Origin of the sequence: Mucilaginibacter terrigena, assembly GCF_004168255.1 — a bacterium.
Classification (GTDB): Bacteria; Bacteroidota; Bacteroidia; order Sphingobacteriales; family Sphingobacteriaceae; genus Mucilaginibacter; species Mucilaginibacter terrigena.
The window spans coordinates 460,238-517,908 of the sequence record NZ_SEWG01000004.1 but is presented as its reverse complement, the minus strand read 5'-3'; the positions used below and the strand labels follow the sequence as shown (position 1 = coordinate 517,908).

Genomic DNA, 57,671 nt, shown 5'->3' with positions numbered 1-57,671 from the left:
AGTTAGGCGCTGTTTTAGCTAACCCAATTATATCGCACAGTAAAAAAATACATATACTGGCTGATGTTTTTGGAGCAAAAGTTAACAAAGTAACTTTAGCGTTTTTTAACATTATGGTTAACAAAGGCCGTGGCGAGGTATTATATACTACCGCGCACGAGTTTATTGGCCTGTATGATGTGAAGAACCATATCACTAATGCAAAGGTGGTTACCGCTTCTAAGCTATCTGCCGATAATAAGAAGAAAATGCTTGACGATGTGCAGAAGGCAATTGGCGGTACCGTTAAACTTACTGATAAGGTCGACCCATCGCTAATTGGTGGTTTTGTACTTACTGTTGGCGACAGGCAGGTTGATACCAGCATTGCCAGCAGCTTAAAACGAATGAAAAAGGAATTTGCACAGGTTGCGATCAAATAATATTAAATTAAAACTCTAAAATAAATTCAAAAAATGGTAGAGGTAAGACCAGACGAAGTATCAGCAATTTTGCGTCAGCAATTGGCCGGCTTTAAGTCAGAATCTGAATTAGAAGAAGTGGGTACCGTGCTCCAGGTGGGTGACGGTATTGCACGTGTTTACGGACTAACTAAAGTGCAATCAGGTGAGCTGGTTGAATTTGATAACGGTTTACAAGGTATCGTACTGAACCTTGAAGAGGATAACGTGGGTGTGGTATTGTTAGGTAGGTCTGACGATATTAAGGAAGGTGACAATGTAAAACGTACCAACCGTATCGCATCTATCAACGTAGGCGAAGGTATGCTTGGCCGTGTTGTTGATACTTTAGGTAACCCAATTGACGGTAAAGGCCCGATACTTGGCGAAACTTACGAAATGCCTTTGGAGCGTAAAGCGCCGGGTGTTATCTATCGCCAGCCGGTAACCGAGCCATTGCAAACAGGTATCAAAGCTATCGACGCGATGATCCCGATCGGCCGTGGCCAGCGCGAGTTGGTTATTGGTGACCGCCAAACCGGTAAAACCGCTGTTTGTATCGATACCATTATCAACCAAAAAGAATTTTACGATGCCGGTAACCCGGTATATTGTATATATGTAGCTTGTGGCCAAAAAGCCTCGACTGTTGCAAACATTGTACGCACATTGGAAGAGAACGGCGCTATGCCTTACTCTATAGTTGTTGCCGCAAGTGCTGCCGACTCTGCTACCATGCAATTCTTCTCACCGTTTGCAGGCGCTGCAATTGGCGAATACTTCCGCGATACAGGCCGCCCTGCATTGATCGTTTATGATGATCTTTCTAAACAGGCGGTTGCTTACCGTGAAGTATCATTATTACTACGCCGCCCACCGGGCCGCGAGGCTTACCCTGGTGACGTATTTTACCTGCACAGCCGTTTATTAGAGCGTGCCGCAAAGGTAAACTCAAACGATAACATCGCGCAGCAAATGAACGACCTTCCTGAGTCTATCAGGCATATTGTAAAAGGTGGTGGTTCGTTAACCGCGTTGCCAATTATCGAAACACAGGCAGGTGACGTATCAGCTTATATCCCAACCAACGTAATTTCGATCACCGATGGTCAGATCTTCTTAGAATCTAACTTGTTCCTGGCAGGTATCCGCCCCGCAATTAACGTAGGTATCTCGGTATCACGTGTGGGTGGTAACGCGCAGATCAAATCGATGAAAAAAGTTGCCGGTACACTTAAACTTGACCAGGCACAATACCGCGAGTTGGAGGCATTCTCTAAATTCGGTTCGGATCTGGATGCATCAACCAAAACGGTTATTGATAAAGGTGCACGTAACGTAGAGATACTAAAGCAAGGCCAGTACTCGCCGGTAACGGTAGAAAAACAGGTAGCTATTATATACCTGGGTACTAAAAACCTGATGCGTAATGTTCCGGTTAACAAGATCCGTGAGTTTGAAGCAGAATACACCAGCCAGTTAGAGCAACGCCACCCCGAAGTGCTGGCCGCCCTTAAAGCAGGTAAATTTGATGACCAGTTAACCGGCGTACTGGAAACAGTAGCAAAAGAACTGGCAGGGAAATATTAATTTAAGTTGCGAGGTGTAGGGTGCGAGGTGCGTGGAAAATTCATTCCCCGAACCTAACACCCGCTCCCCGAACCCCATAACAAAGAATGGCTAATTTAAAAGAAGTAAGAAACAGGATATCATCCGTAAGCTCTACACAGCAGATAACCAAGGCCATGAAAATGGTTTCGGCAGCGAAGCTGAAAAGGGCTACCAATGCTATTGTACAATTACGCCCTTATGCCAACAAGTTGAACGATCTGTTGGCCAACCTATCGGCAAGTTTAGAGGATGGTGCTTCGCCGTACCTTCAGCAGCGCCAGCCGGTACGTGTATTGGTTATTGTTGTATCATCAAACCGTGGTTTGGCAGGTGCTTTTAATACCAACGTAATTAAAGCAGCCAATAACCTGATAGCCGAAAAATACAGCGAGCAGTTAGCAAAAGGTAATGTATCTATAGTAGCTATCGGTAAAAAAAGCCAGGAGTTTTTTCAACGCCGCAAGTTTAATGTTATTGGCAACAATAACGACCTGTATCTTGATCTGAACTTCATCAATGCTTCAAAAATTACCGAAGGGATAATGCAGGGCTTTATCAATGGCGACTACGACCGTGTTGAACTGGTGTATAACCATTTCCGTAACGCGGCGGTACAATACCAGGTAACGGAACAATTATTGCCCGTTCCAAAGCCCGAGGCTAAGCCCAAAGAGGTATTAAAAGCCAAAGATGCTGTTGCCGAAACACAGGTTGATTACATATTGGAGCCTTCGCAGGAAGAAATTGTAGAGCAATTGATCCCTAAAAATATTAAGATCCAGTTATACCGTGCCGTTTTAGATTCAAACGCATCTGAGCATGGCGCACGTATGACCGCGATGGATAAAGCAACCGAAAACGCAGGCGACCTGTTGAAAGCCTTAAAACTTTCATACAACCAGGCCCGCCAGGCAGCTATCACTACCGAGCTTACCGAGATCGTGAGTGGTGCAGCAGCATTAGGTGGTTGATCGGTCCGATAAACTCACCATGACAGATATGTCAGTTTGAGCTTGTCGAAGACACATTATAACAAGAAAGGCTTTCCAATTTGGAAAGCCTTTCTTGTTTATACTAATTTATATGTCATTGCGAGGAGCGTAGCGACGTGGCAATCTCAGCATATCCGCTTGTTCGCTGAGATTGCCACGCTGTCGCTCGCAATGACATGTTGAATTATTTTGCCTGTGGTCGGTGTTATCGCCGCATCACTATAACGCAGGGTTTGCCGTATAAGCCTGCCATAACTCATCCACAGATTTTCCAGTTAGCTTAGCCCATGATGCCGCGGTGTAGGTACGGTCGCGCATTTGGCTGTCAAGGTTTTTAACAACACCTTTTTTAACCTTGGTTTCTATCCAAAGCAAAAAGCGGGCGGTTACACGGTAGGCGTTTTCATAGCTTGAGAATGGTTTATAATCGGGCAGCTTCCATCCGGCGGCGGCGTTGGCTACACCATGTTCGTTACGTACGTAATCGGCAATGCCTTCGGTTAACCATCCCGGTCCGTTAAAATCGCCATAATTTTGTGCGATGTGCATCACCTCGTGGGTAACCACATCAATATCATTTGGGTGTTTGGTCATGTAAGCAACGCTGAAAACAACGCGGCCATTATCAGTTGCGGCTACACCATTGTAAGCTGTATCGATAAAAAAATTAACCGTTTTCAGGCTCTTGGTGTTGTACTCCTTAACAATTTTTGGGTAAACCGTAAAAAACGTGCTGATCAATTTTTTCTTGATGGCATTATCAAAATGATCGTCGTTACCGGATACGATAAGCGTATAGCCATTCCTTTTTATGGTATCGATCCCCGAAGCAAAGCTGCTGCCGCATATCAGGCTTGTCAAAAATAGTAATGCTAATTTTTTCATACGACAAAAATAGCCTAAATGTGCAAACGCAAGCTATGTAACCGTAAAAAGCCTGATACAAATACTATTCTTCGGAAATTGATTTTAGAATATCCAGCGACTTAGGCCAGGCTGCCAGTAAATAATCCATAATGCCTTTATCCATATTAGTACCGCTCAGGTCAATTACCAGCAAAGTTTTATCGCCATCTTGTGTAAGGGTATAATTTTCAAAACCACCGGCAAATTTTTTGACATTGTCGCTGGTATAATCCTCTACGCCGTCAATAAGTTCGCCCAGCATTTTAAACGACATATACTCATATGGGATACACCGCGCTATAACGGCGATCATGCCACGGTCCTCCCGATCAGTAAACAATACTTTGCTGCCTTCCTGCCAGTCGGTAATAGCCTTTGAGCCTTCGCAAAAAGGAGCGGTCCATTGCGTGTAAGTTTCATCGCCCCAAAGTGTTTCCCAAACCTTTTTACGCGATGCGTTAATGGTGATCTTAAATTGCTCTTTCATAATTGTAAGTTTATAATACAAATATGGGCAGTTGATTTGATATGTGATGGGTGTAATAGCGACAAGTTAAGTGGTGTATTAGGACAAGAATACGCCTGTCTCTCAAAATGTTAATAAAAACACTTGCATTTATATAAGCACTTATATAAATTGCATCCATGAATTTGTACCAAAGTTTAGGATACCTGGTTTTGGGCAGTCGCCTTAGGCGGATGAGCGAAACTTTCCTTGCCGAAATAAATCGCATCTATCAAAACCAAGGCATCGAGTTTGATGCCAGTTGGTTCCCGGTATTTTACCTGCTATCAAAAAACGATTCCCTTTCGATAAAAGAACTGAGCGGGCAAACCGAGGTATCGCACCCGGCAGCAAGCCAACTTATCACCAACCTAAAAAACCGCAAACTGGTAGAAACCACTGTTTGCGTGGACGATGGCCGAAGGCAGCTGGTGCAATTTACCGATAAAGGCCGCGAACTGTTGAAACAGATACTGCCGGTTTGGGAAGCCATTACTGCCAGTATGAACGAACTGGAAGAAACCGACCCGAAAATAGCGGAGATCTTGCCGGCTATATCCGCATTAGAAAATACATTCCGCAACTACAACCTTGCCGGCAAGGTTGGCGAAAAACTTAACCCAATACCCAATGAAAAATTTTAATTACGGTATTGAGCACCTCACCATAGGCATTTGCCTGGATATTGCCGCAGGCAAGGTAAAAGGTGTAATTAATGAGGATGCCGCCGCACGCATTCAAACTTCATGGAAAGAGGTGGAAAAGATTGTGCATGCACACCTGCCGGTTTACGGTATCAATACAGGTTTTGGTCCGCTTTGCGATACAAGGATCTCGGAAGAAGATACCAGCATGCTGCAAAGCAATATATTAAAAAGCCATAGCGTGGGCGTGGGTAAACCCATCGCGCAGGAGATTGCAAAACTGATGCTGATAACCAAGGTGCATGCTTTGGCGCAGGGCTATTCGGGTATTTCCCCGCAAACTTTAGAGCGCATCATCTGGCATATCGATAATGATGTGATCCCGGTTGTGCCCGAGAAAGGCTCGGTTGGCGCATCAGGCGACCTTGCGCCACTTTCACATTTGTTTTTGCCGCTTATCGGCTTAGGCTATGTGAACGTGGGTGATGAAAAACATCCTGCAGGAGAAATATTAAAGCAGCATAATTTACAGCCACTAATATTGGGCCCTAAAGAAGGCCTTGCCCTCATCAACGGCACCCAGTTTATATTGGCTTTCGCGATAAAAGCGGTAGAGCGTTTAAATAATGCGCTTAATGTTGCCGACCTGATCGGTGCCATGTCGCTGGAAGGGCTAATGGGTTCTTCAAGGCCATTTGATGCAAGGCTGCATGCCATCCGCCCATATAAAGGGACAAAGCTTGTGGCGAAGCGGTTGGCTGCCCTATTAGATGGCTCGGCCATTGGCAGTTCGCATGTGGATTGCGACAGGGTGCAGGACCCCTATTCGTTGCGATGCATGCCGCAGGTGCATGGCGCATCGCGCAATGCCTGGCTGCATTTAAAAGAACTGACTGAGATTGAGCTAAACTCTGTTACTGATAACCCGGTTATTTTTAATGCCGATGATACCATAAGCGGGGGTAATTTCCACGGGCAGCCAATGGCTTTGCCTTTAGATTATGCCACCGTAGCCGCTGCCGAACTTGGTAATATTGCCGACCGCCGTTGTTACCTGATGAGCGAAGGCCGTTACGGCTTGCCAAAACTGCTTACAGAACATGCCGGGCTAAACTCCGGCCTAATGATACCGCAATACACCACTGCGGCTTTAGTTACCGAAAATAAAACCTTCTGTTTCCCTGCAAGCGCCGATAGCGTGCCCACCTCGCTTGGGCAGGAAGATCATGTTTCCATGGGTTCCATCAGCGGGCGCAAGCTGCACATGGTGCTGGATAACATCGAATACATCCAGGCTATCGAATTGCTTTATGCCTCGCAAGCTTTAGATTTTCGCAGGCCGCTGCAAAGCACCCCGGTGATAGAAGGCCTGCACCAACTGGTGAGGCAGCATGTGCCCTTCATTAAAGAGGACAGGATCTTTGCAGACGATATCAACGCCCTGCACCAATTAATTATCGGCGGTAAATTTCAGTCCACCGCGACGGAAGCCGCCCAAAAACATAACATCAACATTACTGACGATGACGAATTCGGAATTTATTAATACTTACGCCAAACACCCGGTGTATTACGCGCCGGTGGGCAACCAACTGCACGCCAAAAGCTGGCAAACAGAAGCGCCCCTGCGTATGCTGCTGAACAACCTTAACGGGCAAGTTGCCGAAAATCCCGACGAGTTGGTGGTGTACGGTGGCATAGGCCAGGCAGCCCGCAACCCCGAATCGCTGAGGAAGATTATCGAGTTATTATTGGAACTGGATGATGGCCATTCGTTATTGGTGCAGTCGGGTAAGCCGGTGGGCATTATCCGCAGTCATCCCCAGGCGCCGCGGGTTTTAATAGCCAACAGCAACCTGGTACCCGCGTGGGCAACCTGGGAGCATTTTAACAAGTTGCGTGCTGATGGATTGATGATGTATGGCCAGATGACCGCCGGCAGCTGGATCTACATAGGTACGCAAGGCATTTTGCAAGGTACCTACGAGACCTTTGTGGAAGCAGGCCGTCAGCATTTTAATAATGACCTGACGGGCAAGCTTATTGTGAGCGCAGGTATTGGCGGTATGGGTGGCGCTCAGCCACTGGCAGCAACCATGGCAGGCGCTGTATTTTTAGGTGCCGATGTGGATGTTACCCGCATCCAAAAACGGATTGACAGTAAATACATCGACAGGCTGACCCACTCGTACGAAGAGGCCATTAACTGGGTACAAGAAGCGATGGCCAAAGGCGAAACCCTTTCGGTTGGTTTGGTAAGCGATGCCGGCGATATGCTGGAACGGTTGATTGCTGACGGCATTATACCCGATATGGTTACCGACCAAACCTCGGCCCACGACCCGTTGAACGGATACATCCCTAACGGGTTAACTTTAAAAGACGCTGCTGATCTGCGCAAAGCGGATGCGGAAGAATATAAACGCCTGTCGTTAGCAAGCATGGCCCGCCATGTGGGTTTTATGCTGGAGTTGCAAAAACGCGGCTCGGTTACTTTTGATTATGGGAACAACCTGCGCGAATTTGCCAAACAAGGCGGCGAGCAAAACGCTTATGATTTCCCCGGCTTTACACCTGCGTTTATCCGCCCGCTGTTTTGCGAGGGGAAAGGGCCGTTCAGGTGGGTAGCCCTATCCGGCGACCCCGAAGATATTTATACAACCGACCGGGCGCTGATGGAAGCCTTTCCCGAAAATAAACCACTGATCAACTGGTTGGAAAAAGCGCAGAAACAGATAGCCTTTCAGGGACTGCCCGCACGCATTTGCTGGCTGGGCATGGGCGAGCGAGAAAAGGCCGGGCTGATATTTAACGAACTGGTGGCAAGCAGCAAGGTGAAAGCGCCGATAGTTATCGGTCGCGACCATTTGGATTGCGGCTCGGTAGCATCGCCAAACCGCGAAACCGAATCGATGAAAGATGGCTCGGATGCGGTGTCAGACTGGCCGTTGCTTAACCTGATGGCAAACACTTCGGGTGGCGCTACCTGGGTGTCGTTTCACCACGGCGGCGGGGTAGGGATGGGTTACTCGCAGCATGCCGGTATGGTAGTGGTGGCCGATGGCACCGAACGCGCCGCAACCTGCCTTAAACGCGTATTACATAACGACCCGGCAATGGGCATCTTCCGCCATGCGGATGCCGGATATGACAAAGCGCAGGATTGGGCGGATAGGTTTGGGTTAAAGGTGTGGTAGGTGTTAGTCATTGGGTCATTGAGTCATTGGGTCATTGAGTCATTGCGCCGTTGTTGGTGTTGTCACCAACAACCTTTAGGGTAGTTTAAAATAGGCGTGGCGTAAATGCATGGCGGCTTGTTGGTGACAACACCAACAAGGGCGAAAGGTGTGGTAGTAGCCCCACCCAAACCCTCCCGAAGGGGAGGGCTTAAATAATTAATTATACGGAACATAAAATTAAGTCTCCCCTATCGGGGGAGATCCGATAGCTATCGGATTAGAGGGGGCTCAAAATGAAAAAAATAATAGGTCCGTTCACACAGATCCTCCCTTTGACAGGGCTGCCCCTTAAAGGCACGCTGAAGGACGAACAGTTGCACATTATCCCCAATGGTGGTGTGCTGGTGGAAGGTGGACTGGTATTAGCCGTTGGGGATTTTGAGAAATTAAGGAAAGCCGATCCATCGGCACAAATAGAAGAAATAAGTGGGCAGCAAGTACTGCTGCCAGGCTTTGTAGACTGCCATACGCACATCTGCTTCGCAGGCAACCGCGCTAAAGATTACGCCATGCGAATAGCCGGTAAAACTTACCTGGAAATTGCCAAAGCAGGCGGCGGCATCTGGGACACTGTTACCCAAACCCGCGCGGCTGATGAAGCTGCACTTGTAGGATCATTGGTACAACGGGCCAACCGCCACCTTGCCGAAGGCGTAACCACCATTGAAGTAAAAAGCGGTTATGGTTTAAGTTTAGAGGAAGATTTAAAACAGCTGCGTGCTATTAAAACAGCATCGGCACAAACAAAAGCAAAGCTGGTTGCTACCTGCCTTGCCGCGCACATGGTACCAAGGGATTTTAACGGATCGCAGGAGGAATATTTACAGCATGTGGTGAATGACCTGCTACCTGTTATCAAACAGGAAAACCTGACCAACCGCGTAGATATATTTATTGAACAAAGCGCTATCGATAGTAAAAATGCTTTGATCTACCTGAACAAAGCCAAACAAATGGGCTTTGATATTACCGTGCATGCCGACCAGTTTACTACCGGAGGCAGCGCCGTTGCTGTGGAGGTTGGCGCGCTATCTGCCGACCACCTGGAAGCCAGCGGCGAACATGAAATTGAACTATTAGCTGACTCGAATATAGTTGCTGTTACGTTGCCCGGGGCGTCGATGGGGTTGGGTATGCCTTACGCCCCGGCACGTAAATTATTAAATGCGGGCGCCTGCCTGGCCATTGCCAGCGACTGGAACCCCGGCTCGGCCCCCATGGGCGACCTGCTGATGCAAGCCGCCGTAATGAGCGCGTCAGAAAAATTATCGGCAGCCGAAGTATTTGCCGGGTTAACCTTTCGCGCAGCAGCAGCATTAAAAATTGAACGTGGTATATTAGCACCGGGCATGCTTGTCGATATGCAGGCCTACCCATGCGCCGACTACCGCGAAATATTATATTACCAGGGGAAATTGAAGCCTACACAGGTATGGACCGCAGATTTAAATGATTTTTAAGATTTTGTTGATTTATTAGGAATGACCTAATGACTCAATGACCCAATGACATCCGAAAATGATAAAATTAATAGAATGTGTGCCCAATTTTAGCGAAGGTGTAAACCTGGCTATCATTAAACAAATTACCGACGAGGTTGAATCGGTTGAAGGCGTTAGGCTGTTGAATGTTGACCCCGGCAAGGCCACCAACCGTACCGTGGTAACTTTTGTTGGTGAGCCGCGACAGGTGATACAAGCAGCCTTCCTGGCGATAAAAAAAGCCGGGGAACTGATAGATATGAGTAAGCACAAAGGCGAGCACCCGCGCATGGGGGCAACCGATGTTTGTCCGCTGATACCGATTGCCAATATCACGATGGAGGAAACCGCTGAATACGCTAAGCAACTGGCCAAACGCGTTGGTGAAGAGTTGGGCATCCCGGCGTATTTGTACCAGCATGCGCAGGCCGATAAAACCCGCGACAACCTGTCTGTAATTAGGGCGGGCGAGTACGAAGGGTTTTTCAAAAAGATAAAAGAACCAAAGTGGAAGCCCGATTTTGGTCCTACTGAAATGGATGCCAAACGCGGCGCTACGGTAATTGGCGCGAGAGATTTTTTGATAGCCTATAATATTAACCTCAACACTACATCAACCCGCAGGGCCAACGCCATTGCCTTTGACGTGCGCGAGGCAGGCCGTGTAATGCGCGAGGGCGACCCGGTAAACGGCAAGATAATTAATGATGAAAACGGCAAGCCAAAATCTATTCCCGGTACGCTGAAAAGCGTAAAGGCCATCGGCTGGTATATCGAGGAATACGGCGTTGCCCAGATCTCCATGAACCTGACCAATATCGAGGTTACGCCTATACATATCGCTTTCGACGAGGTTTGCAAAAAAGCTGCCGAGCGTGGTATCCGTGTTACGGGCAGCGAACTGGTTGGGTTGATCCCTTTAAAAGCCATGTTGGATGCCGGTAAATATTTCCTGCAGAAACAGCAGCGATCGGTAGGGGTAAGCGAGAAGGAACTGATAAAAATTGCCATTAAATCTATGGGGCTTGATGAACTTGGGCCATTTAACCCGGATGAGCGCATCATTGAAAATTCGCTGAAAGATACTGCTGCAAGCAAATTGGTAAGCATGACCCTCACCGGTTTTGCCGACGAGACCGCGAGCGAAAGCCCTGCACCGGGTGGTGGGTCGATATCTGCTTATATGGGTGCTTTGGGCGCTTCATTGGCTACTATGGTGGCTAACCTGTCGTCGCACAAAAAAGGCTGGGATAGCCGCTGGGAAGAGTTTGGCAACTGGGCCGAACAGGGACAAAATTATAAAGACGAACTGCTGGCTTTGGTTGATAAGGATACCACCGCCTTCAATAAAATTATGGAAGCCTTTGGTTTGCCAAAGGGGAATGACGCAGAAAAAGCCGCGCGGGACCAAGCTATACAGGGTGCCACCAAATACGCCATCGAGATCCCGTTCAAAGTGATGAAAATTAGCTTTGAAAGCTTAGCGCTGATCCGCGCGATGGTAGAAACCGGCAACCCAAATTCGGTTACGGATGCAGGTGTAGCTGCGCTTTGTGCACGCTCTGCTGTTATCGGTGCCTTTATGAATGTGAAGATCAATGCCTCGGGTTATAAGGACAAAGCCTTTGTGGAGGACATCCTGAAACGGGGCGAAGAGATCGAGCAAAAAACCATTGCTGTCGAAGCCGAGATAATTGCTTTGGTGAATGGTAAGATAAAATAGAAAACACGAGGTAAAATGTTCACGTTCACGATTGCGCACAAGTGCGACTTTTTTGTAAAATGCTTATAATAAAGCGTTTGCGCTTTTTTTAACTGACAATGTAGCGCCACCATTATTGCAAATTAAAATGTTACACACGCATGCGGTAAAGCGAGTAGATAAACAAAAAGAGCCGCGATAGATCGCGGCTCTGCTATTATAGGAGCATATACTGTATTAGTAATTATACCTTACAAAAGCCTCCATGGCGGCGTATTCGGCCATGCCCAGCTTATCGTAATTTTGGGCGGTTTCGCGGTTGCGGTCTTCGGCACGTACCCAAAACTCGCGCGCATCATCACCCGGGAACACCGGCCTGTCTTTTTGCGACTGGTGTTTAAAGATGGCGTTACGTTTGCGCAGCACCTCGGCAGGCGATAGCGGCACGGCCATTTCAATTTCGTGGGTAGGGAACTCCTGCCAGGCGCCGCGGTATAACCACATGCGGCAGTCTTTCACCCAGTCTTCAGTTTCTTTTAAGCGGGTTAATGCAGCAAGGATAATGTTAAAGCAAACAATGTGAGTACCGTTAGGGTCTGCAAAGTCGCCGGCGGCAAATACCTGCTGCGGCTTTATTTTTTGAAGCAGTTCCATGGTCAGTATCACATCCTCCTCGCCAACCGAGTTTTTCTTGGTTTTACCTGTTTCGTAAAAAGGCAGGGCCTGGAAGTGGATATTGCTATCCGGCAAACCGGCGAACCTTGCGCCCGAAATAGCTTCGGTTTTGCGGATGAACCCTTTTACATCACGGATCTCAGGGGTATCTATCTGGTTAGGCTGCTTGGTAGCGATAAATTTGCGCATATCATCATAAATGCCCTGCAATTTGGCCGTATCCTCGCCTACGCTGTGTTTAAAATCAATAGCGAACTCCATGTATCGCAATACATCATCGTCCCATACAGCAGTGTTGCCGGATGTTTGATAGGCCACATGCACATCGTGCCCCTGGTCTACCAAACGAATAAAGGTACCACCCATCGATATCACATCATCATCGGGGTGCGGGGAAAAGACAATTGAACGTTTGCGGGCAGGTTCGGCCCGCTCGGGGCGCTGGCTGTCATCCGCGCCCGGCTTGCCGCCCGGCCAGCCGGTAATGGTATGCTGCACCTGGTTAAAAATATCAATATTTATCTGGTAAACAGGGCCCTGCTCAACCGCAAGTTGTGCCATGCCGTTACTGTTATAATCTTCTTCGGTAAGTTTCAGAATTGGTTTGCCTACCGCGCCCGATAGCCAGATCACCGCCTTCTTCTTCATCGTGTTATCCCACACACAATCAGATACCAGCCACGGGGTATCAAAACGGGTTAAGCCGGATGCGGCATCTGCGTCCAGTACAAACTCAACGTTATCTGATAATTGCAGGAAGGTAGCCGGAACCTCGCCCGAGATCTCACCCTCTACCGCTTTACGAACGATAGGAGCCTTCTTGGCGCTCCATGCCATCAGGATAATTTCGCGGGCTTTAAAAATGGTGCCCACACCCATAGTAATGGCTTTGGTTGGTACGTTCTCTTTACCACCAAAATCGCGCGAGGCATCGTTACGCGTAAGGTCATCTAAAGTTACCAGCCTGGTGCCCGAGTTTGGCGCCGAGCCCGGCTCGTTAAAACCGATGTGACCGGTACGGCCTATACCTAATATCTGCAGGTCTAATCCGCCAAGTTCTTCAATCTGCCGTTCGTATTCTAAACAAAAAGCAGCCACCTCATCCTGCGGAAGTGTGCCATTGGGGATGTGCACCAATGATTTATCGATATCTATATGGTCGAACAAATTCTCGTTCATGAAAGTAACGTAGCTTTGTGCCGCGTCGGGTTTCATGGGGTAGTATTCGTCCAGGTTAAAAGTGATAACGCCTTTAAAGGAAAGCCCGTCTTCCTTATGCAAACGGATCAGTTCGGCATATACCTGTATAGGGGTAACACCCGTTGCCAGGCCTAACACGGTTGGCTCGCCCGCGGCTTGTTTTTTACGGATCAGCGTTGCTATCCTTGCCGCTACAGCAAGCGATGCGGCGTGCTGGTCGGGGTAAACCGTTACCGGCAGTTTCTCGTAACGTGTTTCTTCTAATAAATTTAATCTTGCCATAATCAGGTTTATATATTGCTATTCAGTTTGATCTTCTCTAAAAAATCGGCACAAAAAAAATCCTCACCGAAGCGAGGATTTCAACCAATTAACTATAAAATTAATCCCTCCAGCAGGGATAACAAGTATGCATATTTTAATGATCTGCTTTTCATCATTAATGCAAACTTAATAAAGATAAATTGAATAAACAAAATACTTTTTAAAATAATTTAAAAAGATTATTTTGACGTAACTCAGCTACCCGAATCTGATCGGAGCGGTATTTGCCAGATCGTTAAGGTAAGCAGGTAACATTTAATTATCGGGCAGCAGGGGTGTTTGCTTGCGTTTACTTATATAGTAAATGGCAAGCCCGAAAGCATAAGCCGCGATGCACCAAAAGGCCGCGAAGGGGTTTTCTTTAAAGGTGATGAAGATATTGATGGTAACAAACCAGTACGACAGGATAAATATGACAGGAATAAGCGGGAACCACTTGATGGTGTAAATATCCGAAACATCTAAATGCCTGGTTTTTTTGCGGAGAATAAAAATAGCGATGGCAGCTAAAGAAATGCCGATGAGTTCAAAAAACATGACGTATTTAAGCATCTCGCTGAATGAGCCTACAAAAAATAAGATGATAAGGATAGCCATTACAAAAAAGCTCATGCCAAATTCCTGTACCTGTGTTTTGGGGTTTAGCCTTTTAAATATCGGCGGCAGGATGCCATCCTCGGCCATGGCGTAGTATACCCTGGGGCTCGACATGATATTTACATTTACATAGGCTACTACCGATACAAACATGAGTATGGATGTGATCTTATACCCGGTAGCGCCAAATATAACGCCGGCTAATGTAGCCGCCAGCGTATGGTTTTGCTGCAGGCCGCCAATGCCTAAAACATAGTAGTAGGCGTAGTTGATGGCAAGGTAAAGGCTGATGATAACCGCCATCCCAAAAAATATGGCTTTGGGAATGTTCTTTTTGGGGTTGATAATATCCCCGCCGAAATTGATTGTCTGCGCGTAACCGGTGTAAGTGAAAAATACGGCCACCATACTTAAACCAAAAGCGGTGATGACACTACCGGTATGCGGAATTGCAACAACCGGGTTTACCGCATGCGCGTCACTTTTAAAAACAACGGTGCATAGCAACAATATCATCCCCACCTTAAATATTGTGAGGATGTTTTGCGTTTGGGCGCTTAGTTTGATACCTAAAAAGTTGATGCCATATAAAACCAGCACGGTTGCAATGGTAGTTAGCTTAGTGCCGGTAGGGTTCTGTAAACTTTGGGGCAGTAAAATAGGGTTAATGTACTCGGCGCCCAGCAAAGCTACCGCAGCTACCGACGAGGCATTGCTGATAACCAGCACCCAGTTGATCATAAAAGCGAATGCCGGGTGGTAGCAGTACGAGAACACCTTATAAAAACCGCCGGTGGTAGGGTAGCGCGCGCCAATTTCGGCAAAGGTGAGTGCGCCGCAAAGGGTAACTATGCCGCCGAAGATCCACGCGCCAAAAAATACGGGGGCGCTGCCCGCCTTAACAGCAACATCGCTGGGGCTGCCAAAAATGCCCATCCCTATTACCAGGCTAATAACGATCATGCTAAGGTCAAAGCGGTTTAGGCGGGGTTGGATACTCATTATTATCTGTATGTTTATTTTTTAAATTTATATTATAATTTAATTTTGTTTGATAACAAAATGATTTAAATTCGTTTATTGATTTTTGTGTTACCTGATTAACTGGTCCTATTGTGAAGCAATTTAAACAAATATTACTTACGGGGATATTGTTGTTTTGTTTTGCGCCTGCACTGTTTGTAGAGGCGCAAAGGCGGCCTGTTAAACAAAAGACCGTTACGGTTGTAAAGCCGGCCCCCAAGCCCGTTAGTGCCCAGCTAAAAAACTTTCAAAGGCTCCTCTCGCAGGCCAATGTCAGCTTTAATTTACCAAAAGGATTCAGGGAAACCAATGCACCCAATAACGAGGATTTTTCGTTCGATTATGCTATCGAGATCCCCGGAAAGGAATTTGAGATCTGGTTCCAGGTAAAATCACAAAAGGAAAACTACGCCAGCTACCAGCGCTCTATAGGCGATAAAAGCACCATGCAGGCCAACCCCGATTCGCTTTACCTTGGAATGGGAACTGCACACGCCCTGGCATTTACGGGCGAACACGATTTTTTTACACGCACCATACCGCCCGGTTATTTGGAAAGGTACAACGCCGATGCCGGTAAAACTTACCTGCTAAACCTGCTTGACCTGCCCGCAACCAAACATTACAAATACGCCCTGCTGATAACCTTGCAAAAAGACCATATCGGCACCATCCTGGCGGTTTGTTTTACCAACGAAAAAGGGCCCGAGTTTTTCAAGAATATTGACAAAGCCCGCAACACCATCAGGTTTAAACCTTAAGCCCCACGAATGTTAATAAGTTGGCACATTTAAATACTAATTTAAGTGGCATAAATTTATTTTTGCATCAGGGCAGCAATAATACCCCAATATTTTAAGTAACATGGCAGAAGCAGTTAATTATGATGATGACAGTATCCGGTCGTTAGACTGGAAAGAACATATACGTTTAAGGCCGGGTATGTACATTGGCAAGCTGGGCGATGGCTCGGCTTATGACGATGGCGTGTACGTGCTGCTTAAAGAGATCATCGATAATTCGATAGATGAGTTTGTGATGGGATCGGGCAGGACGATTGAGGTGAGCATGAGCGACCATAAAGTATCCGTAAGGGATTATGGTCGCGGCATCCCGTTAGGGAAGGTTATTGATTGCGTATCTAAAATAAATACCGGCGGTAAGTACGATAGCAAGGCCTTCCAAAAGTCGGTAGGTTTAAATGGTGTGGGTACCAAAGCGGTTAACGCGCTGTCAAACTCGTTCACCGTACAATCCTACCGCGATGGCCGCACAAAAATTGCCGAATTTGAAAAAGGCGAGCTGATCCGGGATGAGCCGGAAAAGGAAACATCGCAGCGTAACGGTACAGCCATTAATTTTATTCCCGACGATACCATCTTTCGCCATTACCGCTTTATACCCGAGTTTGTGGAGAACATGATATGGAACTACGTGTTCCTGAACGCCGGTTTAACGCTAAACTTTAACGGGCAAAAATACCTGTCGGAACGCGGCCTTTATGACCTGCTGGTGCGCAACGCCGATGCCGAGAACCTGCGCTATCCTATCATCCACCTAAAGGGCGAGGATATAGAAATAGCCATGACACACGGGCAATCGTACGGTGAAGAATATTACTCGTTTGTAAACGGGCAGCACACTACGCAAGGTGGTACACACCAGGCCGCCTTCCGCGAAGCGGTGGTAAAAACCATCCGCGAGTTTTATAAAAAGGAGTTCGACGCATCTGATATCCGCGCTTCTATCGTAGCTGCCATTGCTATAAAAGTACAGGAGCCGGTATTTGAATCGCAGACCAAAACCAAACTGGGCTCGCAAAATATCGGCCCCGAAGGCCCTTCGGTGCGTGGGTTTATAACCGATTTCCTGAAAAAGGAACTGGATAATTACCTGCATAAAAACCCCGCAGCTGCCGATGCCCTGTTGAAAAGAATTTTACAGTCGGAACGCGAACGCAAGGATATTGCCGGCATCAAAAAACTGGCTAACGACCGGGCCAAAAAAGCATCGCTGCACAACCGTAAGCTGCGCGATTGCAAGCTGCACTTTGATGATAACCACGAACGCAGGCAAGAAACTACCCTGTTCATTACCGAGGGTGACTCGGCCAGCGGCTCTATTACCAAATCGCGCGATGTGCAAACCCAGGCCGTGTTCAGCTTAAAGGGTAAGCCGCTAAACTGCTTCGGGCTAACCAAAAAGGTGGTTTACGAGAACGAGGAATTTAACCTGCTGCAGCACGCCTTAAATATCGAGGACGGTATTGACGGCCTGCGTTACAACAACATTGTTGTAGCTACCGATGCCGATGTGGATGGTATGCACATCCGCCTGCTGCTGATGACTTTCTTCCTGCAGTTTTTCCCCGATCTGGTGAAGGCCGGGCACGTATCTATCCTGCAAACACCTTTATTCAGGGTGAGGAATAAAAAGGAAACTATTTACTGTTACAGCGACGAAGAACGCCGCAACGCCATAGCCAAACTTGGTGTTAAGCCCGAGATAACCCGCTTTAAAGGTTTGGGCGAAATTTCGCCGGACGAGTTTGGCTTGTTCATCGGTAAGGATATCCGGCTCGATCCGGTGTTTTTGAAGGACGCCAATATTAAAGCACTGCTGGAATACTTTATGGGCAAAAACACGCCAACCCGTCAGCAGCACATTGTAAACAACCTGCGGGTAGAGAAAGACGACGAAAGCGTAAACCCTACCATAGCCGAGAACCTGGACGAGGTGGAATTGCCGGTGGCGGTGTAATACGAGCATGGAAAAGATTGACGAATCCCAATTAAAATACATAACATCATCAGATATAAATGATGATAATTATGACATTGAGGTTTGGTACAAGGACGAAACTATTTTGGTGTTTAGCATTCAAGACAATTTCGATATCGACCTTTTATTTGGAAGCAAAACAAATATTCATTATTCCATATCGTTAGATTTATTTAACAAGGTTTCTACAGAGGTATCTGAAAGATTGATAATGATGAAGAGAAACTTTTTAAACGCGAAGACCGATAACATAGCGCCATTATGAAATTAAAACTGCTCTTATTTTTTGTTTTAGCAACAGCAGGTATTACTGCAAAGGCACAAACAGGGTTCCCTTTTGATAACGAGATCCGTGATTATAAACACCAGGACAGTATTAGTATGCCTGCTAAAAATGGCATCCTGTTCATTGGCTCTTCATCCATCCGTAAATGGACGGACCTTGAAAAAAGGTTTAGCGATAAGCCCATCATCAGGCGTGGCGTTGGCGGTTGCACCATAGAGCAACTGGTTGACTATTTTACACCTTACATTATGTACCCGTACCACCCGCGTAAAATATTTATTTATGCCGGTGATAACGATATCGCCGCAGGCAAGACCGGCAAATTTACCGCCCGCGAATTTTACAAGCTGTGGGCCATGATCAGGCAAAACCTGCCCGGGGCCGAGGTTTATTTTATGGCTATAAAATTAAGCCCGAGCCGCGCTAAGTTTTTTCCTGAATTTAAAAAAGCAAATGCTTTGATCCGGGATTTTATAAAAACCAGGAAGAATGCCCATTATGTGGACGTATCATCGGCATTGTTAAACCCCGCCACACACCAGTCGGACCCATCCCTGTTTGAAAGCGATATGCTGCACCTTAACAGCAAGGGATACGATAAATGGCAGGCGGTATTGCAGCCATTTTTGAAATAGTCCCCAGGAGATGGGTTTGGCTGAAGCGTTAAATAGAAAGGCCTCCCGAAAGATCGGGAAGCCAGTCACACTCAAACACTAATTTTTAAACTATATATTACTACTTAAAAACGCTGTATACATTGGTAATTTTCCACCCGCTGCCGGTGTTGGCTACAGTTACATAATTACTGCGGGTAAAATTTTCAAATTTCATATCAACCCTTACAACCGCCATATCGGCGTTATTTTCAACAACTTCGGTGCTGGTTGTGCAGGCCTGTTCAACATTCTTTTGATTTTTCAGAAAGTCGGTCATTTCTTTTTTGTTAAAGCTTAAAATGCTTTTTCCGCGCAGCATATTAAACTTGGCCGATTGGTCGACAACCTGGTTTAGGCCATCTATCTTACCGCGTGTCATGGCGTCCAGGTAAGTGTTAATGGCGTGGGTTCTTGTTAAGTTAGATTCGGGTACATCGTTAGCTTTCGCGATGTTACAAGTTACAAGTACGGCAAAGGCAAGGATAACTGATTTTAAGGTTTTCATAATTTTGAATTAAGGTTGTAATTAATTTTGTGTTTTATGACCGCTCAGTTAATAGTTACAGTTATAAGATGTAGGCACGTACCAAATAGTTACACCCAAACTTGTTAAAATTGCTTATTTAACAAACATTTAACATTTGCCCCTAATGCTATATATTTGGTAATGGTTGATTTTACCACCATCATTTTACAATTTGGCGAGCAGGGCGATAAAACCGGCTGGACTTATATTGAGATCCCGGCGGATATGGCACACCTGATACTGCCCGATACCAAACGGTCGTTCAGGGTGCGCGGCAAACTGGATGATTTTGCGGTAACGGGCATGTCGCTTATGCCGATAGGCGGGGGTAATTTTATGATGGCGCTGCGCGAAGAGATCCGTAAGGGCATCCGTAAACACCGGGGCGCGATGGTGCGGGTACAATTGGAATTTGACAAGGATTTTAAGATCGAGATACCCGAAGACCTGCAGGATTGCTTCGACTTTGAACAGCCCGAAGCGTTTGAGTATTTCAGCAGCCTGGCCAAATCGCACCAGGGATATTTTATTAAATGGATAACCGATGCCAAAACCCTGGAAACACGCGCCAACCGGATAGCCAAAACTATAAGCGCTGCTTTGCGGCGGATGGATTACGGCGCTATGCTGCGCGAGCAAAAAAAGCTTAGGGAATAGATCCGGTGTTTGCCGTGTGTTTTACCTTTCTTTCAAACCAGCCAATATCTTCAGTGAATCAGCAAAGCGTTTTTGTTTAAGGTTATATATTACCTGCCCAAAATGCGCCCTGGCGTATTCCTGTCGGGCATCGTTGTTTGCCAGGTTTATGCCGCCCAACCACATTTGGTTGTTAAACTCGCGGAAGTTGGGGCAGGGCAAAGTAAAGTCAACAGGTTCATTGGCGTTAAAGCAAATAAGCCCGAAAAACGTAAAGTAAAAAAAGTGAAGCAGTTGCCGCATCAGGTAAAACCGCGCAAGCTGGTACTCATTGGCATCCTCACCAAAATAGATCCTCAGATATTCCTTTTCTTCAACATCATTGGTCACCGCGAAGTTGGCGATAACCGCCAGGTCGGTGTAGCGGTCATTCAGGAAAGCAGCCTCCCAATCTACAAGCCAGGGTCGCTCGCCATCAAATAAAATATTTTCAGGTTTAAGATCGTTATGGCAGGATACCAGGTCGCTATCATTACTCGGGTAAACCCGTTTAATTTGATCGTATTTTTCAAATAATTCTGCAGCAAGGATATCGGGCAGGGTTTCGCTATCCCTGAATTTCTGCACAAAGCCATCCATGGTTTCCAGGTAGTTAATCCTGTTTGGAAATGGCGGCAGCGAATGCAGCCGGCTAAGCAACGCGGGCATTTTTACCCTCACCAGGTTCAAAGGAAAAGGTTTTGCCTCAACAAAATCGGTGATGCAGATCCTGTCCTCCACACTGGTATACCATACCCGCGGGGCAATGCCTATCTCAGCAGCGGCCGTCATACAATTGTACCAATGCGTGGGGGCGTTCATGGCGTTCATCTGGGTGATAATGCGCAGCAAATAGGGCTTGCCCTTCACCATAATTTTAAAAATAAGGGCAGGCGAAAGCCCCTGGGTAATTTCGCTGATGTCCTCAAATTCGCTCACGCCAAAAGTTATACGCAAAGCATTTTCAACGGCTGTTTTTTTTGCTTCGGAAATCATAATTGATGATATAAGATGTTGGTTAATAACCAAATATATCCGGGCGTTTTTGTCAAAAAAAATGTTTTGAGGTATATTTTTTTAAGCGAAATAAAGTAATGATCAGCACGTTAACCTTATGCAAACTGTTTATAAATCCGGGGTCGGTATGTCTTAAAGCTCCGCCCTGCAGGTGTCTTAAATTAAGGTTGAAAACATTCTGTTTGTGCATAAAATCTGCACATTTATGATTTATAGCAGCGGCGGCTATTTTTATTTTATCCGATTGATAAAATCCACAGGGGAATATACTTGTAAGGCCGGTATACTATCTTTTTGTAACTGTATATCGCGTGAAATAAAGTAATCCAGTTTATGATGAATTGCAGTATAGTATTGTAAAGCGTCTTCGATATCGTCTATCTTAGAGTGTAAAGCAATAAGGGCTGTATCGTGCGGAATGTCTATAACAGTAGCATATTCAAGCAGGTTTAAAAGTAGCTTTTTTGCATTTACTGCACCATGGGCTTTTGATACCCAATAACCGGTTATGTGAAGCACAGATGATGTTATATAACCGTCAATAAATTTGCCTTCCAAAAGCGCAAATATTTCCTTTGCATCACTATAGTACTCTCGTTTAAGTATGTAATCGAGTAATACATTAGCATCTAAGAATACTTTAATGGCCATGCATTTTATCCTGATAGTACATTTCTTTCAAATCTGCTTTTGGGTCGATATCATGCGGGCCAAGTTTCTCAACCATATCCATAAAGCTTTCTTTTTTTATGGGTTTCACAACCTTCTTAAAATAATTTTCAACCAAATCAGATACACTTGTATGCTGTTTTTCGGCGTGAAGTTTCATGCTTTTTAATAAGCCTTCTTCAATTGTTAAGTTAAGCCTCCTTTTCATAATTTAAATATACGCATAAAAAATAAATATGCGCATATTATTTGTTGAAATGTTGATAAAATGACCGCGCTTATAGCTAAAAACTACGCTTCTTCGCACCCGCCTTTCTGCACATTTCCCTATCTTTACCCATCCATAATTTTTAGCTACAGAATGAGCGACGATCTGAACACTCCTGATATCCCTGAAAATAATAACGAAGAAAATATACTTCATAAAGTCACTTCTCTTGACGGGCTGTACGAAAACTGGTTCCTTGATTATGCATCATATGTAATACTCGACCGTGCCGTTCCGCACATTAACGACGGCTTAAAGCCTGTGCAGCGCCGCATCCTGCATTCGCTTAAGGAAATGGACGACGGGCGCTTTAACAAGGCCGCCAACGTTATTGGCAACACCATGAAATATCACCCGCACGGGGATGCATCCATTGGTGATGCCATGGTGCAGATTGGGCAAAAAAACCTGCTGATTGATTGCCAGGGTAACTGGGGCGACCCAATAACCGGCGACTCGGCAGCTGCCCCGCGTTACATCGAGGCGCGTTTGTCAAAGTTTGCTTTAGATGTTGTTTTTAACCCCGATACTACCGTTTGGCAGGCCAGTTATGATGGCCGTAACAAAGAGCCTATAACGTTGCCCGTAAAGTTTCCGCTGTTGCTGGCACAGGGCGCCGAGGGTATTGCCGTAGGTTTGGCTACCAAGATCTTACCCCATAATTTTATCGAGTTACTGGATGCCTCTATTGCGGCGCTCAAAGGCGACAGGCCAAACTTGCTGCCCGATTTCCCCACAGGTGGCATGGCAGATGCCTCGGCCTATAACGAGGGGCAGCGCGGCGGCAGGATAAGGGTGCGCGCAAAAATTGTAGAGAAGGATAAAAAAACGCTTACCATTACCGAGATTCCTTTTACCACCACTACGGGTAGCTTGATAGACAGCGTAATATCTGCCAATGATAAGGGTAAGATCAAGATAAAAAAGATAGAAGATAACACCGCCCAGGATGTGGAGATAGTGATCCACCTGGCGCCGGGCATCTCGCCCGATGTTACCATAGATGCGCTTTACGCATTTACCGATTGTGAGGTTTCCATATCGCCAAATACCTGCGTGATACAGGACGATAAGCCGCGCTTTATGAGCGTGAACGATATGCTTACCGAAAGCACCTTCTTCACCAAAGAGCTGCTGAAACAGGAACTGGAAATAAAGCTGAAGGAGTTGATGGAGAAGATCTTTTTTAGCTCGCTGCTGAAGATCTTTATCCAGGAAGGGATGTATAAGCACCCCGATTACGAACAGTCATCAGACTTTGAGGGTGTGCTTGCGGTATTGAACCGATTGTTCGAGCCGTTCTTCCCTCAGTTCTATCGCACCATATTACCAGAAGATTATAAGAAGCTTATTGATAAACCGATGAGCAGCATTACCCGTTTTGATGTGAAGAAAACGGACGAGCAGATAAAAGCTTTAGAGACGGAAATTAAAACCGTTAAGAACCATTTAAAACACCTTACCGATTATACCATTGCCTGGTTTGAAAAGTTAAGAGAGAAATATGGTAAAGACCGTGGCCGTAAAACCGAGCTGCGCACCTTTGACAGGGTGGAAGCTTCACAGGTAGCATTGGCCAACGTAAAACTTTATGCCAATAGGGTAGATGGTTTCATCGGCTCGGGCTTAAAGAAAGACGATAATGTAGAACTGGTGGGCGAGTGTTCGGATATCGACGATATTATCGTTTTCCGCGAGGATGGGCGCTTTATCGTTACCAAAGTACAGGATAAGGTATTTGTGGGCAAGGATATTGTGCACGTTGCCGTATTTAAAAAGAACGACGAGCGCACCGTTTACAACATGATCTACAAGGACGGGCAAAGCGGCGTAAGCTATATCAAACGCTTCTCGGTAACGGGCATCACGCGCGATAAGGAGTATGATCTGACAAAAGGCGGCAAGGGCTCCAAAACGCTGTATTTTACAGCCAACCCCAACGGCGAGGCCGAAGTAGTAAACATCCAGTTAAAACCACATGCCAAACTGAAGAAGCTGCAGTTTGACGAAGATTTTGCAGCCTTAGCCATCAAAGGCAGGGCATCTATCGGCAACATGGTTACCAAATACCCGATAAAAAAGGTGATACTGAAAAGCAAGGGCATCTCTACACTGGCCGGTCGTAAGATCTGGTATGATGATATCCTGAAACGCCTTAACGCCGATGGCCGTGGTAAATACCTGGGCGAATTTGACGGCGACGACCGCATCCTGAATGTACTAAGCAATGGCAACTACGAGCTGACCAGCTTCGACCTGAATAACCACTTTGATGATAAGATGATCGTAATAGAGAAGTACGACCCGGCAAAGGTGTTCGCGGTGGTGCATTACGATGGCAAATCGAAAAATTACATGGTGAAACGCTTTGTGTTTGAGAATACCGTTATTGGTAAGCAAACCAGCATCATCAGCGACGAAAGCGGCTCAAAACTGGTACTGATATCGGGCGCGGCGCAGCCTGTTGTAAAGGTAGAGCAACTGAAAGGCAAAACGCTGATCCCCGAAGAAGCCGACCTTAACCTTACCGACCTGATAGATGTAAAAGGGATGAAGGCGATGGGTAACCGCTTATCTGTTCACCAGGTAAAAAGTGTGGAGCTGTTAGCCGAGCACGACGACGAGGCAGATGTACCAGACCCGGCACCTGATTCGGTTGAGGATACCGAAATTACCATCACCGGCGAGGATAAAGAAGTTGCTGATACCGCTCCTGTTGCCGCGGAAGCAAAACCGCAGGCCGCGCCTATACAATCTGAACCCGCAAATCCCGTTATAGAAAAACCGGTTGAACCAACGCCTAAAGCAGAAGAGTCAAAGGTGAAAGCAGACGAGCAAGAGGCAAAAAAGGACGAACCAAAGCCGGAAGAAGTTGCTGAAAAACCCGAGCCGGCGGTAACGCCGCCTGCTAAAAAGATCGATTTTGAGATCACCAATCCGGATGATATCGAAATTGACGATAAAGGGCAGCTGGGTTTATTTTAATACGTGAGAGCGCTATGTTGAAGAGGATATTAATTTATTGCACCCTGTTTTTTGGTGGGTTTATCACCGCTAAGGCGCAAACTGCCGAGCACACTTTTGCCTTGGGCGATAGTACCTTTTTGCTCGACGGTAAGCCCCTGCAAATGATATCCGGCGAGATGCACTACACCCGCATCCCCCGCGAGTACTGGCGCGAGCGCATGAAAATGGCCAAAGCCATGGGGTTAAATACTGTAGCCACTTACGTTTTCTGGAACGCGCACGAACCCGTGCAGGGCAAATATGATTTCACCGGCAATAACGATATAGCCGAATTTGTACGCATAGCGAAGGAAGAAGGCCTTTGGGTGGTAATGCGCCCAAGTCCCTACGTTTGTGCCGAATGGGAATTTGGGGGTTACCCCTGGTGGCTGTTAAAGGATAAAAACTTAAAAGTGCGCAGTAAAGACCCTGCCTTTATCAACGCTTACCGCAATTACATGATGGAGGTAGGCAAACAGCTTGCCCAGTTGCAGGTAAACCACGGCGGCAATATTCTGATGGTGCAGATAGAGAACGAATACGGCTCGTTCAGTAATGATAAGGAGTACCTGGCCCAAAACGAAAAGATCTTCCGCGAGGCAGGGTTTGACGGCCTGCTATTTACCTGCGACGGCCCTGGTCAGATGCCAGCCGGTTACCTGCCCGGCTTTTTACCCGCCGTGAACGGCGAGGATAACCCCGCAAAAGTAAAGGCACTCATCAATAAATACCACAACGGCAAAGGCCCGTATTACATAGCCGAATGGTACCCCGGTTGGTTTGATAGCTGGGGAAAACCGCATAGCGGCAGCAACGCCGATGAAGATGCCAAGAAGCTGGATGAGGTTTTATCGGCAGGTATCTCTATCAACATGTACATGTTCCACGGCGGTACTACGCGCGATTTTATGAACGGCGCAAATATGAGCCGTACCGAGGCTTACGCGCCCCAAACATCAAGTTATGATTATGACGCCCCGCTGGATGAAGCCGGCAACCCTACACCAAAATATTTTAAGTTTAGGGACATCATTGCCAAACACCTGCCTGCCGGTGAGCGCCTGCCCGATGTGCCCGAAAAAAAACGCCGGACGTTTGGTTTAGAGGTAGTAAAGTTTACCGGCGTTGCAAACCTGTTTAGTAATTTGGGTACACCGGTCGAATCTGAAAAGCCGCTAAGCTTTGAGGATCTTGACCAGGGCTATGGCTTTGTTTTGTACCGCACTACGCTGGCGAACGCGGCAAGCGGTCTGCTTAAAATTAAGGAATTGAGGGATTATGCCACCGTTTACTTAAACGGTAAGCGCATCAGCGTATTAGACCGCCGTTTAAAACTCGATTCGCTGCAACTAAATAACCAAACACCAAACAGTATTTTAGATATCCTGGTAGAGAACAATGGCCGCATTAATTACGGCCCATACCTTACTGATAACCGCCAGGGCATAACCGATAATGTAACCCTTAACGGGCAGGAGCTTTTAGGGTGGAAAATGTACAAATTCCCGTTTATTACAACCGGGGGCTTTAAATACCTGCCACAGCAAAACGAGGGTGAGTTACAGCCCGCACTATACCGCGGCACGTTTTCGCTGCGTGGTGTGGTTGATACTTACCTGGATATGAAGGGCTTTGGCAAAGGCTTCGTATTTATTAATGGGCACAACCTGGGCAAATACTGGGAAATTGGCCCGCAGCAAACGCTGTACGTGCCTGCCGCATGGTTGAAGAAGGGCGTAAACGAAGTGGTAGTGTTCGATCAGCTAAAAGGCGGCCACACCGAATTGTCGACCTTTGATCATCCTGTATTAAACCAGGTTGTCAAAGAATAATGCAGAATTATAAGCAACAACAAAGGGCACCATTTTGGCGCCCTTTGTTGTAAATGTTTTTGTTTGGGATGATTACAAGATCAGGATCAATACTAAAATGATGATGATAATTGCACCAATTGAAAGGTAAACACCACCGCCACCCATGGCTTGTGCTTCGTGTTTAAGGTTCTTTAGCTCAGATTTTAATTCTTTTTTCTCTGCTTTGTTCAACTGGGATTTGTCCATTGCTTTGATCTCGTTAACACGCAGCTTTATTTCTTCAACACGTGCTACTCGCTGCTCGTTTGTCATGTGAGATGCAGCTTCTTTGTAAATGTCCTTATTATCAGTAAAAGTGGCAGCATTACTGTTAAAGGCAACTACAGTAAGTAGCATGGTTACGGCAATTAGATAAATTTTCTTTTTCATAGTTGTAAATGTTGTAAGTATGTGTTTTTTATGATAAGCGTAAAATCAATTTAAATGTTTTAAAAAAATATAAAATAGTTGATTTTTATATGCTGATGTAAAACGACGCTTCAAAAACGTGCCCCACAACAACCTTTTGAATATCCTCTTTTTGTTTAATATCCTTAGGCTCCCCGGCCGAATCGGCGCAGCCCAGCCATGGTTCGATGCAAACAAAATCGGCACCGGGCTTTGCCCAGATCCCCAGGTAATTAAAATGCGGAAACTCTACCGATAAGCTCTGGTCGTGTTTAGTGCTTTTAATAGTAACCATGCGCGATTGCAGGTTTTTAAACACCAGTGCATCTTTAGCAAATAATTCACGGGTTAGGTAAAGTTTTTTATTTGGCGTTGGTACCGGGTGTGTTTCGCCGTTGAACAGGCCATCGGCGTTCAAAACGTGCGCGCTAAGTTTTTCCTGGGTTTCAAATTCCAGGTAATAATCTTCAAATTTTTCGCCTGCGTTAAAAGGAACATTAAAAGCGGGGTGCCCGCCTACCGAAAAATAAACCGGCTTTTTGTCGCGGTTAATAAGCTTATAGGTTACCCGCAGGGCATTTTCTATTAAAGTGTACAGCACCTGGAAATCGAATTTGTAAGGATATACCGCAAGCGTTTTTTCGCAATGCGGTAACGAAAAACCCGCATGTGCATCATCACTATCCAGCAAAATAAAATCCGACTGCCTGGCAAAACCGTGCCTGTTCATGGTGTAGGTTTCCCCGTCAACATGCAGTTGGTTATTCAGCAATCCGCCAACAATAGGGAACAGGTTTGGCGCGTGGTATCCCCAAACAGCAGGGTCGGCCTGCCATAATTGTTCAACACCGGTTTGTTTATTAAAAAACGAGGTTAGCTGTGCTCCTTTGGCATCAATAGCTACTTTAAGGTATTCGTTTTCGAGGATGGTCATGCGTTGTGAGGTTTAAAGGATTATCAACAAACAAATTGGCCGGCTTGTTTCCTTGTGTATAAAAATAGGAAAAGATTGCGGGTTTTTAATCCATCCTGTTGTAAGTAGATCTGTCAGTCTGAGCTTGTCGAAGACTTGTATAAGGCGTGTTCGCTAATGGTTCGACAGGCTCACCATGACATTCTCGCTCCGGAATAATATGTCCTTACTACTCCTTATCCACCTTAATCTTCGCCCTGATGATGGAATCTTTTTGAGCGCCCGATTGCTTGTAGTTGCCATTGAAGAAAGCGCCTTCAAAATCGCCATAATCTGCATTAGGTATCACAATAAACCTGCTGCCAAAATCTTTTCTCAACTGCTCGGTAACCGTTTGCCTTTTAGCTTCGGGCAGGCCGCCGTCATACAGCAGGTCGAGATCGGCCAGGTTATCGCCGCAAAGCAACACAATGTTATGGGTTTTTGCTACTTGCAGTCGGCGGGCTTCTTTACTGGAGCCTGCGCCGGTTGGCCTTATCAGTATGTGGGCTTCATCAACATTTGGCAAACCGTATAGCAGCAGGTTTTTAACCGTTCCTGCGCGTTCATCCTCAAAGCGGTTGGAAATATAAAATACCGAAACCCCTCTTGATGCCGCGTATTTAAAAAAAGAGGGTGCGCCCGGTACAGTATCCGCCCGGCCTTTAGCCGTCCAGGCTTTCCAGGTATCAAGGGTATATTCTTTATTGTCGATAGCGCGGCCCGCATCATAAGGGCTATTGTCCAATATGGTTTCGTCTATATCGGTAACAATGGCCAGCGGCTTGTCGCCGGGGTTTTTCAGCGCTTCATCCAGCCGGAATTTAGCCACATTATACGCCTGGAAACACAACGCCTTATACTCTGCCGCCCTTTGTTGCCAAAGCGATGCCCACACTTTGCCGTTATTGGCGATAGAAGTGTTTTCGGTTTTTTTTGGGGTTGAGCAGGCAGCCAATAACAAGATGCCTGCAAGCAGGGCAATAAAGGATCTTTTCATGTAAATAAGCTTGGCCGGTTATAAAAGTTCCGGCTTTATTTTGTCGGTAAATTCTTTGGCAAACTTATTTAATTTGGGCTGTATCACAAAGGCGCAATACGGCTTCATGGGGTTATCGTTATAATAATTTTGATGATAGTCTTCGGCCTTGTAAAATTCGCTTGCGGGTGTCACTTCGGTTACTATGGGTTTATCAAATACCTTTTCATCAGTGAGTGTTTTGATCATGGCCTCGGCTTGCTGCTTTTGCTCATCGGTATGATAAAATATAGCCGAGCGGTATTGCGTGCCTACATCATTGCCCTGGCGGTTAAGCGTGGTGGGGTTATGGGTTTTAAAGAAAACCAGCAGCAATTCATCAAACGATAAAATATCCGTGTCGTATTCCACCTCTAAAACCTCCGCGTGGCCGGTATCGCCGTTACAGATGTCCATATAGGTGGGGTTTGATGTATGCCCGCCTGTATAGCCAGATGCCACTGATATTACGCCCTTAAGCGACTGGAAGATGGCTTCGGTGCACCAAAAGCAGCCGTTGCCAAGTGTTATTTTCTGTATGTTCATTTGTATGATAAACGAATGTAACATTACTTTGGTTTACAAATAAACCCCTGGTAATTAATTATGGCAGTTTAATTACTTTTTGTGAGCTACTAAACCCACTTACTCAAAAATTTGCTGAACTCCTCCTTATATTGGTCGCCAACGGTAATATTGATCTTGCCGATCTGCAGGGCGTTGCGAGTAATGGAGTTGATCTTATCCAGCGATACGATATAAGAGCGGTGCACACGCATAAATCGTTTGGCGGGCAGTTTTTCTTCCAGGGCTTTAAGGCTGCCAAGGGTGAGTATGGCCTTTTCAGTGTCCTTCAAAAAGATCTTTACATAATCCTTCAGGCTTTCCATGTATAAAATATCGCTTAATGCTATGCGTACCAGTTGATACTCCACCTTAACAAACAAGTAATCGTCTTCAACGCGTTCGGGTGCTAAAGCTGGCGCTTCTGCTACAGGTTGTACCGCATTTGATTTTTGCACCAATTCTACATAAGCCAGGGCCTTGTTTGCCGCATGCAAAAATTCCTCATAATTAAATGGTTTCAGCAGGTAGTCGAGCGCGTCTACCTTATAACCTTCAAGCGCAAATTGGTTGTAAGCGGTGGTGAAAATAATGCGCGGCTTGTTTGGCCCCCGGCTGTCCAACACGCGGGCAAGCTCGATGCCGTTAAGGTTGGGCATCTGTATATCTAAAAACAGCAGGTCTACCTTGTGTTGCTGTAAGCCGCCCAGGGCCTCAACCGCGCTGCCGTAGCGGCTAACCAGGTTAAGGAAAGGCGTTTGCTCAATAAAGGCGCAGATCAGCCCAAGCGCCAAAGGCTCATCGTCTACAGCTATGCAATTTATGGTCATATAGTTACAGGTGCAGGGTTAAGTTAACAATATACATATTCCCTTCGCCGGTATCGTCAGCCTTAAGGGTGTATTTGCCGGGGTAAAGCAGATCAAGCCGGCGGATGGTGTTATTAAGGCCGATGCCCTGGTTCTCTTCGATGTTGCTGCCTTGTGTTTTAAATATGGCGTTCTTTACCATCAGGTTTATGCGGTTATCATTCTGCTCAATAATTACATCGATGGTGCTTGGCTGCGTATCGCTTACGCCGTGTTTAAAGGCATTTTCTACAAAGGTTAAAAACAGCATAGGGGCCACCGGGTATTCCTTTAAAGGGTTAGGGGTGATGAAATTTACAGTTACCCTTTCGGTTAACCTTAGCTGCATCAGGCTGATATAGTCCTTTATAAAAGCAATTTCCTGGCTTAACAGGGCGGTACTGTTTTGGGTATCGTAAAGCACGTAACGCATCATGCGCGATAGCTGGTGCAGCGCTGTACGCGATGTTTCTACATTAACTACCGTAAGGGCGTATATATTATTAAGGGTATTGAAAAAGAAGTGCGGGTTTATCTGTGCTTTAAGAAATGATAGCTCGGAACTTATTTTTTCCTGCTCCATTTCCTGGTTGCGCTGCCTGTCTTTCTGCCAGATCTGGGTGGTGGTGATACTGGTGCTGATGCCTATTACCAATGCCGAGATAGCCAGGGTAAGGATATCGTAGCCACGTTTTTTATCCAGATGTTTTAAAGCGTCTTTCTTCTTCATAAACGCTTCCAGGAAAAGGCGCGGAAGTTCGAGGTAGCTGTCGAACCAGCTCATAAACACCAAAATAAAAACAATTACAATAGTGATCAGCAAGAAATAAAGACCTGTTCGGTTTTTTAATAAAAACCCGGGTACCAGGCTATAGGCATTTAAGTAGTACGCAGCTATAAGGATGACAAAAAGCAAGGTTTGTTTTATCCAAAATTGGTAAGGTACCTCAATGCCCCAACCAATCGGCTGGTTAAATAACAGCACAATGCCCAGCACCACCCATATTAAGGTTTGTATAAGGATGTTTACCAGCGTGCTCTTAGATCTTTGAAATATCATTCCCTTGGGTTTATAATTAACAGGATATCACAATATTACAAATGATAAGGCCATAATGCCAATTAAAATCTACAGGCAGCCAAAGTTTACCGACGGGCGGGCAATTTTAACAGCCGGAAGCCGGGTTTAAACCATCAAAACCACAAAATGTGCTTTCGCCGAATAAAAACGTGCCTTCATCTATTTGTTGGGCGTGCCGGTCTATCGCGTTTTTTTGATGATGTAAAGAGTTGTTGCTTTGGGTATTGAAAGTCAATAACAAATTTTAAAAACATAATTAAAAACAAAAACATCATGAAAAAGTCATTCACATTAGCAGCATTATTATTAGTACTAAGCACAGGTTTATTTGCATCGGCACCTGCCAAAACGGTTGCCGATGGCGATGCCAACAGCGCCATTGTTTTCCAGGCCATGCGCACTGCCTTAGGTTTCGGTGTTACTATTAATAACCCCACAGCAACAAAATCATTTGTAACCATTACCGATAACAACAATCACGTGATACTGCTTGATAAATTGGGCAAAGGCAAATCGATAGAAAAAGCTTATAACCTTTCTGAACTGGAAAACGGCACTTACACAGTTACTGTTACAGCTAATAACAGCACAGTTACAAAAAAGATGAACGTTTACGAAGAGTACGGCAACAAAGCTTATTTGTTTTTACAATAGGCCTGATTGCTTAACGCCTCTTTGGTAGAAGGGGCGTTTTTTTGTTCCCAATTCCAACGGTTAAAAACAGCCTTCTATCTATATTCTTTAGCCCGCTGTCTATCGCGTTTTTATATCAGCTTGCAAAAATATTCCTTTGCGGTTAATGATCTATAGGCCACCTGCCACAAGAAATAGCACGGGGATTACAGGGGGTGCTTTTGTGAGATTTAGTTAACCCCGGTATTCTTCGTGCTTGTTACATTAATAAAGGCCATAGCGTTTGCTACGGCCTTTTGTATGCTGTTGGGTTAGTAAATATTATTACTTAAATTGGCATAACCATTACAGGCCATCATCATGAAAAGTATCACTTTAATAGCCCGACTGCTGCTCGGCTTTATATTCCTGGTATTCGGGTCGGATTATTTTTTTCACTTTATTGATAAGATCGTCAGTTTCCCGGACATTGGCGATAAGGCTAATAATTATTTAGGCGCATTTGCAGCCACAGGTTATTTTTTCCCGATATTAAAATCCATCGAAATAGTATGCGGGGTGTTGCTGCTTATCAACCGTTATGCCGCCTTTATCGCGGTGGTAGTATTCCCCATAACCCTTAATATATTTTTATTTGATGCCTTCATGGCGCCCTCGCTGTTGTATATGGGTGGAGGGATGATGATATTGAACGTGATTTTACTGTATGCGTACAGGCGTAGTTATAGCAGCATACTTGCTTCTAAACCCTGATCTCAAAAAATCTCTTCGTTTGCGTATGAAGTTTGTAAAGGATTGATCTTTAAACTTTTGCACCTATTATTGCGATAATTTTTATCGTAAAAGGCTATAATATTTCTTTGAACAAAGCAACTTGGCATCCTTATTGTTTACAACGTACCGAAGTACACAAGTACAATTTTAAAAATAACATTATGAAATTTATTAAGACATTGATTTTTTCGGTCGTAGCCCTTGGGGCAGTTACTCTTAGCTCGTGCACAAAAGATGACGATAACGACATAGTGGCATCAGCCACAATTTCGGCCAGTATTGACGGGACAGAAACCACCTTTAATAAAAACGTAGTTGGTACAACAGGATCTGTAAACGGTGCAACCTTTACCAGTATACAGGGTTCTGATGCAGCCGGTAACACCTTATCGGTAACTATTACGGGCGCATTAACCGCAGGCAAAACTTACGTAGCTACTTCTGGTAATGATGATGAAAAACCGGTTATCCTGTACACCACAACCGACAACGAAGCCTATTTAAATGCCGACGATGATGTTTCAAATGCTGTGAGTGTTACACTTTCATCCGTATCATCAAACAATACTATCCAGGGATCATTTAAGGGTAAGGTTAGTACCTTATTGGTTGGTAACGGGGCAGTAAAAAGTAAAACCGTAACTAACGGTAAGTTTAACGTTAAGGTAAACCAATAATATAAGCTTACAAAATTGAAAATGCCTCCCGGTTTATCGGGAGGCATTTTTTTTGTTATAGTTTGACGACTTGCAAAAAACGAAGCATAACAGCTATTGCAAGCCTACTTTTAAGATTTGATTTTTGTAATCATCCGTAATATAACAATTACCTTTTTCATCTGCAGTCATTCCATAAGCTTCATAAAAGGCCCTCGCATTTACTGTTAAGCTGTTCGTGGTTTTTACAGCCGGTTTCTCAGAAAGTGACGTTTTTACACCAGTAGGGCTAATTCTTAGAATTTGATACCGTTCACTTCCTATATATTTATTCCCCTTGCTATCTGCAGCTATCGCACCTAAGCCATAGCTGGAAAAACCTGCTGCCGAAACATCCAATCGTGTAATCCCCGTGTTGTTTATTTTATATGCCGAATTAACAGAGTAAGGATGGTCAGAAAGTGCTACATCAGTAAAGTATATATTATTTTCGTAATCAATAGCTATCGTAGCAAGGCTACCCGTTTGTCCACCTGTTTGGATATATGTTGTAACCTCGCCCGAAGTTGTTATTTTTCTAAGATTACTATTATAACGATCAGTTACATACAGGTCGCCATTATCATTTACAGCAATTCCTCTTAATTCTCCAAACTCAGCTACACGCCCGTTACCGTTTTTATAACCTTTTACACCACTGCCTGCAACTGTAGTGACTACGCCTTCAGGAGTGATCTTTCTAATAACATAACCCGCAAGTTCAGTCACAAATAAATTTTCATTTTTATCGATAGCTATTGCAAAAGGGTGGTTGAAACTTGCTGCAACACCACTGCCGTCTGTAGACCCGGCAGTGCCATTACCTGCAAATGTTGTTACTACTCCATCTTTGGTTACTTTTTTAATTCGATTGCTGCCCTCATCAGCCACAAAAATATCTCCGTTAGCGTTTACAGCCAACCCTGAAGGATGGTTAAGTGAACCATTTCCGGCAAGCACAGTAATTAGCTGAGTATAATTATACGTAAAAGCCGGCCCTGTGGCGGATTTTTTGCCATTGACGACCTTAATAACGCCTGTGCCCGCGCTTAGTGGCACCGCCACCTTTAGTTGTATACCCGTTGCTGCTGCTACTACTGCCTCTTTATTGTTAAACGTGACTTTGTTACCCGGTGCTAAAAGATTAAATCCCGACCCGTTTATCAAAACAGTATCATTATAGCGCCCTTCATTAACGCTCAACGAAGTTATAATCACTTCGTCCTGCACGGGTGTTGCAGGTTCTTCCGGTTTAGCAGGAATTACAGGTACTGGTGTATCTTTATGTTTTGAACAACTTGAAAAGAAAATATTTACCGCCAATAAAGCGGTAATAATAATAAACGGAATTAATCGGGGCCTCATATCGTGCAGATTGTTAACGCGTTACAAAGGTAACAAAAGTAGGGGTAACCCAGATGCAGTAGGTGCCTTTTGTTTGGCTATTCTATAAGTCAATTCCCTGAATTTCAAAAAAATAGTTTACTCCGTCAGCACGGTAAACTTAAAATCAAGCGGTTCGAAATTGCGGATGAGCTCGTCAATAAAAAGCTGGCCCCATTTTACGTAGCTGAGGCCAAAATTCTCTGAACGCTCCTGCAGGCTGTTGTTGGGGAATATATCTGCTTTGATGTGTTCTATTTGTTCCAGGCGGGTGTGGTAGTTACATTTTTCGGCCTTTACCAGTTTCTTTTGCAGGTTATCGATAGCGTGTTTAAGGCGCGCCTGTACCGCGGCAGCCGATGGTTCAAGCGTACTATCTATTTTATGGGCGCGTAGTTTAATCTTTTCAAAAGCACGTTCCAGTTCGCGCCATTCGTCGGCCAGGGTAAGGTCGTGGCTGCTATGTTTTTTTACCCAGTTGTTTTTGATCTCGTCGGCGCTTTTAAAGATCTCGGCAGGGGCAAGCTCCATGCTTTTTATTTTGGCCGCGGTTTCCTTACGGATAATCAGCCCCGAGTTACGTAATATCAGTATCGGGAAATCAACTTTATAAAAATCGAAGTTGGATTTAAGCTCCAGCCAGTAAACCAGTTCGGCGCCGCCACCTACGTAGGCAATATTTGGTAAAATACACTCCTGGTAAAGCGGGCGCATCACCACGTTGGGGCTAAACCTTTCGGGGGCGGTTTTTATTTCCTGTTTTAGTTCAGCTTCGGTAAAGCTGATGTCGGTATTCATTACACTGTAACGGTCGTTCTCAAAAACAAGGCGTTCGCGCAGGTTATCTTTCAGGTAAAAAAAGTTGATCTCGCGCGGGTTTACCTGGATGTGTACGCCAAGCTTTTGTAGTTGCTCGTTAGCGGCGGTAATATTTTTAAAGCTGTTTTGCTGAATGATATCCTGTTCGATGATAGGAGCAAAAGATTCTTTAAGGCGATGGTCGTCGGCATCGATAATAACTACACCATAGCGGCCAAAAAGGGCATTTACCAGGTAGCGGGTGGCATCGGCAAGCTTATCAAATTTAGTGTAAGCAGTTTCTACCATTTCACCAAGCTCTGACGAGTGCCCATCTATACCCAGCACACCTTTATACTGGTTAATAGCCTGGCGCATAGTATCGGGGTTGATACGCCCCGTAGCGCCCGAAGCTTCGTACCACCAATGCACTTTTTTGCCGCCGATGTTGGTGTAGTTTATCTCCGCAAAATCATGGTCTTCGGATGCCATCCAGTAAACTGGCACAAAATCCTTATCGGGATGCGCCTCTTTTAGCTGCCTGCAAAGTTTTATAGCGGTAACTATCTTGTAAATAAAGTATAGCGGACCCGTAAATATATTCAGCTGGTGGCCGGTAGTAACGGTGTACGTATCCGTTTCTTTTAGGAGTTCGATGCGTTTGCGGATAAGCCCGGCAGATTCCAGTTCCGGTTCGCCGTTTTGTGAACTGCCAAAATATTGCTCTAATAAAACCTCAACCAGCAGGTCGCGGTTGGCAATAACTTTTTTGTGATCAAAAAACTCGGCGAAACCTTTAAGGGTGGGGCGGTGACTGTAAAACGACCTTAACTCCGGAACGTTCTCCAGGTAATCGATAACCGTTTGGGAAAAATACCCGGTGTCTTTATAATCAATACAGGCTGCGTCCATTTTATTTACGATTGCAGATTTACGGTTTTAGATTTGGCCTAATCCCTGTAAATCAGAAAGTCGAAATTAGATTTTAAAATGTTAATAGCAACATGCAGCCTGCAAAAAGGGTTTTATTTTACAATTTGTCCATAAAGGTCAAAATCCTCGGCGGTGTCGATCTTTACGTTAACAAAGGTGCCCACAGCTGCGTAATCAATAGCTGCATCAATTAATACCTCGTTATCAACCTCCGGCGAATCAAATTCGGTACGGCCTACAAAGTAACCGCCGTCTTTTTTATCAATAAGCACTTTGTAGGTGTTGCCTATCTTCTCCTGGTTTTTATCGAAGGAGATGCCCTGCTGAATTTCCATAATGGCGTCGGCGCGTTCCTGCTTTACTTCCTCGGGAACATCATCGATCAGGCTATGTGCGTGTGTTTTTTCCTCGTGCGAATAAGTGAAACAGCCCAGGCGGTCGAATTTGGTTTCTTCTACCCATTGCGCCATTTCTTCAAAGTCCTGCTGGGTTTCGCCGGGGTAGCCGGTTATCAGTGTAGTACGCATGGCGATGTTTGGCACGCGGTCGCGAATTTCGTTCACCACATCAATGGTTTTTTGTTTGGTAAGCCCGCGGCGCATCGATTTTAGCATGTTATCTGTAATGTGCTGTAAAGGCATATCCAGGTACTTGCAAATGTTATCGCGCTCGTTCATCACATCCAAAACGTCCATCGGGAAGCCCGAAGGGTAGGCGTACTGCATTCTGATCCATTCTACGCCGTTCACATCGCTAAGGCGGCGTAACAATTCGTCGAGGTTACGTTTGCCGTACAGGTCGAGGCCGTAGTAGGTCAGGTCCTGCGCTATTAGTATCAGTTCTTTGGTGCCGTTCTTCACCAGGCTTTCAGCATTTTTAACCAATTGGTCGATAGGTGTACTCACATGTTTGCCGCGCATCAGCGGGATGGCGCAGAACGAGCAGGGGCGGTTACAGCCCTCGGCAATTTTAAAGTAAGCAAAATGTGATGGGGTGGTTAATAAACGCTCGCCAATAAGTTCGTGGCGGTAATCTGCACCGATGTTTTGCAGGATATTTTGCAGGTCGTTAGTACCGAAGTAGGCGTCAACATTGGTTATTTCGGCTTCCAACTCGGGCTTGTAGCGCTCGCTTAAGCAGCCGGTAACGATGACTTTACCAACCTTGCCCTGGTCTTTAAGCTCACTATATTGCAGTATGGTATCGATAGATTCCTGCTTGGCATTGTCAATAAAGCCGCAGGTATTTATAACGATTATATCATCGCTGCGCATCTTATCAGACTCGTGAACCACGTCATAAGCGCTGCCCTTAAGCTGGCCCATGAGTACCTCACTATCGTATATATTTTTTGAACAGCCTAAAGTAACCACGTTTACACGAGGTTTCTTTGTTAGTATCGGCTTTGTAATTTCTTTTGTCCTCATTATGTTTTTTCACAGATTTCACTGATTTTTTTGATTCCACCGATTTTGTCAATGGGTTAAATTAAACAGAGAATCGTTTTATAGAACAGCTTACGTTACCAAAGTTTATAAGCAGTCCGGTTTTTACTTTGGCTGCCCTTAAATACGACAGCACTTGTTTTTGAAATAATACAGGTGTATAAATTCCTGCAAATGATTTTATCTCGATAATAACCTTGTTTTCAATAAAAAAGTCACAGCGAAAATGGCCAACGAGTTTATCTTTAAAATACAGATTAAACTCCTTTTCTATCTCAAAGCTCAATCCTTCTAATTGAAGTTGGTGTTGTAGCGCTTTGGAATATATTTTTTCTAAAAACCCTGGTCCCAACCCTTTGTGAACTCAAAGCAGCAACCAATTATTTTCTCGGTTAACAAATCTTTTTCAAACTCCGCCATTTCTAATCAGTGAAATCGTCTTAATCTATATTAATCGGTGAAAACAATAATTATTTAAATAGGCTGTTTACGAACTCGTTCCTATCAAACAATTGCAAATGCTCCATACCTTCGCCTACACCTATGTACTTTACCGGGATCTTAAACTGATCTGATATCCCTATCACCACGCCGCCTTTTGCGGTGCCATCAAGCTTGGTTAGGGCAAGAGCATTAACGGCCGTTGCCTCGGTGAACTGTTTGCATTGCTCAATGGCGTTTTGCCCGGTTGATGCATCCAGCACCAGCAGTATCTCGTGCGGTGCGCCGGGTACCACCTTTTGCATTACGTTTTTAATTTTGGTAAGCTCGTTCATCAGGCCTACCTTATTATGTAAACGGCCGGCGGTATCAATTATGGCCACATCGTCGCCATTGGCCACCGCCGATCGCAAAGTATCGTACGCGACAGATGCCGGATCGCTGCCCATAGCCTGGGCTACAACCTTTACGTCAACACGTTCGCCCCAAAGTTTTATCTGGTCAACCGCCGCCGCGCGAAAGGTATCGGCAGCGCCTAATACTACCTGGTTGCCTGCTTGTTTTAGTTTGTGGGCCAGTTTGCCTATGGTAGTGGTTTTGCCTACGCCATTTACGCCAACTACCATTATCACATAAGGCTTTTGCGAGCCGTATTCAAACGTACGGAAATCGTTACTATTGTTTTCGGCCAGCAACTGTTGGATCTCATCCTTCAGCAGGTTGTTAAGTTCGGATGTGTTAACGTATTTATCTTTTGCCACACGCGCCTGGATGCGCCCGATGATCTTGAGAGTAGTGCTTACACCAACATCTGATGTTACCAGCACTTCCTCCAGGTCGTCCAGCACATCATCATCAACGGTGCTTTTACCGGCAATTACTTTGGTTATCTTGGAGAAGAAATTGTCCTTTGTTTTTTCCAGGCCGGTGTCAAGCGCCTGCTGTTCCTGCTGCGTGGTTTCCTTTTTCTTGAAAAAATCAAATAATCCCATAAGTAAGATGTGCAGATTTTAAATGTGCAGATATGCAAATTAACAATTCTAACCGGGATGTTTGGATATTATGGTTGGCATATTTGCGTATCATCCTATCAGCGCATCCGCAATAACAAAAAAAGCCCTCTCGTTGCGAACAAGACGGCTTTTATATTTTAATTAAAAGTTATTACTGTTTACCAGCAATAGCATCTTTGATGAAATCGTTAGCAACAATTTGCTCTTTGAACGAGTAAGCACCCGTACGTGGTGATTTGCTCATTGTGATCACTTTTGAAAACTCTTTTCCTTTACCCGCTACTTTCAGCGTTGCAACTACTTTCTTAGCCATGTTTTTATGTTTTTATAAGTTGTGCTTACAATTACAGGTTAATTATAATCCTGCAACCTACAGCAATCAGCTTAGATTATTTAATCTCTTTGTGTAAAGTTACCTTCCTTAAAACCGGGTTAAATTTTTTCATTTCCAGTCTTTCGGTAGTGTTCTTTTTGTTTTTGGTGGTAATATAACGAGACATACCCGGCATGCCGCTGGTTTTATGCTCTGTGCATTCTAAAATTACCTGAACCCTGTTGCCTTTCTTAGCCATTTTCTTTTATGTTTTGAGTTGCCTGCCAATGGTAGGATATCACATCTTTACCGTAGCCCCAACAATCTATTAATATTAAATAGAGCCTTTTTTTACAAACTTGTTGATACAAGCTGTTATACCGTTTTTGGTAATGGTTTTAAGTGCCGAAGTAGATACTTTCAAAGTGATCCATTTATCTTCTTCAGGGATATAAAACCTTTTTAGTTTTAAGTTAGGATAAAACTTGCGCTTGGTTTTAACGTTTGAGTTAGAAACGTTAAAGCCGTTCATGTAGCCTTTTCCTGTTAAATCACAAATTCTTGACATGACAAATATTTTTTAATTCTCGTTCTTTTCCTAAAAAGAGTTTGCAAATATCAGGTTTTTAAGTGAGATAGGCAATAGTGTTTTTAAAATATTTCGAATATTTTTAACATCGCTAAAAGCACTGTATTCGGCACCCGCTTTATTGCCCAAACTTGCTGATATGTTCCTAACAGGAACTCCCTGTAAAGTAATGTGTATAAAATACACTTTTTAAAATATTTTAAAAAGTTGAAATTTAATGCGCGGATAGCTCATAAATTACTAATTTACGCCACCATTTATATACTGCCATGCAAGTAAAATCATTTGAAGAATACCAGCAGGTGTACCGCAAAAGCGTTGAACAGCCTGAACAATTTTGGGAAGAAATAGCCAATAATTTTTTATGGAAAAAGAAGTGGGACAAGGTACTGGACTGGAATTTTAAAGAACCTAAAATTGAATGGTTTAAAGGCGCCAAACTTAATATTACCGAAAACTGCCTCGACCGCCATCTGGAAAAGAACGGAGATACCCCTGCCATAATCTGGGAACCAAATGACCCTGCCGAAGATCATCGTATTTTAACGTACCGCCAGTTGCACGATAAAGTTTGCCAGTTTGCCAATGTGCTAAAAAATAATGGAGCCAAAAAGGGCGACCGCATTTGTATATATATGCCTATGGTGCCCGAGCTGGCCATTGCCGTACTGGCCTGTGCCCGCATAGGTGCCATCCACTCGGTGGTGTTTGGGGGCTTTTCGGCGCAATCTATTGCCGATAGGATAAAGGATGCTGAATGTAATATTGTGATAACCGCCGATGGCGGTTACAGGGGGAACAAGGAAATCCCGCTGAAATCAATTATTGATGACGCGCTGGTGCAGTGTTCATCAGTAAAAAAAGTTATCGTTTTAACCCGCAGCCGTACACCTGTATCGATGATAAAAGGGCGCGATGTATGGTGGGAAGATGAAGTTAAAAAGGTGGAAACCCAGGGCAACCTGGATTGCCCTGCCGAAGAAATGGATGCCGAAGATATGCTGTTTGTGCTCTATACATCCGGCTCGACAGGTAAGCCAAAAGGCGTGGTGCACACCTGCGGTGGCTATATGGTTTATACCGGCTACACCTTTAGCAATGCCTTCCGGTACCAGCCCGGCGAGGTTTATTTTTGTACGGCAGATATCGGCTGGATAACCGGTCACTCATACATTGCTTACGGGCCGCTTACACAGGGGGCAACATCGGTAATGTTCGAGGGAATCCCGTCATGGCCAAACCAGGGCCGCCTTTGGGACATTGTTGCAAAGTATAAAGTGAACATATTATATACCGCTCCAACGGCCATCCGCTCGCTGATGAGCTTTGGCGATGATGCGTTAAAAGGAAAAGATTTCAGCTCGCTTACCAAGCTTGGCTCGGTTGGCGAACCCATAAACGAGGAAGCCTGGCACTGGTTTAACGATAAAATAGGGCAGGGCAAATGCCCCATAGTAGATACCTGGTGGCAAACCGAAACCGGCGGCTTTATGATATCACCCATAGCGGGTATAACGCCAACCAAACCGGGCTATGCTACCTTGCCATTACCTGGTGTACAACCCGTTTTGGTTGACGAGAACGGTAAAGAGATTGAAGGTAACGGCGTAAGCGGTAACCTTTGTATGAAATTCCCGTGGCCGGGCATGCTGCGTACTACCTACGGCGACCACGAGCGTTGCCGCCAAACCTACTTTGCCACTTACCCCAACCTGTATTTTACAGGCGATGGCTGCTTACGCGACGAGGATGGTTATTACCGCATTACCGGCCGTGTAGATGATGTGCTGAATGTCTCGGGCCACCGCATTGGTACCGCCGAGGTAGAGAATGCCATCAACATGCACAGCAGCGTGGTAGAAAGCGCCGTGGTGGGTTACCCGCACGATATTAAGGGCCAGGGTGTTTATGCCTTTGTGGTATGCCCCAACCTGCACGACGATCCCGAGCTTACCAAAAAAGATATCATCATGACGGTAGCGCGCATCATAGGCGCCATTGCCAAGCCGGATAAGATCCAGTTTGTAAGCGGACTGCCAAAAACGCGTTCGGGCAAAATTATGCGCCGGATACTGAGGAAGATCGCCGAAGGCGATACCGCTAACTTAGGCGATACCAGCACCTTGCTTGATCCTGCTATAGTGGACGAGATAAAGGCAGGAGCATTGTAAAGAACCAAGACTATTATAAGAGCCATGAAACAGGAAATTGCGCTGCAGCATCTTGTTTCATGGCTTTTGTTTTTATGGGATCAGCTTAAATGTTTATTTGATTTTTGAAATGATAGTCTTCAGTTGATGGATATGCCTTTGGGTGTGAACCGTGAAAAAACCGATCCATTCCATACGGGTAAATTCGCCAAACCCTGGTATGGCAAAATCCAGGCAGATCTCCGTTAGGTCTTTATTGATAATTACCTCCCGTAAATCTGCGATCCTTGCTTTTAACGAGGCAAGCAGGTTGTCTTTGTTTATCACATCATTTGTCGGAAGGATCTCTTTTGGCGATTCCATTTTTATAGTATAGTCTAAAAATAGTTTACTTACCTCGGCCGATTTTTCGTCAGGCGCGCGGTCTGCCGCTTTTACATTCCCGTTTAAAACAGCACCTGCATCATAAGATCTGGTAACATGATCGCCCACCTGGCCTGCTGTCCAGCTGTCTTCAAAAGGAACCTTATTGAGTTGCTCGTCGCTGAGCGGGGCAAGTAATTCAATTAACTCATCTGTCGTTTTATCAAAACGGTTTAAAATTTCGTCTTTCATAGTTTATAAGTTTAATATCCTTTATCAATTATGTACAATACAAAGCTATGGCCGTAATACCACTATTCGAGGGTGCTATTAGGACATACTAAGGGGGCGATTGCGCCAAAGAGCCGCGCGCATCTTGCCGCCGTTAATTGAACTATGCGGCCGGAGGCCTCCTAATAATGATCACTCGCCCGGGGGCGAGCGACTGCGTCTTATTAATTTAGGGTAGATTAAACCAGTCTTTCGCCTTTTATCAAACCAAACTACTTATCAAGCGTTCTCTATTTACATCTAAAATAGGAGAAACAAATCATGGATAAGTTAGAATTAAAAGGCGGCTGGAACGAGTTGAAAGGGAAAATAAAACAAGCCTACGGCGATTTGACAGACGACGACCTGGTACACGAAGAAGGTAAGGACGACGAAACACTTGGTCGCTTACAGCAAAAAACAGGCAAAACCCGCGAAGACCTGGTAAACTGGATAAACAGCCTTTAGAGGTTAGTGATCAGCGATTAGCTGCACACACTGCAACAACTAAAAAAAGGACAAAAGATAAAGGTGGTTAGACCTCTGTTTTTTGTCCTTTGTCTTTTCGTCCTTTCTCAAAATATTACATGTGTTTTTTCTCCCCCGTATATTGTTTCTCGCCGGCTTCAACTTTTAGCTTCAGGGTATTTTCTCGTGGCGGCATAGGGCATTGGTAGCCATCGCTGTAAGCGCAATATGGGTTATAGGCTTTATTAAAATCAATTTGGGTGTGGCCGTTTTTAATGTCGGTAGTTTTAAGGTCGATGTACCGCCCGCCGCCATAAGTTTCTTCAGAATTTGTTTGATCTAAAAATGGCAGGAAAAGGTAATCGGCAAATTCCGGCCGTTTAGATAGGGTTACGTTTTGGTAGATAAACAGTTGCTGCGGTTTACCATTCAGCATGAATTTGATCCGCGCATAACGGATGTGCTCTTGTTGCGCGCCGTTAAATGTAGGCATCTTAAATATCGGTTGACCGGTCAGTAATTCCACTTCGGCATTTACCCGGTAGGTGCTGTCGGCATCAAAAAAGTGCAGGTTAGGCAAGTCGGCTTCTTTTAATGGCGAATGTTTATCCGTTATAAAATCGGCTTTATATTGTTTACGATGGGCGGAAAGCATGGTGTTATAATCTTGCGCCATGCAATTAAAGGATACAAATGTTAAAAAGATAACCAGGTATTTCATGTTATGGTGTTAAACTGCAATTTATAAAATATTGACCCGGGTAAAATGCTTATTTACAGCAACTTTTATCGATTTTATTTTTAATTATAATTAATCTAAATAAGAATTATATTTGCAGGCAAATTTGAGCTATGCAATTCAAGAAAGTTACTTTAATCATATTATTAATAGCCGGCCTGTTCATAAACAAAGCATCGGCACAGGTTTTAACACAGGAAGATTCCCTTTCGGCGGGTTTAATTCATAAACAACAGGCGACTGTTATCTCGGGTTATGGCGAAGCTAAATATGGCATCGATACGAAAAGAAAAAGCGCCGAAGCAAGCCTTAAAAGGGTAGTGCTTTTCTTAGGGCATAAATTCAACAATAAAATATCCCTTTTTACCGAATTAGAGGTTGAAGACGCGCTGGTAGCCAACGGCGGCAATAGCAGTGGCCTGGGCGAAATTTCAATGGAGCAGGCTTTTTTAAAATTCAACCTTAATCCCAATACTTATTTAGTGGCCGGTTTATTTGTACCCCGTATAGGTTTTATAAACGAGAACCACCTGCCTACAACTTTTAACGGTGTCGACAGGCCCTTTCTGGAAGAGCAAATTATTCCATCAACCTGGCGCGAAGTGGGCGTTGGCTTATACGGTCAGTTCACACAGATCCCCGGTTTAAACTATAGTTTATCGGTTACCAACGGCTTAAACTCCGAAGGTTTTAACAGTGCTAATGGTATTGGCGGCGGCAGGCAACTGGGCCAGGCGGCCAATGGTTTAAACCTTGGTGTTAACGCCGCTTTATTATATTACGTGGGCGATTTCAGGATCCAGGCATCAGGCTATATTGGCGGTTCAACAGCTAAGGAACAGCGCGTGGCCGATAGCCTGCAGCTTAACTCGGGGGTGTTTGGTAACCCGGTATCATTGGGCGAGGTAAATATGCAGTACTCGGCATCGGGTATTACGGTGCGTGCTATAGGTACGGTTGTTAATATCAAAAATGCGGATGCTATTAACCGCGCTTTTGCCAATAATACCCCGCAAACCATGTATGGCGGATACGCCGAAGTAGGATACGACCTGCTATACCCGGCAAGCAAAGGCGAAAAGGCTTTCATCATTTTTGGCCGGTACGAATACCTGAACCTGAACGCCAAAATACCATCGAACGGGATAGAGAACAAAGCAAACGAAAAGCATTATATAGTTGGGGGCTTCACCTACAAGCCCATCAGGGGTATAGCCATTAAAGGCGATTATGTGCGACGTATGACCGGCGATTTTAACCAGGCCCTTATTGTAACACCGTTTCCGCAGCAGGTACCGTATTTCAAAAACAACGGGTTTATAAACTTAGGCGTTGCCTATAATTTTTAATAAAATGAGCAGCAGAAGAAGCTTTATCAAATCGGGATGCGCGGCATGTATATTAACGGCTTCGGGTTTATCTTTTTTAGAATCGTGCTCGGCACCCTTGCCCATGATCAAACTGGCGGGTACAAAAGCCGGGCAGGTAGAAGTTGGCACCGATAGCTTTACAGGTAAAGGCAATATGCTGGTGGTGCGCAGCAAACAATTAGAGTACGATATCCTGCTGATTAAAAATGGCGAAGCTTACAAAGCCCTTTATTTAAGGTGCACCCACGAAGGCGTGGGCCTTACCCCGGCTGCCAACAAAATATTTTGCAGCGCACATGGCAGCGTGTTCGACCTGGATGGCAAGGTGGTTAAAGAACCCGCCCTGCGCCCTTTAAAAACGTATCAAACAGAAGTTATCAATAATCAAATTATCATCCACTTAAGTTAAAACATATATGAATACATCTATCAAAAGATCAATTGCACTGGTATTGCCGGTTACATTGCTGGCCTTATCCTGTTCAAAAAACGACCCGGTTAACAATGCCGATAACGCTACGCTAAAAACAGAAGTGCTGGCCAACATATCTGCCAATGTTTGCGCCGCATCGTACGATGATATGTACGCTAAAACCCAGGAATTGCAGGCCGCTGTTACTACGCTGAACACCACACCTACCGATGCTAACTTAGCAACAGCGCGTACTAAATGGAAAGCTATCCGCACCACCTGGGAGCAAAGCGAGGCCTGGTTATTTGGCCCGGTTGAATCTGGAAATATCGACCCGCGCATTGATACCTGGCCGGTTGATTTTAACGCGCTTGAAACCATCCTGAACAGCAGCGATGTGCTTAACGAAGCCTATGTTGACGGGCTTGACGATGCGTTAAAAGGCTTCCACCCGATAGAGTATATACTTTGGGGCCAAAACGGTACTAAAACCGCAGCGCAACTTAAACCACGTGAAAAAGATTTCCTGGCGGCGCTTACCCAAAACCTGGTGAAGCTTTCAAAAGAAGTGAAAGACAGCTGGACAAACGGTTATAAAGATCAGCTGGCTAATGCGGGCAAAGGATCAAGCGAGTTTACTACACAACAAGCTGCATTTGTACAAATTGCCGATGGTATGGCAGGCATTTGCGGCGAGGTAGCCGATTCAAAACTGAAGGAACCGTTTGATCAGCAGGATCCTAATCTGGAAGAAAGCCCCTTCGCTAAAAACTCGATAACTGATTTTACAAACAATATAAAAGGCATAATGGCTATTTACCAGGGCAACTTTGCTGCCGATGGCAAAGGTGTTGAAGATGTGGTTCGTGCAAACAACCTGTCGTTGGATGCCGAGATAAAAAGCAAGCATGCCGCCGCGATAGCTGCCCTTGATGCTATTGATAAACCATTTGGCGAAGCGATAATATCAGAACAATCGAAAGTGCAGAACGCCATGAATAAGATTACCGAGCTTGCCGAAGTGCTTGACGGTAAATTAAAACCATTTTTGGTACAGTACACCAAATAATAAGATTAGAGAGCGAATATACCGACATGAGAAAGACTACTATAGCTGTATTATTTATCCTTGCCACGATGGTTGCCTTGCAGGTAGCGTGCAGGAAAGCTGATAGTATATCGCCAGATGATAATCCCGACAGCGAGTGGCTAAGCGGCGGCAGCCAAACCGCCTTTGACCAGGGCGGAGGTGCTTTTTCGCATGCCTTTGCTTCATTGCCTGCCAACCTTGTACGGATACATGAAATTGGCGACGGGCAATTCAACGCAACATTTGTATCGGCGCCGGCCCCGTTAAACCCGGGGTTGGGGCCTGTATTCAATAACGTATCGTGCGGGTCGTGCCACGTGGCCGATGGGCGCGGTAAAGTGCCGGGTGTAGGCGAATCGGCAGCCAATATGCTGTTCAGGTTAAGTATCCCCGGCGAGGGCGAGCATGGTAACCCGGTTCCTGTACCCGGCTATGGCGACCAGCTGCAAAGCCGTGCACTGTTAGGCAAGCCGCGCGAGGGTGATATAGCTATTACCTACACCGAAACCACCTACCATTTTGCCGATGGCGCAACTTATAAGTTAAGGGCGCCAACCTATACATTCACCGCCCTGTATACTACCATGCCGGGTAATGTAATGCTGTCGCCGCGCGTGGCGGCACCGATATTTGGTTTGGGGCTTTTAGAAGCTATTTCCGACAATACAATTTTAGCCAATGCCGATGCTGACGATAAAGACGGCGACGGCATCAGCGGGAAACCTAACATGGTTTGGGATGTACTTAAAAGCCAAAAGGTATTGGGCCGTTTTGGGTGGAAAGCAAACCAGCCAACCTTATTGCAGCAGGTAGCAGCGGCTTATAACGGCGATATCGGTATCACCAACTTCCTGTTCCCAAAAGAGAGCAGCGAAGGCCAAACCCAGTTTGACAGCGACCCTAACAGCAAATCGTACGAATTGACGGATAGCCTGCTGCACAGCGTACAATTTTACGTGCGTAGCCTGGCGGTACCGGCACGCCGCATCGCAACCGATGCTAAGGTTGTGGAGGGTAAAGGCTTATTTAAATCTGCGGGGTGTATTAAATGCCACAAGGCAGATATGCGCACCGGGGTTGATGTAAGCCTGCCGCAGGTAAGCAACCAGCTTATCCACCCTTTTACCGATTTGCTTTTGCACGATATGGGTGCCGGCCTGGCCGATAACCGCCCCGATTTTTTAGCAACAGGAACAGAGTGGCGCACGGCACCGCTTTGGGGCATAGGCCTTACCCAAAAGGTAAACGGCCACACCAACTTTTTGCACGATGGCCGCGCACGCAACCTGATGGAGGCCATTATGTGGCACGGCGGTGAAGCCTTATCCGCTAAAAATAAGGTAAATAATATGTCGAAAAGCGAGCGTGATGCCCTTGTGGCGTTTGTAGAATCGCTGTAATTCATAAAACACTATATAAAAAGCCCTTAACATTTTGTTATGGGCTTTTTTTTGCCGTATTATTGTCTATTGTACATTTATAACCAATTATTGACGTGAGAAGCAAAAATTACCTGTTAACCGCATGCCTTATTGCGGTGGCCTTATTCGCCAATGCGCAAGTAGTAACCATCCCTGTAGAAACGCAGCACAACGCGCTGGTACTGCAAACCGACGCCCAAAAGAACCTGAAGATGGTTTATTTTGGCACGAAGCTAAGCGATGCCAAAGAATATGGTTCTATCCAGAAAATGTACAAACCCAATGACGATTCGGGGATACTGGACGATGCATACACGCCATCAGGATCGGCAAATCTTGCGGAGCCTGCCATAACGGTTACCCATGCCGATGGTAATAAATCCCTTGATTTGCATTATATCAGCCATGCGGTAGCAAAAATTGACGATAACGTTTCAATGTTAACCGTAACATTAAAAGATCCCGCTTACCCGTTTGAAGTAAAGCTTTATTATAAAACATTTTTTAAAGAGGATGTTACCGAGCAGTGGTCGGTAATTACGCATAACGAGAAGGGCGTGGTTACGCTGAATAAATTCGCTTCTGCCAATCTTAATTTTAAGGCTGATGGTTTTTGGCTGAAACAATACCACGGCAACTGGGCGACAGAAATGAGACCTGAAGAAAGCAAATTAACCCACGGTATAAAAACCATTGACAGCAAGCTGGGCACCCGCGCCAACCTATACGAACCGTCAACCTTTATTATATCGATGGACAAGCCTGCTACCGAAGACGAGGGTAAAGTGCTGCTGGGTTCGCTGGAATGGTCTGGTAATTTTAGGGTTGATTTTGAGTTGAGTCCCGAGCCATCAAACTATTTAAGACTAATTGCCGGTATAAACAACGCCGCTGCCGAGTACCATTTAAAAGCCGGCGAAGAGTTTGCGACCCCCGCGCTGGTTTATACCTACAGCGACCACGGTACGGGCGATGCCAGCCGCAAATTGCATAGCTGGGCGCGCAAATATAAAATTGTTGACGGCGAGGGCACGCGGCTTACGCTGTTGAACAACTGGGAATCTACCTATTTTGATTTTAACGAGCCTAAACTGGCGCAGTTGTTTAAGGATACCAAAAAGCTTGGCGTTGATATGTTTTTGCTTGACGATGGTTGGTTTGGCAACAATCACCCCCGTAACGGCGACAACGCCGGCCTGGGCGATTGGCAGGAGAACAAGCTGAAACTGCCAAACGGCATCAGCTCACTGGTTAAAGAGGCGCAGGCTAATGGTGTAAAGTTTGGGATCTGGATTGAACCCGAAATGGTTAACCCCGCCAGCGACCTGTACAAAGCCCATCCGGATTGGGTGATCAAAGAAAGCGGCCGCCCCGAAAAATACTTCAGGAACCAGTTGGTGCTTGACCTGACTAACCCCAAGGTGCAGGACTTTGTATTCGGCGTGGTGGATAACCTTTTTACCAAAAACCCTCAGCTGGCTTATTTAAAGTGGGATTGTAACGCGGTTATCTATAACGCTTATTCGCCGTACCTCAAGAAAGACCAATCCCACCTCTACACCGATTACGTGCGCGGGTTGTATAAAGTGCTGGATAGGGTGCGCGCTAAATACCCAAAAGTGCCGTTGATGCTATGCTCGGGTGGTGGCGGCCGGGTTGATTACGGCGCGCTTAAATACTTTACCGAGTATTGGCCAAGCGATAACACCGACCCGCTGGAAAGGGTGTTCATCCAATGGGAATACTCTTACTTTTTCCCGGCTATTGCCAGCTCAAACCACGTTACCGATTGGGGCAAACAACCCATTAAGTTTAAAATTGATGTGGCCATGATGGGTAAAATGGGCTTTGATATTGTAGTAGGCAAGCTTAACGAGCAGGAACTGGCCTATTGCCACGAAGCCTTAAAGAACTACGATGCCCTTAAGGATATCATATGGCATGGCGACCAATACCGCCTGCAAAGCCCATGGGGGAACGATGTCGCCTCGCTGATGTATGTAGATGCCGCCAAATCAAAAGCGGTGGTGTTTAACTACCTGGTGAACAACCGGTATAACGCAGGTACCAAAGCGCCTATCCGTTTTAAGGGCCTCGATCCACAGAAAAAATACTCGGTTAAGGAGATAAACCTGTACCCCGGCACCGGCTCTGTTTTAGAAGGTAAACTGGTTTACAAAGGCGATTTCCTGATGAATGTAGGCATTAACCCCGAGGTGAACAGCTACCATACCAGTGTAGTATTGCAACTGGACGCCGTAAATTAACACGGGCCAAATTCATCGGAAATATAGTGCAATGTCATCTAAATGTCATTTGAGTGCGTGTTGATTTATTATCATTCGTTTAATATAAACTATTAATCAAATTTTAAAATAATGCAACTGTTAATTTGGGTAACGTTTAGGCATCTTTTTGATTTTATTTTTTAATCACACTCTTGGTCCCATTGCCCTATACGAAATTTTGCACTATGCACTTAATTTTCAGGTAACACCGGATTAAGTCCAAACCACGTGTTTCTACGTAGTTTCCCTTGAAAAAAATTTAACTCATAACCCCCTTTAAGTCAATGCAAATGAAAAAAACACTTTCGCTATTAAGTTTATCCTTAATGTTATCCCTGCCTACGTTCGCGCAAAACATTTTTACGGCCATACAGGAAAACGATATCCCGGCTGTTAAATACCTTTTAGAAAAAGGCGCTAATGTAAATACTAAAGACGATCAGGGCAATTCGCCTTTAATTGCTGCCGTAAAAAACGGAAGCGACAGGGCGGTACTATTATTACTGCAACGGAACCCCGATGTTGATGTGAAAGACAAAACCGGCAACACCGCGCTGATATTGGCTGCATCGGTAAAAAACATCCGCATTACCGATCTGCTGCTGACCCATTACCCTAAACTGGATGCTAAAAACAGCACCGGTGCAACCGCTCTGATTACCGCCGTGCAGGCAGGTAATATCGAAGCAGCATCAACACTGTTACGGAATGGCGCGGATACAAGGGCAAAAGATAACCAGCACAAAACCGCTGTTGACTACGCTAAGGAGGCTAACAACGCCGAAGCCATCAGCCTGTTTAGCGCAACTGCCGCAGCAGCCGCCCAAAAAAGCAAATAAGCCCCCAATTTTGATATAAACACACGGCCCTGCATTGTGCAGGGCCGTTATATTTTAAAGCCATTATATAAATGGCTAATTGTAATGTATTATTGTTGCAGCGGCTAAATTGTTAGCTTTACAATTAATATAGTATTTTAGCTACCTGAGAATTGCCCGTACCAGCATAAAATGTCGAGGAATAATTTACCTACTATTAAAGAGATAGCCAAGCGGCTTAATGTATCGGCATCCACCGTATCGCGGGCCCTGCACGATCATCCGAGCATTGGGCTTGTAACCACTATGCGGGTACACAAGGTAGCCAAAGAGCTGGGCTATGAGGCCAATAAAATGGCCATCTACTTTAAAGAACGTAAAACTTATACCATAGGCGTTATCATCCCCGACCTGTCCGAACCGTTTTTTTCGGCCGCACTAACCGGGGTGGAGGATTCGGCCGAGGCCAGTAATTACAATGTGATCATCGGGCAGTCGCTTGATAATTTCGAGCGCGAGAAAAAGATAGTGGAGAACATGAAAGACCATCGTGTAGACGGGGTGCTGGTATCGCTCACCAAAGAAACATCCACCTACGACCACTTCGACAGCCTGAAGAAATACAACATCCCCGTAGTGTTTTTTGACAGGGTGCCAAGCCGTAAAGATATCAATTACGTGGCCTGTAACCTGGTTTCGGGTATGCTGCAGGCTATAACCAAACTGGTAAATATGGGGCACACCCGTATTGGCCTTATCAACGGCCCTGCTAAACTGGCTGCCACGCTGCAGCGCTTAGAGATCTACATCCGCTGTTTAAAGGAGAACAGCCTGCCGGTAGACCAGGACATCATCGTATCAACAACCCTGGGCAAGGCCGATAACCTGAAGGCCATAAACAAGCTGATATCGCTGGAGGAACCGCCTACCGCTGTTATCGTATTTAACGATTATGTTTTGCTGGATTGCATAGCCGCTGTTAAGACCGCCGGGCTGGTGGTAAATAAAGATATCAGTTTTATCAGCTTTGCTAACCTGCCCATTTGGGAGTACATGGATAGCGTGCCGCTGGCATCAATAGAGCAATTTGCCTACAAGCAATCGTCAATGGCGGCGGGCTTTCTTTTCGAGTTGATAAACAATGCTGCAAAACCCAATGCAACCGAACTCCCGCTGCTACAGCATATCATCGATTCGGAGATGATAGATTACACCCCCGCCAAATAATTATCTTTTCTTTTTGACGCGAACAGGTTTTTAGTGGTGCTTTGTGCCCTAAACAGCCAATAATAATCTGCAAATGAGCCGGTAACTGAATTTTACACAAACGTTTGCGTAAAATAGAACAAACGTTTGCGTAAATCATGCAACCGTTTGCGTAACCCTCTTTTACGTTTGCGCCCTGCCCGTGGTATTTCGTTAACAACAATTTTACATCACTTTTACAATAACCAAATATCCAAGCAAAAAACTATAAACTAATTCACACAATATGATCAGGAAAATTTTACTTATCTGTTCTTGCGCTATCATGTTTTGCCTGCAGGGTTTTTCGCAAACCTTACCGGTAACGGGGCGTGTAGTATCCGCGCTTGATAAGCAGCCCATGGCCGGCGTAACGGTTTCTGTTAAAGGCACAACCATAGGCGCCATGACAAACATTAACGGCGATTTCACCGTGAATGTGCCGGCGGGCAAAGCAACATTAGTTATCCGCTTTGTAGGGTTCCTTTCAAAGGAAGTGCCGGTAACCGGAGGCCAAACAGGCGTGCAGGTACAACTTACCGAGGATGTACAGCAACTAACCGATGTTGTTGTGGTAGGTTATACCAGCAAAAAACAAAACGAGCTTACCAGCGCTGTTACGGTAGTATCGGCCAACAAGCTTAAAGACGTTACCGCGAATGATGTAGGTACTATGCTGCAGGGCAAGGTTGCCGGCTTGCAGGTAGTAAACAGCAGTGGCGCGCCCGGTGCAGTTGCCGAAATAAGGCTGCGCGGTGTATCATCGGTTAATGCCAGCCAAAGCCCGCTTTTTGTGGTTGATGGTATCATAGGCGGTAACTACGACCCTAACGACGTAGAAAGCATTACCGTACTGAAGGATGCCGGCGCTACCGCCTTGTATGGTTCGCAGGCAAACGCGGGGGTTATCATCATCACAACCAAAACCGCCAAACAAGGCGAAACCAGGTTCGAGGCCAAGATCTCTACAGGTTTCCGCACGGCCGATTTTGGCAAAATGAACCTGATGAACAGTAACCAGCTTTACGATTATCAAAAGGAGTTTTACCGCGATTACATTGTAGGCGCAACTGATAACTCTTACAAGATAGACCTGGTAAAGTTTTATGCCGAGCGCCCCTTAGCGTTACGCAACCAGGATTATAACTGGTCGAAAGAATCGTTTAAAAAAGCCCCTATTTATAACTTCTACCTGTCTGCCAGTGGCAAAACAGAAAAAAATGATTACTACGTGGGTGCATCGTACTATAAAGAGAAGGGCACATTTGTTAACACCAATTTCGAGCGTGTTAACTTGCGCGGTAATTCAACTTACCACTTCTCTAAAAAACTTGATGTTACCAACAATATTAACCTGAGCGCATCGCAGGGCAAAAGCTACGATTATATGGACGTGTACTACTCGTTCCTGAACATGCCCTGGGATAACCCTTATGATGCCAATGGCAAGCCAATTTACGTAGATGGTAACTCTACCTTTAAATGGTGGTCGAGGGATAAGATCAACCCGCTTAACACCGTACAAAACTCCGATCACTCATACAAAGGGTTCAACATAAATTACGACCTGGGTATTAATTACCGCATTACCAACTGGTTAACATTTGCCAGTACAAACAGGGTTGCATCGTCATTTGATAAAGGGACTAATTTTGTATCGCCGGTTGCAGCAGGTACCTACCATGGCACCGGTTATATTGATGAACTGAACACCCTTAACTACGGCCTTATCAGCAACCAGTTATTAAAATTTGATTTTAAACTGGGCGATCATAACCTGAGTGGCTTTGTAGGCGGCGCGTTCGAGACCAGTAAAAGCGAGTACTCGGGCGCATCCGGTAAAGGATTGCCCGAAGGGTTGAAAGTGCTTAACGTAGTATCAAACAACCAGCTGGTTAACGGCGCTAACAATAAGTACATCCTGCAATCATTAATATCGCAGGTAAACTACAACTACAAAAACAAATATTTCCTGTCGGGGTCGTTCAGGTATGATGGTTCTTCCAACTTTTCGCCAAGCCACAGGTACGGTGGTTTCCCATCGGTATCGGCAGCATGGTTAGCCAGCAACGAGGATTTTATGGCCGATAACAGCATTATCAGCAACTTAAAACTACGTGGCAGCTACGGTATTACCGGTACGCAGGATATCGGCGCATCGCGGTATCTGGGCCTGTTCTCGTTAACTACCCAGTATAACTCATTGGTAGGCGCGGTACCTTACCAGCTGGCAAGCCCTAACTTAACCTGGGAAAGCAAGCGCCAGATAAACGCCGGTATTGATATCGGTTTATTTAACCGCGTAAATTTAACCGTGGATGTTTACCGTAACGATACCAAGGACCTGTTGCTGCAGGTATCGCAGCCGTTATCAGTTGGTTTCGAAACCAAATGGGATAACGCGGGTACTGTAATTAATAAAGGCATCGAGGTGGGGATCAACTCAACCAACGTACGCACCAAAGATTTTGAGTGGAACACCGATTTTACCATCAACTTTAACAACAACAAACTATCAGGTTTCCCTTCGGATATCATCAAAACAGGTTCGTGGAGCATCTCGCAGATCTACCGCAACGGCGGCGATCTTTTTGAATTTTACATGCCAAAATGGTTAGGTGTTGATGCGCAGACAGGCGCCCCGGTTTGGGAAAAGATCATTTACAATACCGAAGGTAAAGCTGTGGCCAGCGAAAAAACATCAGACTATGCGCAGGCTACCAACCAGGAAGTAGGTTCGGCGCTGCCAAAGTTCCAGGGTGGATTTAACAACAGTTTTAGATATAAAAACTTTAACTTACGTGTAAGTACTTACTTTAACTATGGTAACAAAGTATTTAGCAACAACTTAAGGTTTATGATGAACGACGGCCACGAACCATACTACAACCAGATACAATTGCCTGCCGGCGCTAAGATCTGGAGTGGCCCGGGCGATACACAGGCTACAGAGCCAAGCCCGCAAAACTCGGCCAACTCTACCGAAACATCAACCCGTTATTTAAGGGATGGCAGCTATTTCACCATCCGTAACATTGCTTTTAGCTATACCCTGCCAACCGCATGGGCCAGCAAAATAGCCATGAAGGGTGTAACAGTAGGTGTAACTGCCGATAACGTTGCTACGTTCTCGAACTTTTTGGGCCAGGACCCGCAAACTACCATTACACCGGGCAGCTTTGCAACACCGGGCGTATCAGACTTTAAGTACCCTAACAACCGCCAATATTTGTTAACCGTTAATTTCAACTTTTAAGCAGGTCCCAGCCTATTAAATTAAGTATATGAAAAAGAAAATATTCTCCATTATAACCCTTGTGTTAGTTGCGGCAAGCAGCTGTAAAAACTTAGATGTTAACCCAAGCGACGCCATTAGTACCGGCACACTGGTAACCACCAGCGATGGTTTAACTAACGCCCTGAACGGAGCCTACGCTTTGTTTAAGGACCATATTGAGTTTAACGGTACGGTAGACCAGAACAACATGTACCTGCGCCAGTTTTATCACCTTAGCGATTTTGCCAGCGATGATATTGTTTGCGGCCAGGTAACTACCGACCCATTGTACTACAGCTTTAGCCTTGATCATTCGCCGGCGCAGGGCAACACCCGTTACTTCTGGTATATATCATACAAGATCATTACAGGTGTAAATACCGTTATAGATGCGGTTGAAAAATCGGGGAAAACAGATGCGGCTACCAACCAGTTGCTGGGCGAGTGCTACTTCCTCCGTTCATTCTGCCACTTTAATTTGGCAAGGTTATTTGCCAAGCCATATTCTGTTGACCCTGGTGCGCCTGGTATCATCCTGCGTACCAACCTTACCGATCCGGCTAAAAAGGCGCGTTCAACTGTTCAGGAGGTTTATGATTCTGTTATTGCCGATGCCGAAAAAGCCGCGACATTAATGACCCAGCCACGTGGTGTGCAATACGCATCGCAGGAAGCCGCATGGTCGTTACTGGCGCGTGTTAACCTTTACAAAGAAGATAACGCTAAAGCCATTGAGTATGCAAACAAGGTAATTAACTCAGGTAAGTTCACTTTAGCTAATAAAAACGAATACAAA

53 protein-coding genes (2 of these 53 running past the window's edge) are annotated in these 57,671 nt (G+C 45.4%); 29 read left to right on the top strand and 24 right to left on the bottom strand.

Annotated elements, in window-relative coordinates; translation table 11 throughout:
- The 3 genes from atpH to atpG form a co-directional block, all read left to right on the top strand.
- Positions 1–422 carry the 3' portion of an ATP synthase F1 subunit delta gene (gene atpH, locus EWM62_RS12480; RefSeq protein WP_129876988.1) on the top strand. Its footprint begins 127 nt before the window's first position, so only the last 422 of its 549 coding nucleotides appear in the window; its start codon lies beyond the left edge, outside the window; the stop codon is at positions 420–422.
- A gap of 33 nt (positions 423–455) precedes the next feature.
- Positions 456–2,030: a F0F1 ATP synthase subunit alpha gene (gene atpA / locus EWM62_RS12475; RefSeq protein ID WP_129876987.1), complete on the top strand. Its 1,575-nt coding sequence runs from the start codon at positions 456–458 to the stop codon at positions 2,028–2,030.
- Positions 2,031–2,116: 86 nt separating this feature from the next.
- Positions 2,117–3,022 (top strand): ATP synthase F1 subunit gamma, encoded by a 906-nt coding sequence (gene atpG, locus EWM62_RS12470; RefSeq protein ID WP_129876986.1) that lies wholly within the window; start codon positions 2,117–2,119, stop codon positions 3,020–3,022.
- 240 nt (positions 3,023–3,262) lie between these two features.
- Here atpG and EWM62_RS12465 read toward each other — a convergent pair whose 3' ends face one another.
- Positions 3,263–3,928, bottom strand: coding sequence for a basic secretory protein-like protein (locus EWM62_RS12465; RefSeq protein WP_129876985.1), 666 nt, complete (start codon positions 3,926–3,928; stop codon positions 3,263–3,265).
- A 64-nt stretch (positions 3,929–3,992) separates the two neighbouring features.
- Complete coding sequence (locus EWM62_RS12460) at positions 3,993–4,436, bottom strand: SRPBCC domain-containing protein (RefSeq protein ID WP_203235039.1); 444 nt, start codon at positions 4,434–4,436, stop codon at positions 3,993–3,995.
- Between the two features lie 158 nt (positions 4,437–4,594).
- Between EWM62_RS12460 and EWM62_RS12455 the strand changes: the two genes are divergently transcribed.
- The 5 genes from EWM62_RS12455 to ftcD all read left to right on the top strand — a co-directional run bounded on the left by EWM62_RS12455 (position 4,595) and on the right by ftcD (position 11,541).
- The gene (locus tag EWM62_RS12455; RefSeq protein ID WP_129876984.1) at positions 4,595–5,098 is read left to right on the top strand and encodes a MarR family winged helix-turn-helix transcriptional regulator; all 504 of its coding nucleotides are present in this window, start codon (positions 4,595–4,597) and stop codon (positions 5,096–5,098) included.
- Entirely contained in the window at positions 5,085–6,644 is a 1,560-nt protein-coding gene (gene hutH / locus EWM62_RS12450) for a histidine ammonia-lyase (RefSeq protein ID WP_129876983.1), read from the top strand. The genes EWM62_RS12455 and hutH overlap by 14 nt, the downstream gene beginning before the upstream one ends.
- Positions 6,622–8,295 carry a urocanate hydratase gene (hutU, locus tag EWM62_RS12445; protein WP_129876982.1) on the top strand — a complete coding sequence of 558 codons (1,674 nt, stop codon included), beginning with the start codon at positions 6,622–6,624 and terminating at the stop codon, positions 8,293–8,295. Before hutH ends, hutU begins: the two co-directional genes overlap by 23 nt.
- 275 nt (positions 8,296–8,570) lie before the next feature.
- Complete coding sequence (gene hutI / locus EWM62_RS12440; RefSeq protein ID WP_129876981.1) at positions 8,571–9,797, top strand: imidazolonepropionase; 1,227 nt, start codon at positions 8,571–8,573, stop codon at positions 9,795–9,797.
- Positions 9,798–9,855: 58 nt separating this feature from the next.
- Positions 9,856–11,541: a glutamate formimidoyltransferase gene (ftcD, locus tag EWM62_RS12435; protein ID WP_129876980.1), complete on the top strand. Its 1,686-nt coding sequence runs from the start codon at positions 9,856–9,858 to the stop codon at positions 11,539–11,541.
- Positions 11,542–11,757: 216 nt separating this feature from the next.
- Here the strand turns inward: ftcD and nagB are convergent, their stop codons facing one another.
- Together nagB and EWM62_RS12425 are read right to left on the bottom strand one after the other, a co-directional pair.
- On the bottom strand, positions 11,758–13,677 hold the full coding sequence (nagB, locus tag EWM62_RS12430; protein WP_129876979.1) for a glucosamine-6-phosphate deaminase: 1,920 nt from the start codon (positions 13,675–13,677) through the stop codon (positions 11,758–11,760).
- A gap of 297 nt (positions 13,678–13,974) precedes the next feature.
- The gene (locus tag EWM62_RS12425; protein WP_129876978.1) at positions 13,975–15,318 is read right to left on the bottom strand and encodes an APC family permease; all 1,344 of its coding nucleotides are present in this window, start codon (positions 15,316–15,318) and stop codon (positions 13,975–13,977) included.
- Between the two features lie 113 nt (positions 15,319–15,431).
- Between EWM62_RS12425 and EWM62_RS12420 the strand changes: the two genes are divergently transcribed.
- From EWM62_RS12420 to EWM62_RS12410, 4 genes are all read left to right on the top strand, one after another.
- Positions 15,432–16,100 carry a hypothetical protein gene (locus EWM62_RS12420; RefSeq protein WP_129876977.1) on the top strand — a complete coding sequence of 223 codons (669 nt, stop codon included), beginning with the start codon at positions 15,432–15,434 and terminating at the stop codon, positions 16,098–16,100.
- Positions 16,101–16,203: 103 nt separating this feature from the next.
- Positions 16,204–18,099, top strand: coding sequence for a DNA topoisomerase IV subunit B (locus EWM62_RS12415; RefSeq protein WP_129876976.1), 1,896 nt, complete (start codon positions 16,204–16,206; stop codon positions 18,097–18,099).
- 7 nt (positions 18,100–18,106) lie between these two features.
- The gene (locus tag EWM62_RS19330) at positions 18,107–18,385 is read left to right on the top strand and encodes a hypothetical protein (RefSeq protein WP_162499835.1); all 279 of its coding nucleotides are present in this window, start codon (positions 18,107–18,109) and stop codon (positions 18,383–18,385) included.
- Positions 18,382–19,041 (top strand): GDSL-type esterase/lipase family protein, encoded by a 660-nt coding sequence (locus EWM62_RS12410; RefSeq protein ID WP_129876975.1) that lies wholly within the window; start codon positions 18,382–18,384, stop codon positions 19,039–19,041. Before EWM62_RS19330 ends, EWM62_RS12410 begins: the two co-directional genes overlap by 4 nt.
- Before the next feature lie 100 nt (positions 19,042–19,141).
- On the opposite strand, the gene EWM62_RS12405 is transcribed toward EWM62_RS12410, so the two are convergent.
- On the bottom strand, positions 19,142–19,567 hold the full coding sequence (locus tag EWM62_RS12405; protein WP_129876974.1) for a nuclear transport factor 2 family protein: 426 nt from the start codon (positions 19,565–19,567) through the stop codon (positions 19,142–19,144).
- 162 nt (positions 19,568–19,729) lie between these two features.
- Here EWM62_RS12405 and EWM62_RS12400 point away from each other — a divergent pair, with 162 nt between their 5' ends.
- Positions 19,730–20,245 carry a YdeI/OmpD-associated family protein gene (locus EWM62_RS12400; RefSeq protein WP_129876973.1) on the top strand — a complete coding sequence of 172 codons (516 nt, stop codon included), beginning with the start codon at positions 19,730–19,732 and terminating at the stop codon, positions 20,243–20,245.
- Positions 20,246–20,266: 21 nt separating this feature from the next.
- On the opposite strand, the gene EWM62_RS12395 is transcribed toward EWM62_RS12400, so the two are convergent.
- From EWM62_RS12395 to EWM62_RS12385, 3 genes are all read right to left on the bottom strand, one after another.
- Entirely contained in the window at positions 20,267–21,259 is a 993-nt protein-coding gene (locus tag EWM62_RS12395) for a phosphotransferase (RefSeq protein WP_129876972.1), read from the bottom strand.
- 252 nt (positions 21,260–21,511) lie between these two features.
- Positions 21,512–21,931, bottom strand: a complete 420-nt coding sequence (locus EWM62_RS12390; RefSeq protein WP_129876971.1) for a type II toxin-antitoxin system VapC family toxin — start codon at positions 21,929–21,931, stop codon at positions 21,512–21,514.
- Complete coding sequence (locus EWM62_RS12385) at positions 21,921–22,157, bottom strand: DUF6364 family protein (RefSeq protein ID WP_129876970.1); 237 nt, start codon at positions 22,155–22,157, stop codon at positions 21,921–21,923. The genes EWM62_RS12390 and EWM62_RS12385 overlap by 11 nt, the downstream gene beginning before the upstream one ends.
- A gap of 153 nt (positions 22,158–22,310) precedes the next feature.
- On the opposite strand from EWM62_RS12385, the gene EWM62_RS12380 reads away from it, so the two are divergent.
- Positions 22,311–25,202: a DNA gyrase/topoisomerase IV subunit A gene (locus tag EWM62_RS12380; protein ID WP_129876969.1), complete on the top strand. Its 2,892-nt coding sequence runs from the start codon at positions 22,311–22,313 to the stop codon at positions 25,200–25,202.
- Between the two features lie 14 nt (positions 25,203–25,216).
- A complete protein-coding gene (locus EWM62_RS12375) occupies positions 25,217–27,055 on the top strand; it encodes a glycoside hydrolase family 35 protein (RefSeq protein ID WP_129876968.1) in 1,839 nt (612 codons plus the stop codon).
- Positions 27,056–27,127: 72 nt separating this feature from the next.
- Here EWM62_RS12375 and EWM62_RS12370 read toward each other — a convergent pair whose 3' ends face one another.
- The 6 genes from EWM62_RS12370 to EWM62_RS12345 all read right to left on the bottom strand — a co-directional run bounded on the left by EWM62_RS12370 (position 27,128) and on the right by EWM62_RS12345 (position 31,926).
- Positions 27,128–27,466: a hypothetical protein gene (locus EWM62_RS12370; RefSeq protein ID WP_129876967.1), complete on the bottom strand. Its 339-nt coding sequence runs from the start codon at positions 27,464–27,466 to the stop codon at positions 27,128–27,130.
- A gap of 85 nt (positions 27,467–27,551) precedes the next feature.
- Positions 27,552–28,418 (bottom strand): aldose 1-epimerase family protein, encoded by an 867-nt coding sequence (locus tag EWM62_RS12365; RefSeq protein WP_129876966.1) that lies wholly within the window; start codon positions 28,416–28,418, stop codon positions 27,552–27,554.
- A 208-nt stretch (positions 28,419–28,626) separates the two neighbouring features.
- Positions 28,627–29,436 carry a 5'-nucleotidase, lipoprotein e(P4) family gene (locus EWM62_RS12360; protein WP_129876965.1) on the bottom strand — a complete coding sequence of 270 codons (810 nt, stop codon included), beginning with the start codon at positions 29,434–29,436 and terminating at the stop codon, positions 28,627–28,629.
- 18 nt (positions 29,437–29,454) lie between these two features.
- The gene (msrA, locus tag EWM62_RS12355) at positions 29,455–30,000 is read right to left on the bottom strand and encodes a peptide-methionine (S)-S-oxide reductase MsrA (RefSeq protein WP_129876964.1); all 546 of its coding nucleotides are present in this window, start codon (positions 29,998–30,000) and stop codon (positions 29,455–29,457) included.
- An 89-nt stretch (positions 30,001–30,089) separates the two neighbouring features.
- The gene (locus EWM62_RS12350) at positions 30,090–30,848 is read right to left on the bottom strand and encodes a LytR/AlgR family response regulator transcription factor (protein WP_129876963.1); all 759 of its coding nucleotides are present in this window, start codon (positions 30,846–30,848) and stop codon (positions 30,090–30,092) included.
- 4 nt (positions 30,849–30,852) lie between these two features.
- A complete protein-coding gene (locus EWM62_RS12345; RefSeq protein WP_129876962.1) occupies positions 30,853–31,926 on the bottom strand; it encodes a sensor histidine kinase in 1,074 nt (357 codons plus the stop codon).
- A gap of 294 nt (positions 31,927–32,220) precedes the next feature.
- Between EWM62_RS12345 and EWM62_RS12340 the strand changes: the two genes are divergently transcribed.
- From EWM62_RS12340 to EWM62_RS12330, 3 genes are all read left to right on the top strand, one after another.
- The gene (locus tag EWM62_RS12340; protein WP_129876961.1) at positions 32,221–32,601 is read left to right on the top strand and encodes a T9SS type A sorting domain-containing protein; all 381 of its coding nucleotides are present in this window, start codon (positions 32,221–32,223) and stop codon (positions 32,599–32,601) included.
- Positions 32,602–32,940: 339 nt separating this feature from the next.
- Positions 32,941–33,333 carry a DoxX family membrane protein gene (locus EWM62_RS12335; RefSeq protein ID WP_129876960.1) on the top strand — a complete coding sequence of 131 codons (393 nt, stop codon included), beginning with the start codon at positions 32,941–32,943 and terminating at the stop codon, positions 33,331–33,333.
- A 182-nt stretch (positions 33,334–33,515) separates the two neighbouring features.
- Positions 33,516–34,031, top strand: a complete 516-nt coding sequence (locus EWM62_RS12330; RefSeq protein ID WP_129876959.1) for a hypothetical protein — start codon at positions 33,516–33,518, stop codon at positions 34,029–34,031.
- A gap of 93 nt (positions 34,032–34,124) precedes the next feature.
- Here the strand turns inward: EWM62_RS12330 and EWM62_RS12325 are convergent, their stop codons facing one another.
- From EWM62_RS12325 to rpmB, 8 genes are all read right to left on the bottom strand, one after another.
- Positions 34,125–35,414, bottom strand: coding sequence for an IPT/TIG domain-containing protein (locus EWM62_RS12325; RefSeq protein ID WP_129876958.1), 1,290 nt, complete (start codon positions 35,412–35,414; stop codon positions 34,125–34,127).
- Between the two features lie 117 nt (positions 35,415–35,531).
- A complete protein-coding gene (gene bshC, locus EWM62_RS12320; protein WP_129876957.1) occupies positions 35,532–37,142 on the bottom strand; it encodes a bacillithiol biosynthesis cysteine-adding enzyme BshC in 1,611 nt (536 codons plus the stop codon).
- Between the two features lie 113 nt (positions 37,143–37,255).
- Positions 37,256–38,590, bottom strand: a complete 1,335-nt coding sequence (gene rimO / locus EWM62_RS12315; protein WP_129876956.1) for a 30S ribosomal protein S12 methylthiotransferase RimO — start codon at positions 38,588–38,590, stop codon at positions 37,256–37,258.
- Positions 38,591–38,651: 61 nt separating this feature from the next.
- Positions 38,652–38,960 (bottom strand): GxxExxY protein, encoded by a 309-nt coding sequence (locus tag EWM62_RS12310; RefSeq protein ID WP_129876955.1) that lies wholly within the window; start codon positions 38,958–38,960, stop codon positions 38,652–38,654.
- Positions 38,961–39,078: 118 nt separating this feature from the next.
- Positions 39,079–40,041 carry a signal recognition particle-docking protein FtsY gene (ftsY, locus tag EWM62_RS12305; protein WP_129876954.1) on the bottom strand — a complete coding sequence of 321 codons (963 nt, stop codon included), beginning with the start codon at positions 40,039–40,041 and terminating at the stop codon, positions 39,079–39,081.
- 172 nt (positions 40,042–40,213) lie between these two features.
- Positions 40,214–40,375: a DUF4295 domain-containing protein gene (locus EWM62_RS12300; protein WP_129876953.1), complete on the bottom strand. Its 162-nt coding sequence runs from the start codon at positions 40,373–40,375 to the stop codon at positions 40,214–40,216.
- A 76-nt stretch (positions 40,376–40,451) separates the two neighbouring features.
- Complete coding sequence (gene rpmG / locus EWM62_RS12295; protein WP_121246452.1) at positions 40,452–40,634, bottom strand: 50S ribosomal protein L33; 183 nt, start codon at positions 40,632–40,634, stop codon at positions 40,452–40,454.
- A 75-nt stretch (positions 40,635–40,709) separates the two neighbouring features.
- On the bottom strand, positions 40,710–40,943 hold the full coding sequence (rpmB, locus tag EWM62_RS12290) for a 50S ribosomal protein L28 (RefSeq protein WP_067063465.1): 234 nt from the start codon (positions 40,941–40,943) through the stop codon (positions 40,710–40,712).
- A gap of 290 nt (positions 40,944–41,233) precedes the next feature.
- Between rpmB and acs the strand changes: the two genes are divergently transcribed.
- Complete coding sequence (gene acs / locus EWM62_RS12285; protein WP_129876952.1) at positions 41,234–43,135, top strand: acetate--CoA ligase; 1,902 nt, start codon at positions 41,234–41,236, stop codon at positions 43,133–43,135.
- Between the two features lie 93 nt (positions 43,136–43,228).
- On the opposite strand, the gene EWM62_RS12280 is transcribed toward acs, so the two are convergent.
- A complete protein-coding gene (locus tag EWM62_RS12280) occupies positions 43,229–43,729 on the bottom strand; it encodes a DinB family protein (protein ID WP_129876951.1) in 501 nt (166 codons plus the stop codon).
- Positions 43,730–44,029: 300 nt separating this feature from the next.
- On the opposite strand from EWM62_RS12280, the gene EWM62_RS12275 reads away from it, so the two are divergent.
- Positions 44,030–44,215, top strand: a complete 186-nt coding sequence (locus EWM62_RS12275; RefSeq protein WP_129876950.1) for a CsbD family protein — start codon at positions 44,030–44,032, stop codon at positions 44,213–44,215.
- 115 nt (positions 44,216–44,330) lie between these two features.
- Here EWM62_RS12275 and EWM62_RS12270 read toward each other — a convergent pair whose 3' ends face one another.
- The gene (locus EWM62_RS12270) at positions 44,331–44,936 is read right to left on the bottom strand and encodes a DUF1684 domain-containing protein (protein WP_129876949.1); all 606 of its coding nucleotides are present in this window, start codon (positions 44,934–44,936) and stop codon (positions 44,331–44,333) included.
- A gap of 131 nt (positions 44,937–45,067) precedes the next feature.
- On the opposite strand from EWM62_RS12270, the gene EWM62_RS12265 reads away from it, so the two are divergent.
- The 9 genes from EWM62_RS12265 to EWM62_RS12225 form a co-directional block, all read left to right on the top strand.
- Complete coding sequence (locus EWM62_RS12265) at positions 45,068–46,303, top strand: hypothetical protein (RefSeq protein ID WP_129876948.1); 1,236 nt, start codon at positions 45,068–45,070, stop codon at positions 46,301–46,303.
- A 4-nt stretch (positions 46,304–46,307) separates the two neighbouring features.
- Positions 46,308–46,733 carry a QcrA and Rieske domain-containing protein gene (locus tag EWM62_RS12260; protein ID WP_129876947.1) on the top strand — a complete coding sequence of 142 codons (426 nt, stop codon included), beginning with the start codon at positions 46,308–46,310 and terminating at the stop codon, positions 46,731–46,733.
- A 7-nt stretch (positions 46,734–46,740) separates the two neighbouring features.
- Positions 46,741–47,805 carry an imelysin family protein gene (locus EWM62_RS12255; RefSeq protein ID WP_129876946.1) on the top strand — a complete coding sequence of 355 codons (1,065 nt, stop codon included), beginning with the start codon at positions 46,741–46,743 and terminating at the stop codon, positions 47,803–47,805.
- 26 nt (positions 47,806–47,831) lie between these two features.
- Positions 47,832–49,226, top strand: a complete 1,395-nt coding sequence (locus EWM62_RS12250; RefSeq protein ID WP_203235038.1) for a di-heme oxidoreductase family protein — start codon at positions 47,832–47,834, stop codon at positions 49,224–49,226.
- 95 nt (positions 49,227–49,321) lie between these two features.
- Positions 49,322–51,514 (top strand): alpha-galactosidase, encoded by a 2,193-nt coding sequence (locus EWM62_RS12245; protein WP_238989335.1) that lies wholly within the window; start codon positions 49,322–49,324, stop codon positions 51,512–51,514.
- A 311-nt stretch (positions 51,515–51,825) separates the two neighbouring features.
- Positions 51,826–52,374, top strand: a complete 549-nt coding sequence (locus EWM62_RS12240) for an ankyrin repeat domain-containing protein (protein WP_162499834.1) — start codon at positions 51,826–51,828, stop codon at positions 52,372–52,374.
- A 171-nt stretch (positions 52,375–52,545) separates the two neighbouring features.
- Positions 52,546–53,580: a LacI family DNA-binding transcriptional regulator gene (locus EWM62_RS12235; protein WP_129876944.1), complete on the top strand. Its 1,035-nt coding sequence runs from the start codon at positions 52,546–52,548 to the stop codon at positions 53,578–53,580.
- A 265-nt stretch (positions 53,581–53,845) separates the two neighbouring features.
- Entirely contained in the window at positions 53,846–56,854 is a 3,009-nt protein-coding gene (locus EWM62_RS12230; RefSeq protein ID WP_238989334.1) for a SusC/RagA family TonB-linked outer membrane protein, read from the top strand.
- A gap of 28 nt (positions 56,855–56,882) precedes the next feature.
- Positions 56,883–57,671 carry the 5' portion of a RagB/SusD family nutrient uptake outer membrane protein gene (locus EWM62_RS12225; RefSeq protein WP_129876943.1) on the top strand. It continues 729 nt past the right edge of the window, so the window shows 789 of its 1,518 coding nt (coding positions 1–789); it begins with the start codon at positions 56,883–56,885; its stop codon lies off the right edge, out of view.

Coding starts and splice junctions, on each gene's coding strand:
- EWM62_RS12235 (WP_129876944.1), top strand. CDS start 52,546: ATGTCGAGGAATAATTTACCTACTATTAAAGAGATAGCCAAGCGGCTT.
- EWM62_RS12385 (WP_129876970.1), bottom strand. CDS start 22,157: ATGAAAAGGAGGCTTAACTTAACAATTGAAGAAGGCTTATTAAAAAGC.
- EWM62_RS12250 (WP_203235038.1), top strand. CDS start 47,832: ATGAGAAAGACTACTATAGCTGTATTATTTATCCTTGCCACGATGGTT.
- EWM62_RS12275 (WP_129876950.1), top strand. CDS start 44,030: ATGGATAAGTTAGAATTAAAAGGCGGCTGGAACGAGTTGAAAGGGAAA.
- EWM62_RS12260 (WP_129876947.1), top strand. CDS start 46,308: ATGAGCAGCAGAAGAAGCTTTATCAAATCGGGATGCGCGGCATGTATA.
- atpG (WP_129876986.1), top strand. CDS start 2,117: ATGGCTAATTTAAAAGAAGTAAGAAACAGGATATCATCCGTAAGCTCT.
- EWM62_RS12415 (WP_129876976.1), top strand. CDS start 16,204: ATGGCAGAAGCAGTTAATTATGATGATGACAGTATCCGGTCGTTAGAC.
- EWM62_RS12425 (WP_129876978.1), bottom strand. CDS start 15,318: ATGAGTATCCAACCCCGCCTAAACCGCTTTGACCTTAGCATGATCGTT.
- EWM62_RS12370 (WP_129876967.1), bottom strand. CDS start 27,466: ATGAAAAAGAAAATTTATCTAATTGCCGTAACCATGCTACTTACTGTA.
- EWM62_RS12330 (WP_129876959.1), top strand. CDS start 33,516: ATGAAATTTATTAAGACATTGATTTTTTCGGTCGTAGCCCTTGGGGCA.
- atpA (WP_129876987.1), top strand. CDS start 456: ATGGTAGAGGTAAGACCAGACGAAGTATCAGCAATTTTGCGTCAGCAA.
- EWM62_RS12350 (WP_129876963.1), bottom strand. CDS start 30,848: ATGACCATAAATTGCATAGCTGTAGACGATGAGCCTTTGGCGCTTGGG.
- EWM62_RS12390 (WP_129876971.1), bottom strand. CDS start 21,931: ATGGCCATTAAAGTATTCTTAGATGCTAATGTATTACTCGATTACATA.
- EWM62_RS12345 (WP_129876962.1), bottom strand. CDS start 31,926: ATGATATTTCAAAGATCTAAGAGCACGCTGGTAAACATCCTTATACAA.
- EWM62_RS19330 (WP_162499835.1), top strand. CDS start 18,107: ATGGAAAAGATTGACGAATCCCAATTAAAATACATAACATCATCAGAT.
- EWM62_RS12360 (WP_129876965.1), bottom strand. CDS start 29,436: ATGAAAAGATCCTTTATTGCCCTGCTTGCAGGCATCTTGTTATTGGCT.
- EWM62_RS12380 (WP_129876969.1), top strand. CDS start 22,311: ATGAGCGACGATCTGAACACTCCTGATATCCCTGAAAATAATAACGAA.
- acs (WP_129876952.1), top strand. CDS start 41,234: ATGCAAGTAAAATCATTTGAAGAATACCAGCAGGTGTACCGCAAAAGC.
- ftcD (WP_129876980.1), top strand. CDS start 9,856: ATGATAAAATTAATAGAATGTGTGCCCAATTTTAGCGAAGGTGTAAAC.
- EWM62_RS12230 (WP_238989334.1), top strand. CDS start 53,846: ATGATCAGGAAAATTTTACTTATCTGTTCTTGCGCTATCATGTTTTGC.
- EWM62_RS12265 (WP_129876948.1), top strand. CDS start 45,068: ATGCAATTCAAGAAAGTTACTTTAATCATATTATTAATAGCCGGCCTG.
- msrA (WP_129876964.1), bottom strand. CDS start 30,000: ATGAACATACAGAAAATAACACTTGGCAACGGCTGCTTTTGGTGCACC.
- EWM62_RS12300 (WP_129876953.1), bottom strand. CDS start 40,375: ATGGCTAAGAAAGTAGTTGCAACGCTGAAAGTAGCGGGTAAAGGAAAA.
- EWM62_RS12410 (WP_129876975.1), top strand. CDS start 18,382: ATGAAATTAAAACTGCTCTTATTTTTTGTTTTAGCAACAGCAGGTATT.
- EWM62_RS12335 (WP_129876960.1), top strand. CDS start 32,941: ATGAAAAGTATCACTTTAATAGCCCGACTGCTGCTCGGCTTTATATTC.
- EWM62_RS12405 (WP_129876974.1), bottom strand. CDS start 19,567: ATGAAAACCTTAAAATCAGTTATCCTTGCCTTTGCCGTACTTGTAACT.
- EWM62_RS12455 (WP_129876984.1), top strand. CDS start 4,595: ATGAATTTGTACCAAAGTTTAGGATACCTGGTTTTGGGCAGTCGCCTT.
- EWM62_RS12375 (WP_129876968.1), top strand. CDS start 25,217: ATGTTGAAGAGGATATTAATTTATTGCACCCTGTTTTTTGGTGGGTTT.
- EWM62_RS12270 (WP_129876949.1), bottom strand. CDS start 44,936: ATGAAATACCTGGTTATCTTTTTAACATTTGTATCCTTTAATTGCATG.
- EWM62_RS12325 (WP_129876958.1), bottom strand. CDS start 35,414: ATGAGGCCCCGATTAATTCCGTTTATTATTATTACCGCTTTATTGGCG.
- EWM62_RS12280 (WP_129876951.1), bottom strand. CDS start 43,729: ATGAAAGACGAAATTTTAAACCGTTTTGATAAAACGACAGATGAGTTA.
- rpmG (WP_121246452.1), bottom strand. CDS start 40,634: ATGGCTAAGAAAGGCAACAGGGTTCAGGTAATTTTAGAATGCACAGAG.
- ftsY (WP_129876954.1), bottom strand. CDS start 40,041: ATGGGATTATTTGATTTTTTCAAGAAAAAGGAAACCACGCAGCAGGAA.
- rpmB (WP_067063465.1), bottom strand. CDS start 40,943: ATGTCAAGAATTTGTGATTTAACAGGAAAAGGCTACATGAACGGCTTT.
- EWM62_RS12240 (WP_162499834.1), top strand. CDS start 51,826: ATGAAAAAAACACTTTCGCTATTAAGTTTATCCTTAATGTTATCCCTG.
- rimO (WP_129876956.1), bottom strand. CDS start 38,590: ATGAGGACAAAAGAAATTACAAAGCCGATACTAACAAAGAAACCTCGT.
- hutU (WP_129876982.1), top strand. CDS start 6,622: ATGACGAATTCGGAATTTATTAATACTTACGCCAAACACCCGGTGTAT.
- hutH (WP_129876983.1), top strand. CDS start 5,085: ATGAAAAATTTTAATTACGGTATTGAGCACCTCACCATAGGCATTTGC.
- EWM62_RS12465 (WP_129876985.1), bottom strand. CDS start 3,928: ATGAAAAAATTAGCATTACTATTTTTGACAAGCCTGATATGCGGCAGC.
- EWM62_RS12400 (WP_129876973.1), top strand. CDS start 19,730: ATGGTTGATTTTACCACCATCATTTTACAATTTGGCGAGCAGGGCGAT.
- hutI (WP_129876981.1), top strand. CDS start 8,571: ATGAAAAAAATAATAGGTCCGTTCACACAGATCCTCCCTTTGACAGGG.
- EWM62_RS12460 (WP_203235039.1), bottom strand. CDS start 4,436: ATGAAAGAGCAATTTAAGATCACCATTAACGCATCGCGTAAAAAGGTT.
- EWM62_RS12255 (WP_129876946.1), top strand. CDS start 46,741: ATGAATACATCTATCAAAAGATCAATTGCACTGGTATTGCCGGTTACA.
- EWM62_RS12340 (WP_129876961.1), top strand. CDS start 32,221: ATGAAAAAGTCATTCACATTAGCAGCATTATTATTAGTACTAAGCACA.
- EWM62_RS12395 (WP_129876972.1), bottom strand. CDS start 21,259: ATGATTTCCGAAGCAAAAAAAACAGCCGTTGAAAATGCTTTGCGTATA.
- bshC (WP_129876957.1), bottom strand. CDS start 37,142: ATGGACGCAGCCTGTATTGATTATAAAGACACCGGGTATTTTTCCCAA.
- EWM62_RS12365 (WP_129876966.1), bottom strand. CDS start 28,418: ATGACCATCCTCGAAAACGAATACCTTAAAGTAGCTATTGATGCCAAA.
- nagB (WP_129876979.1), bottom strand. CDS start 13,677: ATGGCAAGATTAAATTTATTAGAAGAAACACGTTACGAGAAACTGCCG.